This is a genomic window from Methylobacter sp. Wu8 (genome assembly GCF_036440755.1).
Classification (GTDB): domain Bacteria; phylum Pseudomonadota; class Gammaproteobacteria; order Methylococcales; family Methylomonadaceae; genus Methylobacter_A; species Methylobacter_A tundripaludum_A.
Genome location: NZ_JAZGVT010000054.1, coordinates 57,672 through 102,817, shown reverse-complemented (window position 1 = coordinate 102,817; position 45,146 = coordinate 57,672). Strand labels below are relative to the sequence as shown.

Below are 45,146 nucleotides of genomic sequence, written 5' to 3'. Positions count from 1 at the left end.
GGCCTGGAATTTCAGCCTCTGGATGAGGCTATTTTTTGCGCTGATTTTGATCGTTAAAACGATTAAACCATCCCTGTTTCGGCTGACAGGTACCCCAAAAACGCTATTCGTTGAAATGGTTTCCGCTTAACAACTTGTTACCGGCTGAGATCGGAGTCTCGGTATCTGTAGGCATGGTTCGGGGGCTTTTTTCAGGGCTGACTAATTAATGAAAAGTGGGATTCTTAATTTTCAATAGGTTACACAAATTATGCCCCCCAACAAACTGAGTCATCGATTTCGATGTGATTACTCCCGTGTTCAATGTTGCCTTTTGGTAATGTTGAACTGCCCCTATTGGCCCACAGCCGTCAATCAAGCTGTCACTGGTTCTAGTGAGTTGCCTTGACCAATATTTTGAGTTGGCTTGTTATCTCTTCCCTCATAAATTGGCTTAATTCTACAAAAGCATCCAATTTTTCAAGCTTTGCTTCGAGCTGCTTAATCTTATCGGAATTGATTTTCTTAATATCTTCGTCTTCTTGCCCCTCTGGCTTTTTTGAAACTAATTGGCAAATCACCTCTAACTCATCATCAGACATTAAACCGATTGACTTGTTGAGCCAAAGATTTGTTTTTCCATCCAAGGCTTTTTGAGCTGCCTGACTGATCGCAAATTTGATCCAAACCCGCGCAGCACCATCAATCCCCATAGCTATATCAATCCAATGTTTAACATCATCAGCCGGAAATTCTGAATCTTCTTTTTCTTCCTGTTGCCAGAAACGATAAAAAGGATACGGATTTTCTGGGTTGAGAGCTTCTAAGGCCTTAAATATCGGTTCGAAATTTTCAAAAGGACGATGACCATCTTGATATGAAGATCGATGCTGCCAAAGAGTTAAAATGGTCTCGAAACAATGCTGTTGTACTTGCGCTTTTTCATCACCCTCGGCGTTTTCTAATCTGGCTAAAAGCTCGGCAATATAGTGCGCCATCCACCGCGAAAGCGTGTCAACACCCGGTTCAATATCCAACTCTTCAACCAGTGCTTTGCCCAAATCGATAACACGTTTCTGTATCTCTGAGCGTTCCATCTGCTGAGAGGAGATAAATTTTGCAATAAGGGGGTGGGTATTTGATTTCATCATCAGGTTCTGATCGGTATGAATGATATTGATACTGCCGTTCTATTTGGACTTTAATAATTAGGTCTCGCCCTAATCTAGCACATAAGTTTTTTAAAAATGTAAGTGACCCGTTGATACGGCTACCGTACCTCACTGCTGTGTCCCTGCCTTCAGGTTGTTTATCTCCCCAGAGCTCAGTGGCTAATACAGCTTTGTCTGCGACAGGCAAACACCAACACCTCTGTTCAACATCTGCCACTAAACCGAATTGTTCGATGAAGGATTCTCCTGGGCAGTATGGGGGATAAGCAATATCACCGGCAAAAGGATCATATTCATCCAGATATTTGCTTTGTTCTTTCTTATAAATCCAGCCTTCCAGCAAAAAGAGTGGCTTTTTAAACTCCATGTCTTGCTCTTGATAATAAGGAAGTTTGTAATCACGCGAATTGGAACAAGTTGTCAACGCTTTCAACAACGACAACGAAACTTTCGGGTTCACCAATGCGCTGGCAACAGTAAAGCTTTCCTTACGGCTATCATCGTTATCGCTCCAATGCCCATCAACATTGAGCCATAGCTCACCACCACGCTCAAGCAATAAACCGTCCAGAAAGTCATCAGGCATGATCTCCCAACGCCAATTATCGCTCTTTGGTTCTTTCAGCCAAGCTCGCCTTTGTAAGGGTGGAGGATCGCGTCGATCTGCCAACCAACGATTATCCGGGCGAGATAGAGAATGACGCTGCAACCACTCAAGCCATTCGTTTTCATACCAATCATCCCGATGCACTATGGGCATCGCCTGTAATAATTTGACTGCAACAGCAAGCATAGAGTGATAGGAAAGATAAAAACTGTAGTCATCAGTTTTAGGGTAACTACCATGGTCATGCCAAGTTTCGCGATTGCGATCCGACCGCCATAAGTTTTTGCGTGGATCAGGAATATATTCATCATTCAATTGGATACCCCAATCCTTAAGAACAATTTCTCTTGCCAGTTCTTCAACCTGTTTTGATGAAATACCAAACACACGGCCTAATGGCTCAAACCAGTAACTGTCAAAATCATAGCCAAAGTGTAGTTGTAGACTTTTATCAACTTCACCTCGTTCGTGCCAAGGCGATTGGAAATGTTTCCCATAATCTTCAACTTTTTGGATGGGAAATCGGCTTACCCATACTCGGCTAAGTTGAACCATTACTTCTGAGCTATATGTGCCCGGAAAAGCCGATTCAATCAAAAGGGCAATGTCAGCGGCAAACTTTTGAATGAGTGCATGGGGGATGCTAGTCAGTGCATGATGCACAAAAACAGTATGATGTTTTTTAAATACACTTGGCGAATCGATAGCCGCACGGGCAATAGCAATTAACAGATATTGGCGAGCATGGAGATTGTAAAAGGGATATTTCGCACCACCAAATGAGCCAACATAATCTCTATCCATCCAATTTATCAGAGCGTCAATTTCACTTTCACATCCTGTTTCTGCAAGTCGGCGCACACAATGAGCAGCACACCAACGGATAGCTGAGCGAGGCGAACCTAATGCTGACCAAATAAAACCAGAAAATGCTTCAGTAATTGACTCCGGTGGTATGAGCCATTCCGCCCAAGGGCCGTCAGCATAATAGTTGTCGATGTGCATCTCAAAGCGAGTTAACCCAAAATCTAATACCTCAGCCGCTTGTTCCGGCGAAATATTGGCTGAAACAATACTGCCAAATCCGAACAATGTGGCGGCATCGACCAAATTGCACGAACCCGCCAAGCCTTCCAATACACCTTGGTTGAGCCATTCAATTTCACTACCTGCGGCATTAATGCGTTCAAGAAAATAGTCAACTGTGTAAGGATTTGAATATCGACTGGCAAAGCGCTGACCTATGGCCTGAAAAATTTTAGGCCAAGCCTTTTGCACACTGATTTTTTCATGCCAAGCTTTTGGGAATTGAGATAAGGCTATTTCGACATCATAAGCATCGGCGCTTTCAACATGCACAATAATCTCTAAAAACTGGCTGGCTTTAGTTTCTGGGATTAGTTTAAACATTTCTTGCCAGAACATTTCAAAGCTACGAGGCCCTGTTATGGCATCAAAGCGATCAATGGCAACGCTTAAACCATTAGCGCTCAATAGCTCAAGGTCAGCAAACAGTAATTCCCAATCAGTGGACGGAGCTTCCTCTTGGGCTTGATTTCGGATTAATGGCAAATCATCGTGAACATCGATAACGAAGGCAGGCTTCTCAGAATAAAAAGCTAGCACCTGTTGCAGCTCTGGGTTTTTAAGTGAAAACCGATCCGCCAAGATGGCGAGTTTCTGCCAATTAGTTTCGGAAGAATTGCTCAGCCTTAGGTCTTTTACCGTCCTATCAAGAATATATTGGCGGCGCAAACTATCCGTTTCCAACTCGATGCAAAGCGCCGCAAAGCCTTCAAAGTCATAATCCCATACGAATGCTGACAAAGACCAACCTACTGATGCAGGAATCTGTTTTGATTGAACGGCTTCACGCGCTAAAGCAGAGACTTGACGCTGAAACCAACCCACATCACGGTCACGCCAACGGCTAAGAGCAGCAAAAGCGGAAGTTGGATGCAATTTAAAACAAGTTTCTATTGCCCCATCTCTGTCCCAATATTTTTCCCTAGCCACATTTTCACCAACCAATTCAGCGCATCGGATAAATCGGTAGGCTGTTTCAGGTGAAGCCAGGCAGCCATCAGCAGTACGATTGGCCATAGCGGCAATCGCATTCCAACGTTCGACCAATTCATCGCCAAATTTTGATACTGCTTCAATAGCTTCATCAAAATAGGCTTTTGCATCTTCCGGACTTTCTGATAAAACAGCTCTGGCAAGCCTGATATACCAGTCCGCTAGCGTTTCGGGGCCTTCATCTTTGCTGGTTGTAATCATGTCACGGCATGACCGCTCAAGTGAACTTTTTATACTAAATAAGTGCGGCAAATGAAAAGCTGAGCGGACGGCGTTCAAGCGATCACCAGCAGCGAATCGCAGGTCTTGACCGGATAGCTCAGCCACAAAATCGCATAAAGCGGAGTTACTCACTTCCGGGTTAAAAGCCAGCAATTCAAAACGTACCCGCGTAAGCTCAAACGGCAAACGGTCATGATTTTGGTATCTTTGCGAAATAGCTCTCTTAGATTGCTGATTGGCATTTTGGATTAAGGTATCTACATCTTCTTGAGCGCCGACAAACAATTGAGCACGGACGATATACCAAGGCAACAGCCCCCCGACCACTTGCTCGAAACGCTTGATTTCTTGTTCTGTATCATAGTCTTTTTTCTTTTCCAGCCATTTTTCCGGCATCAGCGTATCCAGTTTTACCTCCAGATTTCCTGAAAGCACTGTTTTAAGCGCAACAGTACGAACGAATGCTATGCGCTCATGAGAATCCGCGTGATCGCTATGCACTGAATATATTGCCCTAGTTGGAAAATAATGCCTGAGAATCCGCTGAATTTTTGTTTGGCAAAGCTTTGCAACTGCACAAGCTTCAACAAATGAGATAATCGCAAACTGTAGGCTATCGCTACGCCAACTGTGTTCAGGTTTTTTAATACGTGTCCGGGGATGGCTTAGTAGGACTAAACCTTGGTCCAGCGCTGATGATGCTGGAAACCTGCCGACCATTATTAGCTCATCGGCAATAGCGAGCATAACGTATAAATTGCGGCAACCCAGTTGGGCAAGTTCATCAATCGTTGCAAACTTACCCGCATCAATCAGGCGGCTTACTAATAACTTTGTGATACGGAATGCTAATTCAGGCGGTCGCCAACTGTTAATAAATTTAACCAACGCTTTTGTGCCAAAGAGATTTAAGTTAGTAAATGCCATTTCGGCAATGTCTTCATCTTTCAAGCGTTCGTTATGATGATTGTCCTGTCTTTTTTCCCGCTCCTCAAAATAGGCGTTTAGCCAATTGTTTGCCGACCTTAAATAACCGCGTGCTTCACCTTTGAAATCATCAACAGTCGACAATAGAGCAGCTGAATAAACATTCTCCGAACCTTCCCATGCCCCGCCAAGCAATCGCCGGAAGGCCAATTCTTGGACTCGTTGCGGCGATTGCAAGGGCGCAATCAAATCGGTGTTTTTACTGAGCAACTCAAGTTGGCGTTTGTCCCCCGCCATTTCTTCGCCCGCCCGCAACGCCAGTTTGGCTGCATCGGCATATTTTTTTTGTTTTAACGCGGCCTTGAATGCAAATTGCAAACGGTAGACGCGGACATTTCGTTTATCGATTGGGCTATCCGGCAATAAATCATCAGAGAGAGCCAACTGAATCAAGTCGTCATATTGTTCCGCCCGTAATAACAAGGTAGGTAAAACTTCGGCAACATAATTGAATGTTGCTGCCAAAGGTTTCAGGCGGTTAATGTAAGCAGCGATTTGTTCAGGTGACGCCGAAAACCGTTCTCTGAACCACGTTTCTGTCGGCTCATCTCGAAACTGGACTGAGTTTTCAGAAACCCAAAGTGGTCGGCCTAAATCCGCCACAAAGCTTTTGATTGCTGCTTCATCCACTTCTGATGCAGCAGCAAGGACTTGAATCGGAATAAATGGATGTAGGTTTGCAAGGCCTAAACAGATCGCGTCAATATGTTGTTGAAAAACTTTGGTTTGAAGTTCTTTAAGCTGAGCAATAGCCGTATCAAGCTGCTGAGCGATTTGGTCATCGACTGTTTTACCAAGGCCTAGACTGGACAACACTGCTGCTATCGATTCGTTATTGAAGCTGAATGCATTGGCCTGAACACGAGGATTGCCGCCGGTCAGTCTATGAAGCTCCAGTGCATCGTATTCGCTGGCTTTAGGAAAATAGGTGCGTAGATGGCTTAGCGTTTCGGTTTCGCTAAATGGCAATAATGGAACCTTTTGAACCGTATGCTTTGAGTCAAGCAAATGAATACGTTCAGGTCGGCATGAAGCGATTATTCGACAGTTCTCTGGCAATTTTTCGCGCAACAGATGTTTAACAAAACACAAATCGTTAAATTCTTCCGCTGCCATTTCGGCATTGTCTGCCGCATCAATAAAAACAGCTATAAACGAGGTACTACTGATTTGTTGTAATGCTTTTCCGGCAGCACTTAATCTCGACAAAAATGAACGCAGAAGAGCATCTTCCAAATCTCCCGATCTGGGTATTAGCGTTTCGCATAGTCCTAATACTGCAATTTCATTAATGATTTGTACTAAAGCATCTCGATAGCGATGACGCGGCTGACTTTTGTTGCGGTATTTACCTGCGCCAAAGCAGTCGTAAACAATACCGACTGAACCATTTGGCAAAGTACTAGCCAATTGACGACATACTACTGACTTACCAACTCCGCCGCCTGCATGGATAATAATTGCTTCAGAAGCATTGACAATGTGTGTCAATAACTCAGCATGTTGCTCTCTTTGAATGGGTTTATTGAGCGTTTCAAATTCAGTTGGCGCAGGAAACAAATTGTCTCGTGAGCTCACACCAAAGCGTTTTAGGATGTCTTCAGGAGTAATTTTGCCAGAAGCATTAGGTAAGACTTGCTCTTGAACCAGCGCGATAACGTTGTTGATTTCTATACTTTCAACAGTCCCAGCAAAAAAAGCTGCCATTTCAAAATGGAGTTCATCTTTTTGATCGGCATAATTGCTTTCGTTATCAACTAGTTCAAATGATAAGCAAAATCTCTGTAGGGCTTCACCAGTAAGTTGAGTATATTTTTTTAAAATATTTAATTGTCTTTTTCCAGGACTATTGCCTTGAGCAATAGCCTGGATACAGTCTTTAAATCCTTTAGCAATCAGTCGATTGGTGATAACTGAAAATGCAATTTGCCCAAGACGATCTGGTTTATGATTTTCGTATTCACGAAATCGATTGGCAAACCCTTCGATTGTGTTTTTTAGTTCACTTAATTGAAAAGGTTGATTAACTCTTTTAGTGGAATGTTTTAACTGAAAATAAGCAATGTCTTCCTTATTGCCTTCCGCAGATTCAGAATATTCAGTTACATCCATGACATATTCACCGGCTAGCGACGGCTCACTGGAACCTTCTATCACGACGTACTTCACTTTTGATTTGGGGTTGATCATTCTCAGGCAACGCCTTGTCGCCCAACGATAATGGAAAACATCCCCAGCTCTTGAGTCCCTTACCGAATCAACTTGCATCAAATAATTTCCACTTATCGTCCACTTCTTTAGTGAATTAGAACAAGATACCCATGCTTTCGCGAACGTTCTGGGGAATAGTGACTTGGCCTTTGCTTGGTTACGCGCATGGTAATTTCTGATTGATTGGTAATACTTTCAGATCAAGTATTGATTTAGGCCGAATGCCGATTGATTTTGTCTAGGCTGACTTATGGCGAAGGATTTATCCAATTTTCGGTAACCACACCAGGATACTTGGCAAAGTCCTTCACGTTGTTCGTCACGATGGGTATATTGAGTGACGCTGCATGAGCCGCAATCAACTTGTCGAGGTGGTCTTTTTTGCTTTCGCGAGTTGCCATCCTAATTGGGCCGTAGGCAACACTTGCCGCAGCATCAAATGGCACAACCTGAATATCTTCCACAAGGCTCGCGAGATTGATGCGTTCCCGCTCAGGATTTGCCGACATGGCAACGCCGTATTCCAATTCAGCGAAGGTGATCGCAGACATCACCACATCACCGACATAACACTGCGCAAAACGTCGAGCAACCTCCTCCGGTTGATTCTTCATCAGGTAAATGCACATGTTGGTATCGAGCATGTAGCGTGGCATTACAAGGCATCCCTTTCGGATTGCTCCTGCTCACCCCGGCCTTCAGCCATAAAGTCGGAAGGAAACCTGGCGAACTTGGCAAGTACGCCAGCTAGGGATTGGCGAGCGGGGCGAATCCTGATTTCATCTCCTTCTCGCTCAATCTCCAGGTCAATATCCATGCGGTCATAAGCTAGATCTGCCGGTATACGAACTGCTTGTGAATTACCGTTTTTGAAAATTTTAGTGGTATGCATTGGAAACCTCGTTAACGAATGTACTATATATCTACGTTAGTCGAATCCAGCTAAACTGTAAACACTTGGATGTACATTTTGTTGTATATATTTCGAAGCTGTCGTCTTTACTGTGAAAAATAAATAAACAGATTACACGTCCAGATTGGTAACATCCAACGCATTCTTAACGATGAAATCCCGCCGCGGCTCGACCACATCGCCCATCAGTGTGGTAAAAATCTCATCGGCCGCAATCACGTCTTCGATCCTGACTTGCAGCAAGCGTCGATTATTTGAATCCAGCGTGGTTTCCCAGAGCTGTTCCGGGTTCATTTCGCCCAGACCTTTGTAACGCTGGATATGCTGGCCTTTTTTGATTTCCTTCATCATCCATTCAAAAGCCTGTTTAAAGTTGCTGACCGGCTGCTGTCTTTCGCCCATTTGCATGAATGAGCCTTCGTTAAACATGCCCGCTGTGTCTGCCGCATATTGCGCGATTTTTTGATAATCCTTGCCGTTGAAAAATGTCGAAGGCAATACGAAGGTTTTGGTTATTGCGTGCAAGCGCTTGTTAACCACGACGGAAAAATCAGTGCTTGATTTGTAATCCAGCTCAACGGTGTATATCGCCTTGCTGTCGCAATCGGTCAGTTTTTGCTCCATGTTGGCAAACCAAGCCGCAAGCTTTTGCTGATCCTGTTTGAGTTCGTCGCTGATCACATCCATATAGGCAAACTGCTCCAGGAAAACTTCATCGTAACGTCTGGACAAGCGATTATTGATACCGTCTACTTCGGTGAACAATTTAGCCAGTTTTTCCAGGCCCTGGCCTTGAATCGGCGGAGCGGATGCATCGGTGAAAAGCTGGGCTTTATCCAAGGCCAGTTGAATCAGGTATTCATTCAATTGGGCGTCGTCTTTAACGTAATGCTCTTGTTTGCCTTTCTTAACTTTATACAAAGGCGGCTGGGCGATGTAGATGTAGCCTTTTTCGACGATCTCGGGCAATTGACGGTAAAAGAACGTCAGCAACAAGGTTCTGATATGCGAGCCGTCGACGTCCGCATCGGTCATAATGATAATACGGTGGTAACGCAGCTTGTCCAGGTTGTATTCGTCCTTGCCTATGCCGCAGCCCAACGCGGTAATCAAGGTTCCGACTTCTTCCGATGAAATCATTTTATCGAAGCGGGCTTTCTCTACGTTTAGGATTTTCCCCTTTAGCGGCAGGATAGCTTGGGTGCGACGGTCCCTGCCCTGTTTGGCCGATCCGCCCGCAGAATCCCCTTCCACCAGGAACAGTTCGGATAACGCCGGATCTTTTTCCTGACAATCCGCCAGTTTGCCCGGCAATCCGGCAATATCCAGCGTGGTTTTGCGACGGGTCATTTCACGCGCTTTACGCGCCGCTTCCCTGGCACGGGCCGCATCGACAATCTTGCCGACGATGGCTTTGGCTATTTGCGGTTTTTCCAGAAGAAACTCCTGTAGCTTCTCGTTCATCGTCGATTCGACCAGCGGCTTTACTTCCGATGAAACCAACTTATCCTTGGTTTGCGAGGAAAACTTAGGGTCAGGCACTTTAACCGACAGCACGGCGGTCAAACCTTCCCTTGCATCATCGCCGGTGGTTTGTACCTTTTCTTTTTTGGCTAAGCCGCTGGATTCAATGTATTGATTGATGGTCCGGGTCAGCGCGCTCCTGAAACCGGCCAAGTGGCTACCGCCGTCGCGTTGCGGAATATTGTTGGTGTAGCAAAACACATTCTCCTGATAAGAATCATTCCACTGCATGGCTATTTCAACCGTGACGCCTTCTTTTTCCGCTATGAAATGAAATACCTCAGGAAACAGCGGCGTTTTGTTTTTATTAAGATGAACCACAAAAGCGCCTATGCCGCCTTCGAATTCGAATACATCCTGTCTGTCTGAGCGCTCGTCTTCAAGGCTGATGCGCACGCCGGAGTTCAGGAAGGATAATTCTCTGAGCCTTTTTGCCAGGATGTCGTAATGGAACTCGACATCGGTAAACGTCTCGGCGCTGGGTTTAAAATTAATCTTAGTGCCTGAGCCTTCGGCAGGCCCTACTGCGGCCAGCGGGGCGACCGGCTCCCCCATACGGTACTGCTGCTTGTAAAGCTGGCCGTTCTTGCGCACTTCGAGATTCAACTCTTCGGACAAGGCATTAACCACTGATACGCCCACGCCGTGCAGGCCGCCGGAAACTTTATAAGCATTATCGTCAAACTTACCGCCGGCATGCAGCACCGTCATAATGACTTCCGCCGCCGACCGTCCTTCTTCCTTGTGAATATCGACAGGAATGCCGCGGCCATCGTCAGAAACGGACACCGAACCATTACTGTGAATAACGACTCTGACCTCTTTGCAGTAACCCGCCAAAGCCTCATCAATCGAATTATCGACGACTTCAAAAACCATGTGATGCAAGCCGGAACCGTCATCCGTGTCTCCGATATACATGCCCGGTCGCTTTCTTACCGCATCCAGACCTTTTAACACTTGGATATTGGTGCTGTCGTATTCAGGCTTAGCCGTTTCGACAACTTGATCACTGGGGTTACTCATGATTATTTCTTTCCTGTTGGTTGCGAATGTTCCACGTGGAACATTACACGGGTTTTATGGAGCCTTGTTCCACGTGGAACATTTTGTAATTCTCTATCTGGCTTAAATCGCCAAAATCTTGTGCTTCCGTAGCCGTTATAAATACCTGACATGCCATTTCCGACAAATAACGCAGTAATTTAGCGCGGTTAATAACATCAAGTTCGGCTGCAAAATCGTCAATCAATATGCAGCCTGTCTGACTTTGCTCGTTGGCAAGCAACTGAACCTGGGCCAGTTTCAAGCTCATGACCAATAATTTCAATTGGCCCCGCGAAACAAAATCCTTTGCTAACCGGTTATTGACTAATAATTGAAAATCCCCGCGATGCGGTCCGCTATGGGTAAATCCGTAGCGCAAGTCTTTATCCAGGTCTTCAATCAGAACGCGGCTAAATTCCTTAGCCGTATCCCAACCTGATACGAGCTTCAGGTCGATTCCATCAAGAGCGAGGAATCTGCCGATAATCTCGATAAAAACAGGCTGGAATTTTTCTAAATATTGCTGACGGTAGCTGTCGACTATTGTACCGTAATAAACGAGTTCTTTATCCCAAACATTGATTTGTTCAAGCCGCCTTGTTTTTAACAGTGCGTTGCGCTGGGACAAGGCTTTTTTAAATCTACGCCATGCAGGCAAGAAGTTTTGATCATTATTGAAAACGCCCCAGTCTAAGAACTCTCTTCTGATTTGCGAACCGGCATCGAGTAATTCGTAGCTTTTTGGATGAATAAGCTGTAACGGCAAGGCATAGGCTAAATCCGAACGTTTTTGCTTCGCTTGCTGGTTTATATGGGTTTCAATATTTTTACCATCCAGTTGTATGCCCAACTGAACATGGTTGCCGTTTGTCTGCAAAGTTTGCGCAGAAACAACCAGCTGGTTTTTGGCGAAATTGATGACGGACTTGATAGCGGAACAACGAAAAGATTTGGCTCGCCCCAAGATAAAAATAGCTTCAAGCAGTGCGCTTTTGCCGCTGGCATTTTCCCCGACAATAAAATTAATTGCCGGAGAAGGATTAATCGATTCTTTTTGGATATTCCTAACTGCGTAAATATCCAGTTTCAACAAACTCATTACTGCGCTATTACAGTCTCATGGGCATAACGATAAATTTATACCCGGAATCGCCAGGTTCATCTATAAAACAACTGCTGGCGTTGTTGGCAATCGTCAGAACCGCAAGCTCGGAATCCAGGTTTGAAACCGCATCCAATAAATACTGCGCATTAAAAGCAATCGTTAAAGGTTCGCCCGTGTATTCAATAACCAATTCTTCCTCAGCTTCGTCATGCTCAGGATTATGCGTACTCATTTTCAGACTGCCGGGGCTGATGTCAAAAGTCACACCTTTGAATTTTTCATTCGCCAAGATAGCGACGCGCGTCAGCGCCTCTTTTAAAAACTGTTTTTGAATATGAATCTGGTTAAAAAATTCCTGCTGGAAAACTTTGCCGAAATCAGGATATTTTGAATCGACCAGTTTTGCCGAGAAAATCAGGTTCTTGATAAAAATTCTAATGTTGTTGCTGGAAAACTCCACCTTCAATTCGGCTTCGGGATCGTCAAGCAACCGGCTCAATTCCAATACGCCTTTTCTGGGCAGAATAATTCTGGATTCAAAACCGGTCGGCTGGTCCAGATTGTCCTCATAAATGGACAAACGGTGTCCGTCGGACGCAACCAGCTTCAACTTGCTGTTGGATACATTAAGCAGCAAGCCGTTCAAGTAGTAACGAACATCCTGATTAGCCATGCAGAATACGGTCTTATCCAGTGCTTTTTTAAATTTACCGGCATTGATAAATAAATGGTTCTCTAATTCGGACTCCGCAAATTCAGGATAATTATCCGCGGGTAAACAACTCAAAGAAAAACGGCTGCGACTGGAAGCAATTTTTACTTTATCGTCCTGCAACTCGAATTTAATTTCAGCTCCGTTAGGTAACAATCTGCAAATATCCAGAAATTTTCTGGCCGGTACGGTGATCGAACCCGGATCGGCTGTTGCGATATTAATTTTGGCGATGATCTGAATTTCAAGATCGGTACCCGTCAAGGTCAGTTGGTCGCCTTCGATAACCATCAAGACATTGGAAAGAATAGGCATGGTTTGCCTTTTTTCGATCACGCTGACTATTTGCTGCAAAGGAAGCAGGATTTCTTCTCTATTAATAATAAATTTCATAAAAGAATATTTTTATATTATTACTACTAGCTTAAAAGGAAACTGTTGAAAACAGGTTTTTATCCTTAATAATCAATTAGCTGGGTTGTTATAAACAATGTGGTTAAAGGTGCATTTTAAAGTGTATCGCTTGTTGCTAAATAAGGGCCGTCAGAAAAAATACATTTTATCCACAGGTTGCTCCCTGTTAATGCGACAGGGTTCTCAACAGGTTGGAATAATCTTCGGCAATCTTGTTATCGGCTTCTTTTAATTCGGTAATCCGTTTGCAGGCATTCATTACCGTGGTGTGATCGCGGCCACCGAATGCGTCGCCAATTTCAGGAAAACTGTGTGATGTCAGTTCTCTAGCCAGCGACATAGCCATTTGCCTTGGCCTGGTAATGGATTGCTTTCTGTTTTTAGAAGATAAATCGGCAACACGAATTTTAAAATATTCGGCAACCGTTTTCTGGATATTGTCGATATTAACCAATTTATCCTGCAAAGAAATCAGATCATGCAGCGCTTCCTTGGTAAATTCGATGGTAATTTCACGGCCGGTAAACTGGGCGTTGGCAATGACCCGCCGTAAAGCGCCTTCCAGGTCCCGGACATTGGAAGGAATCCGTTTAGCGATAAAGAAGGCCACATCTTGAGCCAGTTCAATATTAACCAAAGCGGCTTTCTTCATTAAAATAGCGGCCCTGGTTTCCATGTCGGGCGGTTCGATCAAAACAGGAAGACCCCAGCCGAACCGGGACTTCAACCGGTCTTCAAGGCCTATGATTTCCTTAGGGTATTTATCGCAGGTTAAAATTACCTGATGCTTCTTCTCCAATAGCGTGTTGAAGGTGTGGAAAAATTCTTCCTGAGAGCGTTCTTTGCCGGCAAAAAACTGAATATCGTCGATTAACAGCACATCAACGCCGCGATAGAATTCCTTAAAGGCATTGATCGCATTTTGCTGCAATGCTTTAACCATATCTTGGACGAACTTTTCGGAGTGAAGATAGACGACATTCGCGGAAGGATTTTTCTTTAAAACGGCGTTGCCTATCGCGTGCATCATATGGGTTTTGCCCAAACCCGAACTGCCGTAAATAAGTAATGGGTTATAAGCCTTGCCGATGTTCTCGGAAACCTGCATTGACGCAGCCCTTGCCAACTGATTGGATTTACCCTCAACAAAGTTATCGAACGTAAACGCCTTATTGAGATAGTTTGGGCTGGCTTTTTGAGTTCCGGCAGGTTTCGCTATTTTTGTTGCGGCGGCAACGGACGATGTTTTGGAGCCGATTTCCAGGCTCAAATTTAATGTACCGTTGGAAAATTCGTGAATGGTTTCTTCAATTTTTGCAAAATGATGCTCTTTAACCCAGTCCAACACAAACCGGTTCGGAGCTAATAATTTTATTTGTCCATCGGTTTCAACCGCCTGAAGGGGCCGTATCCATGTACTGAAGTCAGAACCTGAAATTTCGTTTTCAAGTTTAGAAAGACAGCTATTCCAAATTGAGCTCATTATTAAATAGTAAAAAGTTGATTAATGTAATAAAGTTTGCTGCTTTGTTATCACTATACAGCAATAAAACATTGCGCTACAGAATTGACAGGCCTAATGGTTTATTTTATCATCCGCTGTCTTTTTTATCTGTTTTTGTTAACACTCATCCGATCAGGCCTTAAGTAAAATGAAAAGAACATACCAACCAAGTAAAATCAAACGCGTAAGAACCCACGGTTTTCGTGCAAGAATGGCGACAGTAGGCGGCCGTAAAGTTCTCAATGCTCGCAGAGCGAAAGGTCGCGCCCAGTTAACCGTTTAGTTGACGGTTGGTGGCTGAAGAAGTTTTTAGTTTCCCCCCGCAGTTACGGTTAAAGAAACCGGCTGAATATAAAAAAGTTTTTGCTAAGCCTGTAAAATCAAGCGACCAATATTTTACCCTGTTAGCCATAAAGAATGATTTCGGTCATCCGAGGCTGGGCTTGGCAATTGCTAAAAAAAATATAAGAAAGGCAGTGCAAAGGAATGTGATTAAACGAACTGTCCGGGAAAACTTTAGAATAAAACAACATGATTTGGGGAATATTGATATTGTTGTTTTGGCTCGTAGAGAAGCCGTAGATGCTCCACCGGATTTGTTAAGAAAATCATTGGAAAGGCATTGGCTTAAGTTGGTATCCCGATGCGATTCATACTCATAGCAATTATAAAGTTTTATAAATACTTTATTAGTCCTCTGCTAGGCGATAGATGTCGTTTCTATCCAAGTTGTTCAAGTTATTCTCTGGAAGCGCTTCAGCTCCACGGGGCCATTATCGGCTCTTATCTCTCCCTCAAAAGATTATTAAAATGCCACCCGTTCCATGAAGGTGGCATTGATCCCGTTCCAGAAAAATTTGGTAATAAGAATGGATAACATAAGATTTGTACTGATCGTTACTTTTGCAATGCTTGTTTTTATGCTGCAACAAGCCTGGCAACTGGATTATGGCCCTAAACCCGAAGTTGCCGCTATTGCCGATACCGTAGCAGCCAATGCCAAAGAAGACTTACCTTCCGCCGCCGGCGTATCGGCCGAAGCAGAACCTACAGAGCAAAGTACCGCAGCCGTACCATTGGCGACAGTCTCATCCGCTAACGTCATTACCGTTAAAACCGACGTACTTGCACTTCAAATCGACCTGAAAGGAGGCACAATCCAAAATCTGGATTTGCTGACTTATCCGGTAGAAAAATCCAATACCGTTGTAGATAAATTAAGGACTTTAGTCGGTTTATCCGTTGCCGAAAAAGATACCTCTCCGGTACGCTTATTTGACAGCAGCCAGGAAAAATTATTTGTCGCACAAAGCGGTTTGATTGCCGACAGCGGTTTTTCGGCTGCGCCGAGCCATCACACCGTATTTAAAAACGAACAGACTAATTACGATCTGCAACCGGGACAAGACAGTTTAACCGTACCCTTAACCTGGACGGATAATAACGGCCTGACCATTACCAAATCATTTACCTTCAAACGCGGAAGCTACGAGATAACGCTGGAACAAAAAGTCAAAAACGATTCAGGCAAGTCTTGGTCCGGCAGACAATACAGTCAATTGCTTAGAGCGCCGGATACGACTAGCAATTCTGGCGGGATGCTGACTGGCGGTATGAGAGCTTATGCCGGCGGCGTTATTTATACCGAAAAAGAAAAATATCAAAAAATCAGTTATGACGACATGACGGATGAGAATCTTGACGTAGCCACCAAAGGCGGCTGGACGGCGATGATTCAGCATTATTTTGCTTCTGCGTGGATTCCACCTGCCGATCAGGAGAATCACTTTTATACCAAAGCGCTGAATGACGGCCATTACGTCATTGGAACCTATTCTGCACCGGTTACCGTTAATGCAAATTCCGATGCGCAGTTTGTCGCCAAATTATTCGCCGGTCCAAAAATCCAGCCGATGATGGAAAAGACAGCGCCGGGACTTGAGCTTACCGTCGATTACAGTTTTTTAACCTTTATCGGCAAACCCATTTATTGGTTGTTGAACCAGATCCACGATGCGGTTGGTAACTGGGGCGTAGCCATTATCGGCGTAACGCTGTGTATCAAATTGCTGTTCTTCCCATTGTCGCAATCCAGCTACAAATCAATGGCCAAGATGCGCAAGATCCAGCCGCGCCTTAAAGAGCTGCAAGAGCGTTTTGCCGATGACAGACCGCGTTTCAATACCGAAATGATGGCGCTGTATAAAAAAGAAAAGGTCAATCCATTGGGCGGCTGCTTGCCGATCTTGGTGCAGATCCCGGTATTCATGTGTTTGTACTGGGTATTGAGCGAAACCGTCGAGTTCCGTCAAGCGCCTTTCATGTTATGGATACAGGACTTGTCGATCCAAGACCCGTTTTATGTCTTGCCGGTTATCATGGGCATCACCATGAAAATTCAGCAAGGCTTAAACCCTGCGCCAATCGATCCGATTCAGGCTAAAGTCATGAAGATGTTTCCGATCGTCTTTACCATCTTCTTCCTGTTTTTCCCTGCCGGTCTGGTTTTATACTGGGTAGTCAACAACACCCTGTCTATCATTCAACAGTCGGTCATTACCAAGCAGATAGCCAAAACCGCATAATTTAGGCTCAAGTGGACATTGCTTACCTAGATACCATTGCAGCCATTGCGACACCGTCAGGGAACGGCGGTGTCGGTATCATCCGTATTTCGGGGGCGTTGGTTCCCGAAATCGCCAAACAACTAATTCGCCGCGCCTGTTCCCAACAGGCCAGCGACATACACTCCATCCCTGGAGATAATAACCCCTTAACTCCCCGACTGGCCCAGTATTCATCTTTTACCGATGACGACGGCTCGGTCATCGATTCCGGCATCAGCCTCTATTTCCCCGCCCCCGCCTCGTACACCGGCGAAGACATCCTCGAACTTCAGGGCCACGGCGGCTCGGTCGTATTGGACATGCTGTTGCGGCGGGTATTATCGCTGGGCGCACGCCTGGCCAATCCAGGCGAATTTACCGAACGTGCATTCCTTAACAACAAACTCGACTTGGCCCAGGCCGAAGCCGTCGCCGACCTGATTGAAAGCAGCACCGAACAATCGGTACGCTCTGCGCAAAAATCGATGCAGGGCGTTTTCTCAATACAAGTCAACGAACTGGTCGAAGAACTGACGGAACTCAGGACTTACGTCGAAGCGGCTATCGATTTTGTCGATGAAGAAATCGATTTCCTGACCGACGGCGTAGTCGAAAACCGGATAGTCAACATACTGCATCGCATCGGACAAATCCAACAAACGGCGCAACAAGGCCGCCTGCTGCGCGACGGCATGACTGTCGTATTGGCCGGCAAACCCAACGCCGGAAAATCAAGCCTCTTAAATGCGCTGGCCGGACACGAAGCCGCGATAGTCACCGACATAGCCGGAACCACGCGCGACGTGTTAAAAGAGCGCATCCAGCTGGACGGCATGCCCTTGCATATCATCGACACCGCGGGCCTGCGCGAAAGCGATAATGCGATAGAACAGGAAGGCATCCGCAGGGCGCACCAGGAAATCAAAAACGCCGATAAAATCTTGTTGCTGATTGATGCACGGGAACCGGAAGTAGACTCGCTGTTAAAAACCCTGCCGCCCGGCGGCAACATTACCCGAATCTACAATAAAATAGATTTGCTGGGACTGGAGCCGGAAATCAAACAAACCGAACTCGGCGCCGAAATCTATTTGTCGATTAAAACCGGCGACGGCATGGAACTGTTAAAACAGCACCTCAAACAGAGCGTCGGTTTTAACGAGGCTACCGACAACGTGTTCATTGCCCGAAGACGGCACATCGAAGCCTTAAACAAAGGCCACGAGTTTGTTGACAGCGCCTTAAACCAGTTAAGAGGCAGCCAGGCCGGAGAGCTGGTCGCCGAAGATTTAAGACAGGCGCAAATGAGTCTTGCGGAAATTACCGGAAAATTCACCTCGGACGATTTGCTGGGGAAAATATTTTCCAGTTTTTGCATTGGCAAGTGATAGTTTGGCTTGAACTCTAAAGCCTGACGACAGCACACACATAAAGACATCGCTATTACGCTACGAATACGCCTTGCTGCGTTTTGTCGCATAACATACGCATATTCTAACTACCCTGCTATTGCCACAGGACAAATAATGACCATCACCCTTGCCGAACTACTCAGAGATTCAGCATACAATTAATTTTGCACAAATCCAAGCTCTGGAAACCAGTATAGTCGTTAAAAAACGCGAGGTAAAACCATGCCTTACGTTACTTGCTGAGTGCGCAATAAAGAAATCAAACTCACGCCAGAAGAAGCCGTGCGTCAGCTGTATTTAATGGTTCTAATTCAAAACCTTAATAACGGGTGGATCAATTCCACCCTTTTAAAACAGGCAAGCATAAACGCCGTTAGACAAATTGTATTGTTATGTTATGCTGACGCAGTATCAGTAAATGATTACAAGTTGTTAGCTGCCTGAAGGATGTAATGAGCCGGTTTCCACTCCAAAAAATAAATTTACTTTTGATGGGTAAGAATTGACGTGATATCCATTAAAAACCCACAGTCCGTCAGGCATCTGATCTTGGCGTTAATCAGCTCTATTTTTGTCGGCGAAACACTGGTCATGTTGTTTATTGAACTGTTGCCGCCTCTTTCGCAAAGGCACGAAGTGCTGCTCGATGCGGCGCTGCTTTCGGTTTTGACCTTTCCCGCCGTCTATTTTCTGGCGTTTCGTCCACTTAAAATTCAATTAATCAAACAGGAACAAGCGGAAACAGCTCAGCAGGAAATACTGGATCGGCTCCGGAAAATCGCTGCTCAGGTACCCGGCATTGTTTACCAGTTTCAATTGCGCCCGGACGGCAGTTGTGGCATGCCGTATGCCAATGAAAGTCTGCTGAAGATTTACCGGGTCAAGCCGGAGGATGTTCGTGAAGACGCATCCTATATATTTACTGTTGTACATCCTGACGATTCAGAGAATCATCTGGCCTCTATGAAAGCCTCTGCAGAAAACTTAACACCTTGGGTTCAGGAGTACCGGTTGAAATTCGGCGATGAGCCGGACTGTTGGCTGCTCGGGAATGCGCTACCGCAAAGGCTTGCCGACGGCTCGACGCTCTGGCATGGTTTTATTACCGATATTACCGAGCGGAAACAGGCAGAAAATGCACTCCAAATCGCCGCTATCGCCTTCGAGTCCCAGGAAGGCATGGTCATCACCGACATCGACAATGTCATTATCAAAGTCAATCAGGCTTTTGTCAGGCTCACCGGTTATTCAAGCGAGGAATTGATTAATCGTAAGATGAATATTTTAAAATCCGGTCGCCATGATGCGAAATTTTACGCCGACATGTGGGACAGCATTAGGCGTACCGGTACATGGCAGGGCGAAATCTGGAACCGGTTTAAAAATGGGGAGCTGCATCCTGAATTCGTCACTATTACTGCGGTGAAAAACAATAACGGCGAGGTTATTAATTACGTTGCGACCTATACCGATATTACCGAGCGCAAGGTTATAGAGGAGAAACTCAATAATCTCGCTTTCTACGACCCGCTTACTCATTTACCTAACCGGGTTTTATTGGCTGATAGGATGAATCAGACTTTAGCTCGCCGTCATCGGGAAATTGTCGCCGTCTGTATGCTTGATCTGGATGGTTTCAAACAAGTCAACGATACGCTCGGCCATGCATCGGGCGACCAGCTGTTATGCGACGTGGCCCAGCGTTTACAAGAGTGCATACGGCGCGAAGACACCGCCGCCCGCTTCGGCGGCGATGAGTTTGCTCTGCTGTTGGGCGGCTTTACAGCAGTCGGGGAATGCGAACAGACGCTGGAGCGAATCATCGCTTCCATAGCGGCTCCGTACCGGATATTCGGGCAGACGGCGCATGTTTCGGCCAGTATCGGCGTCACCCTGTTCCCGGAAGACAGCGGCGACCCGGATTTATTGCTGCGCCATGCGGATCAAGCCATGTACGAGGTCAAGCAATCGAATAAAAACGGCTATAAGTTGTTTAACTCGGTATACGCAAAGCGTATGCAAACGACTCAGGCGTTTTTCAAGAAAATCGGCGAAGCATTGGATAAAGGGCAGTTTGAACTGTATTATCAACCCAAGGTTGATTGCCGCCAAGGCAAGGTGGTCGGAGCCGAGGCGATGGTGCGCTGGAATCACCCGATTCTCGGTATATTGTCGCCGTCCGAATTTATCCCCGTGATCGAAAACAGCGGACTGATTATCGCCTTGGGCGAATGGACCATACAGGAAGCCTTGCGGCAACTGAATGAATGGGCCGGGGCAGGGTTTAATATTCATATCAGCGTCAATATCTCTTCCCGCCAACTGCACAACCAGGAATTCTTGCAGCGTTTGCAAGAATTGTTTGCCCGATATGATGTTGAAATTATCCGGCGCCTGGAAATAGAAATTGTCGAAACGGCGGCATTGGAAGATATGCGTGTCAGCAGCGAAGCTATCCGAAAATGCCGCGATATGGGAGTGAGCGTTACGCTGGACGATTTCGGCACCGGGTTTTCATCGTTGACGCACTTGAAGCATCTTGCCGCCGATGCGTTGAAAATCGACATGAGCTTTGTTTCCGGCATGCTTATAAATCCGGGAGACAGGGCGATTGTAGAAGGTGTCATCGGTTTGGCTGCTTCCTTCCGGCTGCAAGTCATTGCCCAGGGCGTTGAGTTCATCGATCAGATATTGATGTTAATGGCGCTGGGATGCGACGTTATGCAAGGCTACGGAATCGCCCGGCCGATGCCCGGAAAAAAAATGGCGATATGGCTGGAGAAATTTAAGCCGGATCCGCTATGGAGTTTATCCTCCACCCATTTAACTTCGCGGGGTTATTTCGAGTTGTTGAAGGCGGAAGCCAATCACCGCTACTGGATTGACCGGATTATCGCCAATCTTGACGAACCGAATGACCAGACTACGCCGGAATCCCTGCTCGATCACCGGCAATGCCGTTTTGGCCAATGGTATTACGACGAAGGCCGGCGCCGTTTTTGTAATATAAGCGAGTTTGATACGCTCGACGAAATACATCAAAGCATCCACCAAGCCGCCGCTCGCCTGTACGAACATCACAAGGCCGGTATGACGGTTAAAGCAGACGCCGATAAGGCCCAATTGCTGGCGCTACAGCAGAATATGAACAGTCTCCTGCACCGCTTGCGGGTTATACTCGCCGACCGATTACTCACATAGCAATACTCATAGAGAACACATATGGCCGATTATGATCTTATCGTATGGAACGACGGGCTTGTCACCGGAATTGATAAAATTGACGAGCAACATCAAATCCTTATTAATCTTTTTAATGAGGCCAATACCAAGCTGACTGCAAATAATAATGCCGATTTTTTGGAGCAAATCACTCGTGATTTGCTCAGCTACGCCCTGTATCATTTTGAAACCGAAGAGGAATTAATGCAGAAATACGGCTACAGCGAGGAAAAAACCGGGGATATTGAGAGGCACATCCTGCAGCACCGCAGTTTTTCGGCTAAGGTGGTCGCCGTACATAATGATATTAAAGCCGGGATTCTGATTTCGCGCGAAGATTTACTTGCTTTCCTCAACAGCTGGTTAATCAATCATATCCTGAACACCGACAAGCAGCTGGCTGCGTTTTTGTTGGCATCGGAAAAATATCGTTCTGAAAACCCAACCTAATAACCGGATCGACGTGGGATTTTAAAATAGCTTTTTGAATTCCGGCATAGCCATACAATTGGGCTATCCGGGGGGGGTTACAGGGAAAGCGGAAAGGGTCTTAACACCATATCAGGAAACCGGATGGCATCCTGATATGGCCAGGTGAAGATTAGATTAAGCTTTTCAAAGCTTCAAACTTTTTGGCTGCATCTTTTAATGCTTCTTCGGCTTCTTTTACCTTGGCTTCTTGAGCAAGTTTTCTGGCTGATTTCAGAACGTTATTGGCTTTTGAACGAGCTATATCAACTTTATCGTTAGCATTGATTTCTTTACTTGCATCAGATGCTTCTTTGATCAGATCGGCCAGTGCATCGCCTTCTGTGCCGTTAGCTATAGCGTCAAGGGCTACCTTAATTTTTCCGGTTACCAAATCAATTGCATCAGCAGGAGCATATGTGATTCTGCCTTTATCTGTTTCAGCCAATACTGAAGTTGAAACAGCGCCCATAGAAGCTGCAATTAATAAAGACAGTAAGATTTTTTTTAAAATTTTCATATTGCACTCGACCTCAAGTCATTGTTATTTTTTGATTAAATTGGCTGTGTAACTATTAATGACAATAGCCCTACACCGGGAAAGATTTTAACACAGTTCGAAACTTCTCAACCAGCTGTGGAGTGGTGAAAAGAGTGATTTTTAGCGAGTTTTATTTTGGAATTTAAAAAATCAGATTCAATCGCGGCGCTAAAATGATTGAATCTGACTTAACGGCAGTTTGTTACTTATGTCCTGCGTCGTAAGTTACTTTCATTTCTTTGAATTGAGCTAAAGAAGCTTTTAATGTTTCTTCCGCTTCTTTGGTATTGCCCGCTTCAAAAGCTTCACGAGCCACTCTCAATTTATCGTTAGCTCTTTGACGAAGACGTTCGGTCAGTTCATAACGGAATTCTTTTTGCAGCTGGCGAGCTTCGGCAATGGCGGTCAGAGTGTCTTCTTTGCTGCCGTTTTTTTCGATTAAGCTGATTGCTTCTTCGATTTTAGCGATCGTACCTTCAGCCGCTTCTCTAACTACCGCATTCGGATCTTTCTTTTCAGCAGCAAAAGCAGTCGATGAAATTGCAGCCACAGACATCGCCATAGCAAGAGAAATTACGATTTTTTTAAATATTTTCATTGATTATATAACCTGAATATTGTTGATATTTTGTGTCAGCATAACGATTAAAATGAGAGTTTATGCAAGAAAGCAAGAATTCAACATAATGAAAGGCTAATGCCGCAAGGCATTCTAGCATAGAAAAATTAATTGTTCCTTTTTAAAAGCAATAAAAACCCTTTTTAAATAAAGGGTTATCAAGGCTTACAAAAGCATCTGTTCTGCCATTCAGGTGAAAATAGGCGGAATTATTCATCATCCCTTTTGATCTCTATCAACATTTCTCCCGCCTGATCTTCAGATACGATAAATAAAATCGGCGCGCAGCAAACCGAACAGTCCTCGTAATATTGCTGCGGCCCGGAACTCGTATCTACCAACACATCTACGGATTCGCCGCAATAAGGGCAGGAGATCGTAATTTCATCAAGATCGTGCATTGTTAAACCCTTCTCACTAAGGCGTCCAACCAGGACATCGGCAGAATGCGTTTAAGAAAAGCAAACAAATAGGTCGGAAAAGTGACGTAATAACGCATCTTCGGCCGTTTGGCTTCCAGCGCATGGATAACTTTTTCGGTCACGGCGGAAGCCGGTAAGGTAAAAGGAGCTGCCGGGCCTTCCTTTTGCAAACGCGCTTCCATCGCTTTATAGGTTTCTTTATGGTAGCTGTGCGCCGGGTTTATATTTTTCTTGTACAGGGCAAAAGCGTTTTTCCTGAAGTCGCTCATAATCGGCCCCGGTTCAATCAGCGAAATATGGATGCCGGCGCCGTAAAGCTCCAGGCGCAAGGTATCGGCCAAGCCTTCCAGCGCAAACTTGCTGGCGTTATAAGCGCCCCGGTAAGTCATCGCGACCAGTCCCAATACCGAACTGTTGTAGATAATCCGGCCATACCCCTGTTCGCGCATCAACGGTATCACCAGGTTGGTCAGTTCATGAGTGCCGAACAGATTGGTTTCGAATTGAAACCTGAGCACATCGCGGCTTAAGTCTTCAACGGCCCCCGGTTGGCCGAAAGCGCCGTTGTTAAACAGGGCATCGATTTTTCCGCCGCTTAGTTCAATTGCCAAGCCGACCGCATGTTGAATGCTGTTGCTGTCGGCCAAGTCCAGCTGTATTGCGGTAAAACCTTCCTGTTGCAGCCGGGCCACATCTTCCGGTTTTCTGGCCGTAGCAATAACCTTATGTCCGCGTTTTTTTAATTCAACCGCAGTGGTGTGGCCGATGCCGGTAGAGCAGCCGGTGATTAATATTGTTTTCGATGAGTTCATTTAGGCGCTTACTGGGTTAATTCCTGCTCGGTAAAATGAAAGTTTTTTCCGCTGCTGCAATCGACTGAAAAAACCAATGCTTTTTTGCTGCTTGTTCCATGCAATTCGGATCCTTCAACACGATTGCACAGCCCTGAAGCCAACGCTTTTTCCGCCGCTTGTCTTCTTAAGCGTTCAATATCGGGAAGCCTGGCCTGGTAATTTTTGACCGGCTCGGGTAATTCGTCGAAATCATAAGGCGGAATAGAGAAAGCCGAAAATTTCTCGGGATTATTTTTAATGAGAAAGCGGTTTTTTGCGCTTTCGCTCATCGCATCCTGTTTAAGCTGGTTCTGTTTTTTCAGCAATTGTTCTTGCTCCAGTTTTTCATCCTGCTGCTTTTGTTCTAAAACCTGTTTTTCCTGATCCGGCTCGTCGAGAGAATTAGCACTGCCTGTTTTGACATTAATTTCTACAGTCTTATGTTGCTGATCGCAGGATTTTGCTTGGTAATTTGTCTTGCCGGCAGCATCCGTGCATTTGTAAATCCCTGCAAAAGCACAGACGGAAAACAGGCTTCCTAAAATAAACAATGTAAATCGCATGTTTTTCCTCGGTTGTTCTATCGATCGAAAGAGTATAAAAGATAAAGGCTATCGGGTAGATTTTTTGTGCAAGGTAATAACAATAAATTAAAAAATTTAACATCAACTACTATTATTAGCTAAGTGAAATCTTGTTGATAAGTCTTTTTCTACATTTAAAATCAACATGTTATTAATGACGGTAAAATGCTGTTAAGGTTATCTGCATCCTGTGTGCAGATTGTGGATAACTACGCCGTTAATGTTATTCACAGGTTCATCCACAACTTATTAAGAATTTCTTAACAGAGTTGCTCTATGTTGCCCCAAGCCGGAACTGTATAAAATAAGCGCTTTTTCATTGAAAAATGATATTCAGGCAATATATCAAACCCGCTTGGTCCTTAATGTGTAAGGCTTTCGTACCGTGGATTTAAAAATAAACAACATCATGTCAGAACAACTATGTTAGAAAACAACGGCAATACAAACACCGTCCAACCGGCATTGATACGGTTGAAAAACTATATTAACCAGGAGATCATCGGCCAGGATGTGCTGGTTGAACGGATGCTGATCGGATTGTTGGCTGACGGCCATATCCTGGTTGAAGGCGCTCCGGGACTTGCGAAGACCAGGGCCATCAACGTGTTAAGCAAAGGTATACAAGGCGATTTTCACCGGGTGCAGTTCACCCCCGATTTATTGCCGGCCGATTTAACCGGCACTGAAATTTACCGCCCGCAGCAAGGCACTTTTGAATTCCAGAAAGGGCCTTTGTTTCATAACCTGATCCTGGCCGATGAAATCAACCGGTCGCCGGCTAAAGTGCAGGCGGCGTTATTGGAAGCCATGGCCGAGCGCCAAATAACCGTAGGCCAGGCGACTTATCCCCTGCCGAAATTGTTTATGGTGATGGCGACGCAAAATCCTATCGAGCAGGAAGGCACTTATCCCCTGCCGGAAGCGCAGCTGGATCGTTTTTTGCTGCATATAAAAATCGATTATCCGAAAGCGGAACACGAAAAAAATATTTTGCATTTGGCCAGAACGGAAGCGCGTTCGGGTTCGGTAAAAAACAGCGACCAGTTCGAGCCGATCGGGCAACAGACCTTGTTTGACGCACGCAATGAAGTGCTGGACCTGCATATGGCGGAAAGCCTTGAAAGCTATTTGCTGCAAATTATTCTGGCGACCCGCAATCCCGAAGCTTACGGGCAGGATTTGGCAATGTGGCTGCAATATGGCGCAAGCCCAAGAGCCAGCATCGCGCTGGATCGCTGTTCCAGGGCCAAAGCCTGGCTGGCGCAACGCGACTTCGTGACCCCGGAAGATATTCAGGACATGGCCTTTGACGTGTTGAGGCATCGCTTGATCCTGTCTTACGAAGCCGAGGCGGAGGGTGTCACTACCGATCATTTCATTAAAGAACTGATTTCCAGAGTCGCCGTACCTTGATGATTTTTGCTAAACAAGCTGACCCGGCCAACGAATTGATTTCAGTGTCGTTAAAAACACTGGTCGATTTGGCGAGACCTGCGGCAGGCATAAAACTGAAACATTCGGCCATACGTTCCGGGCAAAGCGGCGGTTACGTGTCCCGGTTCAAGGGTCGCGGTATGGAGTTTGAAGAGGCCCGGGTTTATCAGCCCGGCGACGACATACGCAGCATTGATTGGCGGGTTACCGCGCGTACCGGCGAACCCCATACCAAAATGTTTCGCGAAGAACGGGAAAGGCCGGTGTTTATTTCCGTCGATGACCGCCCGGCGATGCACTTTGCCACGCGCGGCGTGTTTAAATCGGTGCTGGCCGCCAAACTTGCCGGTTTGCTGGCCTGGGCCGCCCAGCATCACGGCGACAGAATTGGCGGACAAATATTTACCGGCAATGTATGCCGTGAATTAAAGCCGCAAAACGGCAAACATGCGGTATTGCGGTTTTTAAATGCAATCAGTAGCGGAGCGGGCTTTAATCGCCCGGACCAGGCGCAAGCGGAGATTGCCGCTTCCGCCATTACCTTGGAACAGGTGCTGGCAAGGCTTATCCAGCATGCGCGTCCCGGCAGTCTGGTTTATATCATCAGCGATTTTCGCGGCATCAACGATCAGGCCGAAACCCATCTGGCAAAGCTGTCGCGGCATTGCGAGGTGGTGTTGATTTTTGTGTACGATCCGCTGGAGAGCCATTTGCCGGAAAAAGGCCGTTATCGTTTTATCGCCATGGATGGCGTGTATGCCGCAAGCCTGCCAGGAACAGGCGCGGCGACCGGCGACGAGCGGGATGTGGTTGTCGATACCGGCGATAGGCAGCGGTTATTGAACTATCAGCAACATTTTACCCGGCGGTTGCATCAGCTGGAGCAGACAGCAAAAAAATTGGGCCTGGCGTTTATTCAATGCAGCACCACAGACGATCCGATACAACGTTTAAGATAAATGAACCCAACTCTCCTTGATTTGAAAGACATCCACGAACCCGAAGCCATAGGCTGGTGGCCTCCTGCTATCGGCTGGTGGATTTTGGCGGTGTCGATTCCGTTGCTGGTTATTTGCCTGATCTGGCTTTATAAAAGATTTACCCGCAAAACCGCGCTTAAAACCGCCGGCAAAATATTGTTGGAGATCAAACAGGATTCAGCCCGTGATAACTTGCAGAAATTATGCGACCTTTCCGTGCTGGTCAGGCGGGTAGCGATCAGCATGTCGCCACGGGCAAAGGCCGCCGGATTAACCGGGCGGCAATGGCTGGCGTTTCTCGACAGTTCGGTCAAAAGCACGCCGTTCAGCGAAGGCATCGGCCAATTGCTGGCCGATGCGCCCTATCGAAAAACGCCGCCCACGGAACTGGAAATTTCCCAATTAACCGACTTATGCGAAAGCTGGCTTAAATCCCAGGCTAAATTAAAATCATGATTCACTTTGAATGGCCCTGGCTGTTGGCCGCTTTACCTTTGCCTTTGCTGATCCGCTGGCTGGTTTCAGCCGATATGCCTGCGGAACAGGCGGCGTTGAAAGTCCCGTTTTTGGATGATTTTTCCGATGTCGAAACCATGGCGGTTTCCCAAACCCGGCGCTGGCCGTTATGGCTGGCGGCTGTTGCCTGGTTGCTGTTGGTTGTCGCCTGCGCCAGGCCGCAATGGCTGGGCGAGCCGATTGAGCAGGCGGTCAGCGGCCGGGATTTAATGCTGGCGGTGGATTTGTCCGGCAGCATGGAAGAACAGGATTTTGTTATCAACAAACGGTCTGTAGACCGGCTGGCGGCGGCTAAAATGGTTGCCGGCGATTTTATCAACCGGCGCGTCGGAGACAGGGTGGGTTTGATCCTGTTCGGCACCCAGGCCTATTTGCAAACCCCGTTAACCTTCGACCGGAAAACGGTGATGACCTTATTGAATGAGGCGGTTCTCGGCCTTGCCGGTGAAAATACCGCGATAGGCGACGCCATCGGCCTGGCGGTCAAGCGGCTTAAAAATGAGCAAGCCAACAGCCGGGTGTTGGTGTTGATGACCGACGGCGCCAATACCGCCGGTGAAGTTTCGCCGTTAAAGGCCGCGGAATTGGCTGCTGCCGGCCATTTAAAAATTTACACGATCGGCATCGGCGCGGATGAAATGATCGTGCGCAGTTTTTTCGGCAGCCGCAAAATAAACCCGTCCGTCGATTTGGATGAAAAAACCCTGATCAAAATCGCCGAGAGCACCGGCGGTCAATATTACCGGGCCAGAAATACCGATGAGTTGAATAATATCTACATGCGGCTGGACGAACTGGAACCGGTTGAAAAAGACAAACAATATTTCAGGCCGCGCAGCGAACTGTATTACTGGCCGTTGTCGCTGGCATTGGCTCTGGCCGCAGTTATCGCTTTGTCCAAGGTGCGCTTGTCATGAACATAGCCGACTTTCATTTTATCAGGCCGTACTGGTTGCTGGCGTTGATACCGCAGCTTCTGATACTGGCTTTAATGCTCAGGAACAAGCTGAGTCAAGGCAACTGGTCGACGGTATGCGATGAAGCGCTGTTGCCGTACCTGTTGCAGGAAAAAGCGGTCAACCGAAGCCGCTGGCCGCTAACGGCCGGAGCCGTCGCCGCCCTGCTGACGATTATTGCGCTGGCCGGGCCAAGCTGGGAACGGCTGCCTTCGCCGGTGTTCAGGAACGATTCGGCCCTGGTGATTGCGCTGGATTTGTCCCGGTCGATGGACGCCGGCGATATTAAGCCCAGCCGCTTGGTTATGGCCCGCTACAAAATCGCCGATATTCTAAAGCAGCGCAAAGACGGCCAGACCGCATTGCTGGTTTATGCCGGCGACGCGTTCACCGTAACGCCGCTGACCGACGACAACGAGACCATAGACAGCCAGCTGTCGGCATTAAACACCGATATTATGCCCAGCCAGGGCAGCAATACAGTCTTGGCGCTGGAAAAAGCCGTCGAACTGTTCAGTCAGGCAGGCCTGCAAAAAGGCCAAATCCTGTTGGTCACCGACGGCGTCGAGGCCGACAAAACCTTGACCACAGTAAAATCACTGGACAAGTATTCGCTGTCGATACTGGGCGTAGGAACGGATGACGGCGCACCGATAGCGCTGCCGGAGGGCGGGTTTCTGAAAGACGGGCGGGGCGATATTGTGGTGCCCAAATTAAACTCCGGCGAGCTTAAAAAAATGGCGCAGGCGGGCAATGGCGTTTATCAAACCATAACGGCAAATGACGCGGATATTAAAACCCTGTTGGCAACCCTGGATAAACCGGTAAAGCAGCAGGACAAGGCAAACGAAAACTTGTTATTGGATCAATGGGCGGACAAAGGTCCTTGGCTGTTATTGCCGGTTTTACCTTTGGCTGCGCTGACGTTCAGGAAGGGATTGCTGTGTTTCGCTTTATTGCTGATCCTGCCGCTGCCTAAAAACAGTTACGCCGTTGACTGGAAGGATTTATGGCGGACCAAGGACCAACAGGCGCAACAGGCTTATCATGAAAAAGATTATGCCAAGGCGGCGGAACAGTTTGAAAACCCGGATTGGAAAGCGGCGGCGCATTACAAGGCGGGTCAGTATGACAAGGCGTTGGAGAACCTGAAAAGCAGCAAGTCCGAAAGCAGCGCCTATAACCAGGGCAATGCGCTGGCGAAAGCCGGTCAGTTGGAACAGGCGATAAAAGCCTACGACAAAGCCTTGGCTGTCAATCCTGACGACGCCGATGCCAAACACAACAAAGAGGTTGTAGAAAAGGAGCTGGAAAAACAAAAGCAGGAGCAAAAACAGCAGAATCGGCAAAAAGACGACAAGCAACAGTCCAAAGGCGATTCCGAGCAAAACAAGGATGGCGAACAATTGGAAAAATCCGATGATCAGAAGCCCGAGCAAAAACCGGAACAGAAGCAATCGGACAAGCAACAATCGGAAGAAAATCAGCAGCAAGATAAAGCCGAGCAGAAAAAACCGGAAGACGAAAAACCCCAGCAAGCCGAGCAGCGCAAAGACGAAGCCGAGGAGCAGGCCGAACAGCAAGAGCGTGTCGAGGCCCAGTCCTCGAAAGAACAACAGCAAGCTAATGAGCAATGGCTGAAAAGAATCCCCGACGATCCGGCCGGTTTGTTAAAACGTAAATTCAAATATCAATACGGACAGCGCGGCCGCCAATCAAGCGGCGATGCGGGCGGCTGGTAGGCCCGGTTTTTACTGATTTTTTAAAACGCTTAATTTCAGACCGCTTCGTATTTTATGAGATTCGCGTAATACCCGTTGATTAATCCAAATGACGAACATGAACGCTATAAAAAAATTATTCCTTCTTTTGTTACTGCTGAATTTTGTGCCTGACGTTATTGCCGCGCAAATTGATGTGTCGTTTGACCGCAATCCGGTTAGCCTGAATGAAGCTTTCCAGATCATTTTTACCGCCGATGACACGCCGGATAACGACCCGGATTTTGGTCCGCTGGAACAGGATTTCGAGATACTCGGACAAAGCCAGAGCAGCAATTCGTCCTGGATTAACGGACAGTCCAGCAAGACCATACAGTGGACGCTTAACGTGATGGCCAAACATCCCGGCAGCCTGATTGTTCCGCCGGTGAAGTTTGGCGATGACGTCAGCAGGTCGGCGAATATCCTGGTTACTCAGGCGACGGCCAATAAAGCCGTCGATACCAACGATGATTTGTTTCTGGAGGTTGAGGCAAGTCCCCAAAGCCCTTATGTGCAATCTCAAGTTCTGTACACTGCACGGTTGTACAGAAGGGTCGAAATCGCCCAAGCCGGCCTGAATGAACCGGAATTGGGCGATGCGGTGATTGAAAAACTCGGCGATGACACTAATTACAATACCCAGATCGATGGGGTGAACTATCTGGTTACCGAGCGGAAATATGCGATTTTCCCGCAAAAAAGCGGTTCTGTGACGATCAAGCCTCTGGTATTGACCGCGGAGGTCGTGGCGAATAGCCGACCGAATTTTAACGGTTTTTTTAATTCCCAAACGACCAGGACCAAAAAGATATTATCCAGAGCGGTTACGCTGGACGTGAAGCCCGCTCCTGCTGCATTTACCGGGCGGCATTGGCTTTCAGCGGAACAACTGGTTTTAAAGGAGGAGTGGTCAGGCGACAACCAGCAAATGAGAGTCGGCGAACCGTTGACCAGAACCCTGACACTGCTGGCAAAAGGTGCAACGGTTGGTCAGCTGCCGGAGATAAATGCCGGCAAAATTGATGACCGGCTGAAAACCTATCCTGATCAGCCGGTATTGCAGGAACAGAAAAAACCGGAAGGCCTGATCGCGTTCAGGGAAGAAAAAATAGCCATCATCCCGTCAAAAGCGGGTTATTACAAATTGCCAGCGATAGAAATCCCCTGGTTTAACAGCCAAAGCCAAAAGATGGAAGTCGCCAAAATTCCTGAAGCCACCATCACGGTGATGGAAGCGGCAGGAACCCAGCCGACTCCGGTTGTGCCGGCGGCTCCGGCGGTGCAACAACCGCAACAAGCCGAGGAGGCCGCGCCGGTTACGAACCCGCCGCAACAGCAAAATGTCTGGTTATGGGTTTCGGTGTTCCTGGCGGCAGGCTGGTTGGCGACATTGGTTTATTTTTTGGCTAAGCGCCCTGCTAAAAAGCCGGTTGTGGAAAAAAACGAGCCGGAAATACGTTTGGCCGATAGCGTAAAAAAATTGAAAAAAGCCTGCATGGATAATAATGCCGCAGCCGCCAAGGACGCTTTGCTGGCATGGGGACGGCAAAAGTCGGGCGCCGCAAGCCTGGGCGCTATCGCCGAGTTGAGCGACGCAAGGTTAAGGGATGAAATCCTGCATTTGAATCAGGCGTTGTATGGCAAGGCTACGGAGCAGTGGCAAGGCAAAAAGCTGTTTCAGGCGTTTGTTGAAAATAAAGCCAGGGAAAAAATAGCGGCTACGAAAGATGACAAACTGGAGCCGCTTTATCGGTTGTGATTGGTGTAACTCTGAACTTTCGCTGGTTCCCAAGCTCCAGCTTGGGAACCCAGTTCTGGAAGCTCTAGCTTCCCGGCTACTCTCACCACACAGGAGCGCAATCATGCCCAGAAGCCGTTACCGCGTCCAATCCGACCCATGTCCACACTTCCTGACCGCAACAGTAAACTACTGGCTACCGTTGTTTACCCGCCCGGAAACAGTGGACATTATTCTGGATTCTTAGCGTTTTTTACAGCGCGATACAAATTTTCAAATCTACGGTTATGTCATTCTTGAAAACCATCTGCATCTTATTGCCGCTTCGGATAATTTGAGCCATGACATGCAGCGCTTTAAATCTTACACCGCGAAGCAAATAATCGCGCATCTGGAACAATGTCGCTCGACTAAGCTGTTGGAGCTGTTGGCGTTTTTTAAACGCGCCCATAAGCAGGAAACCACTTATCAGGTTTGGGAGGAAGGCAATCATCCGCAAATTATCGAATCCGAGGCGGTTATGCGGCAGAAGCTGGATTACATTCATTATAATCCGGTCAAGCGCGGCTATGTGGATCAGCCGGAGCATTGGCGCTATTCCAGTGCGCGTAATTATGCCGGTCAGGAGGGGTTGATTGAGGTGATTCGGGCGTGGTGAGTTGCTCGGGAAGCTGGAGCTTCCGACACTGAGTTCCCAAGCTGGAGCTTGGGAACCAGCGCAAAAATAAACAATATGAAAAATTACTATCTATGGTACAAAAGGACAGTACCACTTACTCCTGTCCTTTCGATTGTTGCGAATCGTTTTTGGCAACAGCAAAGCAGAAGCGGGTTTTCACGCGCAAATTGCATGTTATGCAGATAATCACCAATTAGAGGTTCTTACTTATGCAATGCCGACTTTGCCTGAAGGATCGTAAGTTGAGCGATTCACACATAATCCCAGAGTTCTTATATAAAGACCTCTACAACAAAAATCACAGAATGATGGAGATTAATGGACTCAAAAAGAAGGGATGGAAACCCCTTCAAAAAGGAGTTCGTGATAAATTGCTGTGCGCAGATTGCGAGAGTCTACTAAACCAAGAATACGAGATACCATTTCAAAAGCAGTGGCTCATGCCAGAAAGCATTGCACAAAACACCACACATACAGCCGTCTACGACTACCCAACATTCAAGCTTTTTCATTTGAGCATTCTTTTCCGTGCTTCTGTAAGCTCTCTTCCTGCCTTTCAAGAAGTAAATCTTGGAATGGTACATGAAGAGCGCATTCGCAAGATGATCCTTTCCAAAGATCCTGGCCTGAATTGGGAATACCCAATTCAGGCCCTTGCAGTGATAAATGGATATGGCAAAGTGGAAAAACGCGTAATTACATCCCCTATTTCTCGCCGGTTCCAGAATCATATTGCCTATGGGCAAATATACGGCGGGGCAATGTGGTGGATTATGGTCTCTTCCCATCGCAATGATCGATTTTGTAAAGAAGGTCTACAACTGTCAGGACAAATAACGATGCCGGCAATACCATGGAATGAAATTGGGGTGATACAAGATGCAAGCAAAATGGTCAAACGTGCACCGCTAAAATAACGCGGTGAGGCGCAATCTGTAGGGCGTCAATAGCGTAGCGTATTGCGCCGCATGGCAAGATTATTATTCGACGCAAGGGCAACCACAAGGGATTGCCTCTACAGCGCTTTAAAATATTCCAAAGCCATAAATAGCGCGGCAATCGAACGGGCTTCGGTGCATTCGCCGGTAGCTAACAATGCATTGATATTGCGTAATTTCCACGGAACAACTTCCAATTCTTCCGGTTCGTCGCCGTCCAGTTTTTCGGCATATAAATCCTGGGCGAGGACAATTTCGGTCATGTGTTCCAGATAGGACGGCGCGATTGAGAAAGAGCTTAAGTGATGCAGGCTTCTGGCGCCAAAGCCGACTTCTTCTTTAAGTTCGCGGTTTGCGGCATCCATAAAGGATTCCCCGGCATCGGTCTTGCCTTTGGGCAGGCCCAGCTCATAGCGATGCACACCGGCGGAATATTCCCTGATCAACAACACCGTCTCGGCGTCCAGCATCGGCACAATCAGTACGGCGCTGCCGGGATTGCCGCGGGCCAGCCGTTCGTAGTTGCGCAGTTCGCCATTGGTAAATTCAATATCCAGCGACTCGATACGGAATAACCGGCTGGTGGCGATGGTGGTTTTGTTAAGGATGGTCGGTTTTTCAGCCATTGTGTTATTTTATTAAGTATTTTTTTGCAAATATAACGCACTATGATGATTGATTGGAAGAAAGTTGACACTGTTTTGCTGGATATGGATGGCACGCTGCTGGATTTGAATTTCGATAACCATTTCTGGAAGGAGTTTGTGCCGCTTAAATTTGCCGAAAAACAGGGCTTGTCGATAGAAGCCGCAAAGCAGCAGTTGCAGCCGCGCTTTAAAAGCATGGAGGGCAAATTGGAATGGTATTGTCTGGATTACTGGAGCGATGTTCTAGAGCTGGACATTGCCGGACTGAAAGCGGAAATTTCCGGGTTGATTGCGGTATTGCCGCATGTCACGGAGTTTTTAGAAAAAGCCCATCAGTCGCCCAAAAAAGTGTATTTGGTGACCAATGCGCATCGCGGCAGCTTGGGCCTTAAGATGGAAAAAACCTGTTTGCAGGCATTTTTCGACGGCATCATCAGTTCCCATGATTTGGGCTATCCGAAGGAACAAGCCGAGTTTTGGCGCTTGCTGCAACAGCGGGTACCGTTTGAAAAACAAAGCGCATTGCTGATCGATGACAGCCTGGCGGTGCTCAATTCCGCCAGGCAGTTCGGTATCGCCCATTTAATTTCGGTGAGCAGGCCCGATACCAAACAGCCTAAAAAAGAAATAACCGATTATCCTGCTATTGAGGACTTTCGGGAATTGATGGCCGGGCTGTAGGGTTATACTAACCCGGCCTGCGCGCTTGATTTGGACGTTTTCCCTGATACTCGCTTCTGGGTCTGTCGGGCCTTTTTTCAGGGATTACAATGTCGGCCAGAAGATCTGCGGTAATGGGCAGAACCGGAATTTTCTGTTCAATGTATTCTTCGATATCCGGCATTGAATAGGCGTATTGCTCGCAGATAAAACTGATCGCGACACCGCTGGCGCCAAAGCGCGCAGTACGGCCTATCCTGTGCACATAATCTTCGACGTCCTGCGGCAGGTCGTAATTAAACACATGGGACACGTCGGCAATATGCAGGCCGCGGGCCGCAACATCGGTTGCAATCAGCAAGGCGATTTTGTTTTCCTGAAAATCGGCAAGCAGGCGCTGGCGTTTGTCCTGCGGCACATCGCCGCTGAGCGCGGCGGTCTTGTAACCGTTAGCGTTCAGGACGTCATCGAGCCGTTCGGCGCAGCGCTTGGTGTTGACAAATATAATGCTGCGTTGGGGCTGATGCTGATTCAATATGCCGACCAGCAAAGGGATTTTTTGTTCATTCGACGGACAAAATGCGCTTTGCTGGATCGCTTTAGAGGTGACTTCTTCGGTTTCGACGCGAATCAAAACCGGATTGTTCATGTGTTCGTAAGCCAGCTCGGTGACTTTGTAGGATAACGTCGCCGAGAACAGCATGTTCAAACGCTGGTCCGGCGGCGGCATGCGCCGCAATAAATAGCGGATGTCCTTGATAAAGCCCAAATCGAACATCCGGTCGGCTTCATCCATCACCGTGACTTTGACGTTATCCAGCGTGAACGCGTTTTGCCGGTAAAAGTCGATGATACGCCCCGGCGTACCGATGATGATATCGACATTGGCTTTCAGGCTGTCTAGTTGTTTTTGATAGTCGGTGCCGCCGTATATCAGGGCAAATTTAAGCGTGAGATGCTTGCCCAGTTGCAATGCATCCTTGTGGATCTGAATGGCTAACTCGCGGGTTGGCGCGAGAATAATCGCTCTGGGATATTTGATTTGTTTGCTTTTGGCGGCGACTTTTGGCGTCGGTTTTTCCGCATCGATGTCATCGTCGGCTTCTATTTCTGCATCGTCCTCGGCATCATTGATTAAATACTGAAAAGTGGACAGCAAAAAAGCGGCGGTCTTGCCGGTTCCGGTTTGGGCTTGCCCCGCAACATCCATGCCTCGCAACGACAAAGGTAAAGCTCTTTTTTGGATCGGGGTGCAGTGATCAAAGCCGGCGTCTTTTAAGCTGCGTAAGATAGAATCAGACAATTCGAGATTGCTGAAGCGGGTTTGAGTTAAATGTGTATTGTTCATAGGCTATAGGATAACGTAAAAATCAAATCAGCTGAAATTGATTGACTACTCTCTTCATCCCTCCTATAGTTTTGCTTTTGATAATTGGAGAAATAAAGTGAGCGATTCAGTCCTTCATGTAAGCGATAGTGAGTTTAACGAAACTGTTCTTAAAGCTGCTGGTCCAGTGCTGGTTGACTATTGGGCTGAATGGTGCGGACCTTGCAAAATGATTGCGCCGGTCCTGGATGAAATTGCCAAAGAATATGCAGGCAAACTGACCGTTGTAAAATTAAACATAGACGAAAATCAGGACACTCCGCAACGTTACGGTGTACGCGGCATTCCAACATTGATGCTGTTTAAGGACGGCGAAGTGGAAGCAACCAAAGTAGGCGCATTGTCAAAATCGCAACTTGCCGCCTTTCTTGATAGCAATATTTAATATATGACCTCCATGGAAGGAGCGAATGATGCAGATGATTGCCCCGAGCAATCGCTGCTCCCCTACTCAGGCCTGTCATAAAAGGTTGGACGGGGCTGAGTACTTGGGTTACACTTATGCGGTGCGAAATCTAAGCGCACCCCAGCATACCGTCCGATAAACCACATCCCTGAATTATAATCCTGTCCTCGTAGTTGCGGTTTAACACCGTTTGTACTTTTTCTTGAGTCGTCCTTTTATGAATCTAACTGAGTTAAAACTAAAACAAATAAGTGAAGTTATTGAAATCGCCGAGTCCCTCGGACTTGAAAATGTCGCCAGATCCCGCAAGCAGGATTTGATTTTTGCCATCCTGAAAAAACAGGCAAAAGCCGGCGACGATATATCAGGCGACGGCGTTTTGGAAATTTTACAGGATGGATTTGGTTTTTTACGGACGCCGGGTTGCTCCTATTTAGCAGGTCCTGACGATATTTATGTTTCACCCAGTCAGATCAGACGATTTTCTTTAAAGACCGGCGATACGATTAGCGGAAAAATCAGGCCGCCGAAAGACAACGAACGTTATTTCGCGATGCTCAAGGTTGACCAGATCAATTTTGAACCACCGGAAAACACCAAAAACAAAATCACCTTCTCAAACCTGACCCCCCTATTTGCCAAACAAAGATTTGTTCTTGAACAGGGCAACGGCACCAGCGAAGACTTAACCGGACGCATCATAGATTTAATCGCCCCGATCGGAAAAGGCCAACGCGGCTTGATCGTGTCGCCGCCTAAAGCCGGTAAAACGATGATTCTGCAAAGTCTGGCTCAAGCGATAGCGGAACAAAATCCCGAGTGTTATCTGATTGTATTGCTGATCGATGAACGTCCCGAGGAAGTCACGGAAATGGAGCGTTGCGTGCGCGGCGAAGTTATTTCCAGTACCTTTGACGAACCGGCAACCCGTCACGTACAAGTTGCGGAAATGGTTATCGAAAAAGCCCGTCGATTGGTCGAGCATAAACACGATGTGGTCATCTTGTTAGACTCGATTACCCGTCTGGCCAGAGCTTATAACACCGTCGTTCCTTCTTCAGGCAAGATATTAACCGGTGGTGTCGATGCCAATGCATTGGAAAAACCCAAACGTTTCTTTGGTGCGGCGCGGAACATAGAAGAAGGCGGCAGCTTGACCATTATCGCCACAGCTCTGGTTGATACCGGTTCAAGAATGGACGAGGTTATCTACGAGGAATTCAAAGGTACCGGCAACATGGAGCTGCACCTGGATCGCAAAATTGCCGAGAAAAGAATTTACCCGGCGATCAACATCAACCGTTCCGGCACCCGCCGGGAAGAATATCTGGTTGATCCCGATACCCTGCAAAAAACCTGGATCTTGCGCAAGATCCTTCAGCCGATGGATGAAACCGCGGCGTCAGAATTCCTGATCGGTAAGCTTAAAGACTTTAAAACGAATGCGGAATTTTTTGATTCGATGAAGCGGTAGCGCGACAACAAAGCCAAACTAGACAAACACCGCATGATGGGCTTGAAAATTTCAAAATAGTCCACATATAGTGTTTTGGGTAACTTTGCCCTTAAATAGGAGTTTAGTATGGCACATCAGCATGTTGTACAAAGAGACGATGGAACGTGGGCTGTTAGAGGTGAGGGTAATGAGCGCGATACTTCGCGTCATGACACTCAACAGCAAGCTCAGCAGCGCGCTAAGGAAATTGCGACAAATCAAGGTGGCGATGTTATTACACATGGTCGTGACGGAAAAATTCGAGCACGAGACAGCTATGGTAATGACCCTTTTCCACCGCCGGGATAAAAGCTAAAGTAATCTTCAAAAAAACCGCTCATGTATTGAGCGGTTTTTAGCCCTTTGGCGGCACATAGCCTTCCGGCATGTCGTTGTTGCCTTCAAACAGAAACTTGGTTCTTTCTTCGGCTAAAAATGTCCTGGTCTTAGGGTCGAAGCTGGCTAATCTTCCTTCGTTAATCAGCATGGTTTGCTTGGCTAACCATTCCTTCCAGGCTTGCTTGGATACTTTCTCAAATATTTCCTGACCCTTGGGGCCTGGAAACGGCGGCGCATCCAGGCCTTCGGCTTCTATTCCCAATTTTACGCATTTAACCAGTCTAGTCATTTTATTCTCGTTTGTGATTGTTGGAGCAACAGCTTAATCGGCGCGGCTAAGCCAAGCTTATTAATGTGTTCAGCTTTATACCAGACAGTTTGGCCGGCTTCCATCACAAAATTTATAAGGTTATCGGATTGAACCAGCAGCGGCGTGTAGTCTAAATGGTAGTGGGAAAAGGTATGGCGCCGGGTTGCCAGCGCCTGCTGGTCGGCAATATGGATGTTCCGGCTTAAGCACCAATCATGCGCCGCTTCAATACTGTCAAATTCCGGCAGACTCCATAAGCCGCCCCAGATACCGATTGGCGGTCTTTTTTCCAGCAATATCCGGTTGTCGGCATTGCTCAGCAATAACAGGGTCAATTGTTTGACCGGCAAGGTCTTGGCAGGTTTCGGGGTTGGGTACGCCGATACATTATCTGCGCGTCTGGCCAAACAACCGGCATTAAGCGGGCAGGCCTCGCAAGCGGGCTTACTGCGGGTACAGACGGTTGCGCCCAAGTCCATCATGGCCTGGGTGTAATCCGCAACACGCGCGACCGGGGTCAGCTCAGCGCTGATTGACCACAGTTCTTTGTTAACCGCGCTGTTGCCCGGCCAGCCGGAAACGGCTTTAAAACGGGTCAGCACTCGTTTCACATTGCCGTCGAGAATCGGATGACTTTTATCAAAGGCGATGCTCAATATGGCTCCCGCCGTTGACAGGCCTATGCCGGGTAGATCGATCAGATCATCTAATGTATCAGGGAAGTTGCCACGTTCGTCAACGAGCTGCGCCGTTTTGTGCAGGTTGCGGGCGCGGGCGTAATAGCCCAAGCCCGACCAAAGATGCAGCACCTCATCTATAGGTGCATTCGCCAAACTCGCCACATCGGGGAATTTTTCTATAAAAACATTGAAGTAAGGGATAACGGTAGCGACCTGGGTTTGTTGCAACATGGTCTCGGAGAGCCATACGCGGTAAGGTGTAAGGTCTTTTTGCCAAGGCAGGTCTTTACGCCCGTATTGATCGAACCAGGCGAGGATGTTTTGTTGAAAAGCTGATGGGGTCATAGCAAGCGGCCTACTTTAGGAAGTTCTTTAACAGGTCGCCGACACCAGGACCTAATTTTTTGTCGATTTTATTGATCAGTTTTTCAATCTTGGCTTTGTTTTGATCGGTTAATAGTGAGGCTATATCAATTGTATAAGACGGCTTGTCCAGCGTTCCTGCAATATCAATGGCTATGGCGGCTTTAACCTGTTCAGGTTCAGTGGCGGCTATCTCGTCATTAAGCAGCTTGGCGTCGATTTTATAGTCCACGGCTTCAGAGTTCAGGTTTATGTTGCCCTTGCCATCGACACGGAGTTTGGAGGATTTGGCAACAAGGTCGTTGTTTTGAATGACGCCGTTGTTGATCGTCGCCGTACCGCTCATTTCTGTAAACAGCGTCTGGTCGGTTTTAGCATCCGCAGGCAAAGCGGAACCCTTAATCAGCGCTTTGCCGCTATCGATTATTTTTTGCAGGTTAAAACCCTTAATAACCGAATCTTTAACCAGGAAACTGAACTGGCCATTAAGCGATGATTTTAGTTCACTGGTTTTATTGCCCTGCCCTTGCAGCTGAGTTGTCGCATCGACGATGCCGCTGATTCGGGCCTCACCGCGGTAATCTTTCAGTAACGGTTCAATTTGCACATGGTCTATTTTTTCGTTTACAGCCAGTGTCGGTTTGTCGCCATGCGCATCCACGCTGAGATTGCCGGAATAAGCGCCCTGATAAAACTGCTTGATCGATTGTTGCGTGGTAACAGCGCCGTTTTTAGCGTTCAGGTTTATCTGGATGTCCTGCATCGCCAAACCGTTGACCTTAAGCCTGCCCAGCGCCACAGAGCCTTCGGCATTGAGATTTCTCAAGGTCTCAACGGGTAAAGCGGAAGCGCCGACAGCCAGTAAAACGGCAGGGGTGGCTATCGGCTTGGATGATTTATCGGCAGGCGGTAGATAACGATCGACATCAATCGTATCAATGTCCAGCAAAAAGCCGATAGCAGGTTGGGCAAAGTTTTTTATGCCGACAGAGCCTTTGATTTGGCTATCGTCCAGCGTCATTACCAGGTTTTTAAAGTCAGCCGAATCGGACGTGGCTGCGAGGTCAAAATTAACGGCCAACTTGCCCAGCGCGTTGGCATCCTGCATGACCGGCAAGACGATGCCCAGTTGCTGCATAAACTTGGCGGGACTGAATGGTGCGATGGTAACCGGTCCCTGAAAAGACGGCATGTCTTTGATACTGGCTCCGGTCAATTCGGCAGAGAGTGCCGCATCGCCGGATTTGAGCTGCAATCCTGAAATCTTGGCTGTTTGTCGGCTCATATTCAGCGCTGTATCGGCGACGGCCAGTGCCGTCGTTAACGATTTGCCGGGAACAGTTTCGCCGGATGTCGTTACCTGCAAATCGCTATGGACTAGCGCAATACTATCGAGTTGCTCATTAACGCTTAATTCGGTACTTAGTTTGATAGTGTGAGCTGTTTTGGATTCGGTATCCGTAGCGGTCAGGGTAGCGGCAATGCCAATCGGTTCATCAAAGGCGAATTCATCGGTATTCAGGTTAAAGTCTTTTATTTCGATGTGCTTTTCGGCTTGCAGGTCGTCCCAGTTAATCCGGGCATTTTCAATAGCAATGCCCCCGATCTCAAAATCCGCCGGTGCAGCGGTGGCTATGGGCTGTTCTTCCTGTTTGCCGGCGGCGGCAGCCGGCGCTACGGTTTTGGTGTCGCCAGAAGCGGTTAGATCGCTCCAGTTGGCGATACCCTGTTTGTTTCTGGCAAGGTTTAAAACCAGGCCTTTTAAGGCGATGCGGCTGACTTCTATTTTTTTCGACAACAGCGGCAGTAGCCGCACTTTTACACTGCCCTCTTCAATTGTTGCAAAGGGGCGATCTTGAAACCCGGGCGCGTTACTGAGTTCAATTTTCCCTGTTGAAATGCTGGCCCAGGGAAATAGCGAGAGTTTTAATTCGCCGTCCAGCACCAGTTCCCGGCCGGTCTTGTCCTTAACGGCGGCGACAATTTCAGGCTTGAAGTCATTGGGATCGAAAACGAATGGCAGGATGCAGACAGCGGCAATCAACAGCAAAGCCATTGCAGCAACAGTTGACAAAATGATTTTAAGCGGTTTTCCCACACTACTCTCCTTGCGTAAAAAAATGTAATGACAATCAATTATGGAATATGATTATCTACTTATAACAGCTGTTGCCGGTTAAGCGCCAGTTGGGTAGAGTGTAAACACTGTATATTTATTATAATTAAAAAAATGAGGTGTAAAAATGTTGCATTTGGCTAGATTTGCCGGAATTGCGGTTCTGGTATGGTTTTATTTGAGCGCAAAGGAAAAGGGTGAGTCGCCTCTTAATTGGGCTATCATTGGATTAATCGGCTATTGGATTACTTGGTGGGTGATCAAGCTGACGGTGGTTTCCGCTTTGTCCGGTATGGTTGCTAAAAATCCTATGGGAACTTTTTTGCTGTATCAGATACCCGCTTTATGTGCAATCGGCGCGGCTTTTTTAATCAGAAAAAAACTGTTGGCGGATGCCGCTGAAAAAGATTAGGTTGGATGTACAGTTTCGGGCGAAACGGTGCGGCGTTGCCTTTTTTAGCGCCACCTGTCTTGGCCGGATCGATTGATAAGGGGGTTAGCTCCCATAACTGATTTTTTTATCAATGAGCCGAAAAACTGTTTTCCCCCGTTCCTCTTTGGCTTTCCATATCTGATCGCCAATCCTGACTTCGACACCGGTACAGAGGGTATGATCCACAACAACTTTGGCGTACTCGGCAAACGATATTTCGGCGAGCAAGCTTTCTCGGATAGCTTGATGCTGGGCGATTTCAGTCGTCAGTTTATCCAGGGTGCGGCGCGCTTTGTTTAGGAGGCCGTTTTTGTCTTTTTCAGGGTTGTTTTCAATGAAGGTGATAATCTTTTTTATATCGTCCTGATTTTTTCCATTGGTTTCGATCTCACGGTCAATAGCATTCAGCTGCTCTTGGGTATGCGGATTTAAGCCGGCTTGAATGTAAGTTTTAATGCCGACATCAGAGCCGACTGAGGCGGCTTGTACCAGCATCATGGCGCGGGCAGTACCGCCTATGATCAGTCCTTTTTTGCCGCCGGGTTTGCCAACCAGGATCTGATTCATCGCGGTCAATTGATTATTCATGGAATATTCTTCAATGACGATGTTGGTGCCGGCTACAATATTGAAATATTTGGCAAAACGCACGCTAACCGAACCTTTACAGGAAATTTTTCCTCCGAACGAAGCCGCCATGCTGCTGTTGGTATCACTGTTGCCGATCACGCCGCCTTTGATGCTGATATTTCCGCCTGCCTCAAGTTCTGCGGCTTCAACGGTTCCGCCTATGAAAATGTCATTTAATGCGTAAACCTTCATTCCTTCCATCACATCACCCAAGATATTAATCGTGCCGTCGAAACTTAGGTTGCCGGTCGAGATGTCCACTTTCGGTACGGTGATGGTGGGCGACACCATAACGCCATTGGGGATCAGCAGTGGTTGGCCGATGATTGATGATACCAGCAGATCGCAATCGTCCGGGTCGAACGTGGCGCCTTTTAAATCTGAGGCGAAAGGCGTGTTCTGGCTGGGCTTTGGCGTAAGTATCTGGCCCAGGATATTTTTCCCTTTTTTTCCTTCGGTGGGAAGGGTGCGGCGCATGAGTGGATCGCCTTGCTTCACCAGAATCAGATTGCCAAGATTACGATAATCAGCGATGCCGTGTTCATTTATCTGGGGACGGCGCTCTTGCATTTCCGGCACCAGGCTATGGAACTGCGCATCCAGGCCCGGCACGGGCGGCATGCCTTGAGCAATCAGATAATCCGTGGCATGACCTTCTTTCAGTACGGCTTCGATTTCAGCGGATGTGATGAGGCCGCTGACGATGCCTTTTTCTTTCAAGGATTGCCGGATTTGTTCAAAGGTGACAGGGGCGCCTCCGTATGCGGGAGTCAGAGTTAGCCAAGCGCTCATCTTGTCTTTGGCGACAGTGATGGTAAACTCCCCATCTCGCCGCTCACCAATTTCCAGCACAAAACCGGCATTGGTATTGTTGTACATCTGTACTAAGCGGGAGAGCGCTTTTTCATCAAGGAACAGGTCGGACAGGTTTTGCTGGACTAGCATTTCTTTGATTGCAGCTGCATCCAGCGCAACTTTATATACTTCCGGTTCGAATACAGCAAGTAATTTGTTGTTTTCGTTCAGTCTGAATGTCAGAGCATCTTTATGTGTCGTCTCATCCACTGTTCGCTCCTTAGGAAAAGCTTGTAACGCTACTAGATATGAAAAGAGTCTGCATTATTTAACTACAATTATGTGAAGTATATCGCGTTTTTAATGAAAGCAGGGTGTTAAGACGGCTTCAGTTAACTAAAGGTTGTTCTGACCATTTGTCCGGTTAATTCAATTGGTCACAAAAACTATTCGATAAAGGCTGCTGTTTCTCAATATTCTGGTTTCAGAAAAAACAAACAGTATATATCCCATGTTTAGTACACTAAAAGTAACAGGTATTAAATTCCGCAGTTGTAAGTCTTAACAATAAAAAAATTTGTTTCTTTTTCATTGTTGTAGGTTACAACGATTATTATACGATAAGGCGGCTGGACAACATTGATAGATAAAGATTTCCCGGATTTTTATAAAAAGCGCAAACAGGCATATTGAAT

General features: G+C 47.1%; 39 protein-coding genes and 1 pseudogene (1 of these 40 only partly in view). 21 read left to right on the top strand and 19 right to left on the bottom strand.

The features are described 5' to 3' along the window. Nucleotides 1-371: 371 nt before the first annotated feature. The 8 genes from V3O24_RS07340 to dnaA form a co-directional block, all read right to left on the bottom strand. Nucleotides 372-1,130: a hypothetical protein gene (locus tag V3O24_RS07340; protein WP_331306749.1), complete on the bottom strand. Its 759-nt coding sequence runs from the start codon at nt 1,128-1,130 to the stop codon at nt 372-374. Beyond that, nucleotides 1,021-7,236 carry a hypothetical protein gene (locus V3O24_RS07335; protein WP_331306748.1) on the bottom strand — a complete coding sequence of 2,072 codons (6,216 nt, stop codon included), beginning with the start codon at nt 7,234-7,236 and terminating at the stop codon, nt 1,021-1,023. Before V3O24_RS07335 ends, V3O24_RS07340 begins: the two co-directional genes overlap by 110 nt. 269 nt (nt 7,237-7,505) lie before the next feature. Then, on the bottom strand, nt 7,506-7,913 hold the full coding sequence (locus V3O24_RS07330) for a type II toxin-antitoxin system VapC family toxin (RefSeq protein ID WP_331306747.1): 408 nt from the start codon (nt 7,911-7,913) through the stop codon (nt 7,506-7,508). Further along, nucleotides 7,913-8,149, bottom strand: coding sequence for a type II toxin-antitoxin system VapB family antitoxin (gene vapB / locus V3O24_RS07325; RefSeq protein ID WP_331306746.1), 237 nt, complete (start codon nt 8,147-8,149; stop codon nt 7,913-7,915). The genes V3O24_RS07330 and vapB overlap by 1 nt, the downstream gene beginning before the upstream one ends. 132 nt (nt 8,150-8,281) lie before the next feature. Beyond that, entirely contained in the window at nt 8,282-10,720 is a 2,439-nt protein-coding gene (gene gyrB, locus V3O24_RS07320; protein ID WP_104423788.1) for a DNA topoisomerase (ATP-hydrolyzing) subunit B, read from the bottom strand. Between the two features lie 43 nt (nt 10,721-10,763). Continuing rightward, nucleotides 10,764-11,840 carry a DNA replication/repair protein RecF gene (gene recF, locus V3O24_RS07315; RefSeq protein WP_331306745.1) on the bottom strand — a complete coding sequence of 359 codons (1,077 nt, stop codon included), beginning with the start codon at nt 11,838-11,840 and terminating at the stop codon, nt 10,764-10,766. Nucleotides 11,841-11,850: 10 nt separating this feature from the next. Next, the gene (gene dnaN / locus V3O24_RS07310; protein WP_331306744.1) at nt 11,851-12,951 is read right to left on the bottom strand and encodes a DNA polymerase III subunit beta; all 1,101 of its coding nucleotides are present in this window, start codon (nt 12,949-12,951) and stop codon (nt 11,851-11,853) included. Between the two features lie 187 nt (nt 12,952-13,138). Beyond that, on the bottom strand, nt 13,139-14,455 hold the full coding sequence (dnaA, locus tag V3O24_RS07305) for a chromosomal replication initiator protein DnaA (protein ID WP_104423791.1): 1,317 nt from the start codon (nt 14,453-14,455) through the stop codon (nt 13,139-13,141). A gap of 169 nt (nt 14,456-14,624) precedes the next feature. Between dnaA and rpmH the strand changes: the two genes are divergently transcribed. The 7 genes from rpmH to V3O24_RS07270 all read left to right on the top strand — a co-directional run bounded on the left by rpmH (nt 14,625) and on the right by V3O24_RS07270 (nt 22,166). After that, nucleotides 14,625-14,759, top strand: a complete 135-nt coding sequence (gene rpmH / locus V3O24_RS07300) for a 50S ribosomal protein L34 (protein WP_081466895.1) — start codon at nt 14,625-14,627, stop codon at nt 14,757-14,759. Nucleotides 14,760-14,769: 10 nt separating this feature from the next. After that, nucleotides 14,770-15,138: a ribonuclease P protein component gene (gene rnpA, locus V3O24_RS07295; protein WP_104423917.1), complete on the top strand. Its 369-nt coding sequence runs from the start codon at nt 14,770-14,772 to the stop codon at nt 15,136-15,138. Beyond that, entirely contained in the window at nt 15,120-15,353 is a 234-nt protein-coding gene (gene yidD / locus V3O24_RS07290; RefSeq protein WP_081466894.1) for a membrane protein insertion efficiency factor YidD, read from the top strand. Before rnpA ends, yidD begins: the two co-directional genes overlap by 19 nt. After that, complete coding sequence (yidC, locus tag V3O24_RS07285) at nt 15,346-17,061, top strand: membrane protein insertase YidC (RefSeq protein WP_331306743.1); 1,716 nt, start codon at nt 15,346-15,348, stop codon at nt 17,059-17,061. The genes yidD and yidC overlap by 8 nt, the downstream gene beginning before the upstream one ends. 11 nt (nt 17,062-17,072) lie before the next feature. Then, the gene (gene mnmE / locus V3O24_RS07280) at nt 17,073-18,470 is read left to right on the top strand and encodes a tRNA uridine-5-carboxymethylaminomethyl(34) synthesis GTPase MnmE (protein ID WP_331306742.1); all 1,398 of its coding nucleotides are present in this window, start codon (nt 17,073-17,075) and stop codon (nt 18,468-18,470) included. A 531-nt stretch (nt 18,471-19,001) separates the two neighbouring features. Further along, nucleotides 19,002-21,695 (top strand): EAL domain-containing protein, encoded by a 2,694-nt coding sequence (locus tag V3O24_RS07275; RefSeq protein WP_331306741.1) that lies wholly within the window; start codon nt 19,002-19,004, stop codon nt 21,693-21,695. A 21-nt stretch (nt 21,696-21,716) separates the two neighbouring features. After that, the gene (locus tag V3O24_RS07270; protein ID WP_104423795.1) at nt 21,717-22,166 is read left to right on the top strand and encodes a bacteriohemerythrin; all 450 of its coding nucleotides are present in this window, start codon (nt 21,717-21,719) and stop codon (nt 22,164-22,166) included. A 151-nt stretch (nt 22,167-22,317) separates the two neighbouring features. Here V3O24_RS07270 and V3O24_RS07265 read toward each other — a convergent pair whose 3' ends face one another. From V3O24_RS07265 to V3O24_RS07245, 5 genes are all read right to left on the bottom strand, one after another. Beyond that, nucleotides 22,318-22,704, bottom strand: a complete 387-nt coding sequence (locus V3O24_RS07265) for a hypothetical protein (RefSeq protein WP_331306740.1) — start codon at nt 22,702-22,704, stop codon at nt 22,318-22,320. A 223-nt stretch (nt 22,705-22,927) separates the two neighbouring features. Then, nucleotides 22,928-23,323 carry a hypothetical protein gene (locus tag V3O24_RS07260; RefSeq protein ID WP_331306739.1) on the bottom strand — a complete coding sequence of 132 codons (396 nt, stop codon included), beginning with the start codon at nt 23,321-23,323 and terminating at the stop codon, nt 22,928-22,930. A 230-nt stretch (nt 23,324-23,553) separates the two neighbouring features. After that, on the bottom strand, nt 23,554-23,745 hold the full coding sequence (locus tag V3O24_RS07255) for a CPXCG motif-containing cysteine-rich protein (RefSeq protein WP_104423798.1): 192 nt from the start codon (nt 23,743-23,745) through the stop codon (nt 23,554-23,556). 2 nt (nt 23,746-23,747) lie between these two features. Then, complete coding sequence (locus V3O24_RS07250; RefSeq protein ID WP_331306738.1) at nt 23,748-24,578, bottom strand: SDR family oxidoreductase; 831 nt, start codon at nt 24,576-24,578, stop codon at nt 23,748-23,750. Between the two features lie 8 nt (nt 24,579-24,586). Next, nucleotides 24,587-25,162: a DUF4124 domain-containing protein gene (locus tag V3O24_RS07245; protein WP_331306737.1), complete on the bottom strand. Its 576-nt coding sequence runs from the start codon at nt 25,160-25,162 to the stop codon at nt 24,587-24,589. A 444-nt stretch (nt 25,163-25,606) separates the two neighbouring features. Here V3O24_RS07245 and V3O24_RS07240 point away from each other — a divergent pair, with 444 nt between their 5' ends. The 8 genes and pseudogenes from V3O24_RS07240 to V3O24_RS07205 all read left to right on the top strand — a co-directional run bounded on the left by V3O24_RS07240 (nt 25,607) and on the right by V3O24_RS07205 (nt 34,169). Continuing rightward, a complete protein-coding gene (locus V3O24_RS07240; RefSeq protein WP_331306736.1) occupies nt 25,607-26,599 on the top strand; it encodes a MoxR family ATPase in 993 nt (330 codons plus the stop codon). Next, the gene (locus tag V3O24_RS07235) at nt 26,599-27,579 is read left to right on the top strand and encodes a DUF58 domain-containing protein (RefSeq protein WP_331306735.1); all 981 of its coding nucleotides are present in this window, start codon (nt 26,599-26,601) and stop codon (nt 27,577-27,579) included. Before V3O24_RS07240 ends, V3O24_RS07235 begins: the two co-directional genes overlap by 1 nt. Beyond that, nucleotides 27,580-28,056 (top strand): DUF4381 domain-containing protein, encoded by a 477-nt coding sequence (locus V3O24_RS07230; protein ID WP_331306734.1) that lies wholly within the window; start codon nt 27,580-27,582, stop codon nt 28,054-28,056. It begins immediately after the preceding gene. Next, on the top strand, nt 28,053-29,033 hold the full coding sequence (locus V3O24_RS07225) for a VWA domain-containing protein (protein WP_104423804.1): 981 nt from the start codon (nt 28,053-28,055) through the stop codon (nt 29,031-29,033). The genes V3O24_RS07230 and V3O24_RS07225 overlap by 4 nt, the downstream gene beginning before the upstream one ends. Beyond that, nucleotides 29,030-30,814, top strand: a complete 1,785-nt coding sequence (locus V3O24_RS07220) for a VWA domain-containing protein (protein ID WP_331306733.1) — start codon at nt 29,030-29,032, stop codon at nt 30,812-30,814. Before V3O24_RS07225 ends, V3O24_RS07220 begins: the two co-directional genes overlap by 4 nt. 97 nt (nt 30,815-30,911) lie before the next feature. After that, nucleotides 30,912-32,594 (top strand): BatD family protein, encoded by a 1,683-nt coding sequence (locus V3O24_RS07215; RefSeq protein ID WP_331306732.1) that lies wholly within the window; start codon nt 30,912-30,914, stop codon nt 32,592-32,594. A gap of 103 nt (nt 32,595-32,697) precedes the next feature. Next, nucleotides 32,698-33,231, top strand: a pseudogene (locus V3O24_RS07210) (transposase). A gap of 263 nt (nt 33,232-33,494) precedes the next feature. Beyond that, entirely contained in the window at nt 33,495-34,169 is a 675-nt protein-coding gene (locus tag V3O24_RS07205; protein WP_331306731.1) for a hypothetical protein, read from the top strand. Between the two features lie 98 nt (nt 34,170-34,267). On the opposite strand, the gene nudE is transcribed toward V3O24_RS07205, so the two are convergent. Next, complete coding sequence (gene nudE, locus V3O24_RS07200; protein ID WP_331306730.1) at nt 34,268-34,816, bottom strand: ADP compounds hydrolase NudE; 549 nt, start codon at nt 34,814-34,816, stop codon at nt 34,268-34,270. Between the two features lie 45 nt (nt 34,817-34,861). Between nudE and yrfG the strand changes: the two genes are divergently transcribed. Beyond that, complete coding sequence (gene yrfG, locus V3O24_RS07195) at nt 34,862-35,518, top strand: GMP/IMP nucleotidase (protein ID WP_104423919.1); 657 nt, start codon at nt 34,862-34,864, stop codon at nt 35,516-35,518. 7 nt (nt 35,519-35,525) lie between these two features. Here the strand turns inward: yrfG and V3O24_RS07190 are convergent, their stop codons facing one another. Next, nucleotides 35,526-36,845 carry a DEAD/DEAH box helicase gene (locus V3O24_RS07190; protein WP_331306729.1) on the bottom strand — a complete coding sequence of 440 codons (1,320 nt, stop codon included), beginning with the start codon at nt 36,843-36,845 and terminating at the stop codon, nt 35,526-35,528. 97 nt (nt 36,846-36,942) lie between these two features. Between V3O24_RS07190 and trxA the strand changes: the two genes are divergently transcribed. From trxA to V3O24_RS07175, 3 genes are all read left to right on the top strand, one after another. After that, nucleotides 36,943-37,269 carry a thioredoxin TrxA gene (gene trxA / locus V3O24_RS07185; RefSeq protein ID WP_104423810.1) on the top strand — a complete coding sequence of 109 codons (327 nt, stop codon included), beginning with the start codon at nt 36,943-36,945 and terminating at the stop codon, nt 37,267-37,269. A 238-nt stretch (nt 37,270-37,507) separates the two neighbouring features. Then, a complete protein-coding gene (gene rho, locus V3O24_RS07180) occupies nt 37,508-38,764 on the top strand; it encodes a transcription termination factor Rho (protein ID WP_104423811.1) in 1,257 nt (418 codons plus the stop codon). 108 nt (nt 38,765-38,872) lie between these two features. Further along, the gene (locus V3O24_RS07175; protein WP_331306728.1) at nt 38,873-39,094 is read left to right on the top strand and encodes a DUF2188 domain-containing protein; all 222 of its coding nucleotides are present in this window, start codon (nt 38,873-38,875) and stop codon (nt 39,092-39,094) included. Between the two features lie 46 nt (nt 39,095-39,140). Here the strand turns inward: V3O24_RS07175 and V3O24_RS07170 are convergent, their stop codons facing one another. The 3 genes from V3O24_RS07170 to V3O24_RS07160 are packed head-to-tail and all read right to left on the bottom strand — an operon-like array spanning nt 39,141 to nt 42,575. Beyond that, complete coding sequence (locus V3O24_RS07170) at nt 39,141-39,413, bottom strand: oxidative damage protection protein (RefSeq protein WP_104423812.1); 273 nt, start codon at nt 39,411-39,413, stop codon at nt 39,141-39,143. Further along, nucleotides 39,410-40,459, bottom strand: coding sequence for an A/G-specific adenine glycosylase (gene mutY / locus V3O24_RS07165; protein ID WP_331306727.1), 1,050 nt, complete (start codon nt 40,457-40,459; stop codon nt 39,410-39,412). The genes V3O24_RS07170 and mutY overlap by 4 nt, the downstream gene beginning before the upstream one ends. Nucleotides 40,460-40,469: 10 nt before the next feature. Then, nucleotides 40,470-42,575 (bottom strand): AsmA family protein, encoded by a 2,106-nt coding sequence (locus V3O24_RS07160; RefSeq protein ID WP_331306726.1) that lies wholly within the window; start codon nt 42,573-42,575, stop codon nt 40,470-40,472. Nucleotides 42,576-42,720: 145 nt separating this feature from the next. On the opposite strand from V3O24_RS07160, the gene V3O24_RS07155 reads away from it, so the two are divergent. Beyond that, entirely contained in the window at nt 42,721-43,005 is a 285-nt protein-coding gene (locus V3O24_RS07155) for a hypothetical protein (RefSeq protein ID WP_104423815.1), read from the top strand. 84 nt (nt 43,006-43,089) lie between these two features. Here V3O24_RS07155 and V3O24_RS07150 read toward each other — a convergent pair whose 3' ends face one another. After that, a complete protein-coding gene (locus tag V3O24_RS07150) occupies nt 43,090-44,721 on the bottom strand; it encodes a FapA family protein (protein ID WP_331306725.1) in 1,632 nt (543 codons plus the stop codon). Between the two features lie 423 nt (nt 44,722-45,144). On the opposite strand from V3O24_RS07150, the gene rfbB reads away from it, so the two are divergent. After that, a protein-coding gene (gene rfbB, locus V3O24_RS07145) for a dTDP-glucose 4,6-dehydratase (protein WP_331306724.1) crosses the window boundary here: on the top strand, nt 45,145-45,146 show a 2-nt sliver of it. 1,066 nt of this gene lie beyond the right edge of the window; a 2-nt sliver of its 1,068-nt coding sequence is all that appears in the window; the start codon is cut by the window's right edge — 2 of its three bases fall inside, at nt 45,145-45,146; the stop codon falls past the right edge of the window.

Coding starts and splice junctions, on each gene's coding strand:
- V3O24_RS07175 (WP_331306728.1), top strand. CDS start 38,873: ATGGCACATCAGCATGTTGTACAAAGAGACGATGGAACGTGGGCTGTT.
- V3O24_RS07235 (WP_331306735.1), top strand. CDS start 26,599: ATGATTTTTGCTAAACAAGCTGACCCGGCCAACGAATTGATTTCAGTG.
- yrfG (WP_104423919.1), top strand. CDS start 34,862: ATGATTGATTGGAAGAAAGTTGACACTGTTTTGCTGGATATGGATGGC.
- V3O24_RS07230 (WP_331306734.1), top strand. CDS start 27,580: ATGAACCCAACTCTCCTTGATTTGAAAGACATCCACGAACCCGAAGCC.
- yidC (WP_331306743.1), top strand. CDS start 15,346: ATGGATAACATAAGATTTGTACTGATCGTTACTTTTGCAATGCTTGTT.
- V3O24_RS07265 (WP_331306740.1), bottom strand. CDS start 22,704: ATGAAAATTTTAAAAAAAATCTTACTGTCTTTATTAATTGCAGCTTCT.
- V3O24_RS07155 (WP_104423815.1), top strand. CDS start 42,721: ATGTTGCATTTGGCTAGATTTGCCGGAATTGCGGTTCTGGTATGGTTT.
- yidD (WP_081466894.1), top strand. CDS start 15,120: ATGCGATTCATACTCATAGCAATTATAAAGTTTTATAAATACTTTATT.
- V3O24_RS07335 (WP_331306748.1), bottom strand. CDS start 7,236: ATGATCAACCCCAAATCAAAAGTGAAGTACGTCGTGATAGAAGGTTCC.
- V3O24_RS07260 (WP_331306739.1), bottom strand. CDS start 23,323: ATGAAAATATTTAAAAAAATCGTAATTTCTCTTGCTATGGCGATGTCT.
- V3O24_RS07215 (WP_331306732.1), top strand. CDS start 30,912: ATGAACGCTATAAAAAAATTATTCCTTCTTTTGTTACTGCTGAATTTT.
- mutY (WP_331306727.1), bottom strand. CDS start 40,459: ATGACCCCATCAGCTTTTCAACAAAACATCCTCGCCTGGTTCGATCAA.
- V3O24_RS07240 (WP_331306736.1), top strand. CDS start 25,607: ATGTTAGAAAACAACGGCAATACAAACACCGTCCAACCGGCATTGATA.
- V3O24_RS07245 (WP_331306737.1), bottom strand. CDS start 25,162: ATGCGATTTACATTGTTTATTTTAGGAAGCCTGTTTTCCGTCTGTGCT.
- V3O24_RS07340 (WP_331306749.1), bottom strand. CDS start 1,130: ATGATGAAATCAAATACCCACCCCCTTATTGCAAAATTTATCTCCTCT.
- rho (WP_104423811.1), top strand. CDS start 37,508: ATGAATCTAACTGAGTTAAAACTAAAACAAATAAGTGAAGTTATTGAA.
- vapB (WP_331306746.1), bottom strand. CDS start 8,149: ATGCATACCACTAAAATTTTCAAAAACGGTAATTCACAAGCAGTTCGT.
- gyrB (WP_104423788.1), bottom strand. CDS start 10,720: ATGAGTAACCCCAGTGATCAAGTTGTCGAAACGGCTAAGCCTGAATAC.
- V3O24_RS07330 (WP_331306747.1), bottom strand. CDS start 7,913: ATGCCACGCTACATGCTCGATACCAACATGTGCATTTACCTGATGAAG.
- V3O24_RS07255 (WP_104423798.1), bottom strand. CDS start 23,745: ATGCACGATCTTGATGAAATTACGATCTCCTGCCCTTATTGCGGCGAA.
- V3O24_RS07270 (WP_104423795.1), top strand. CDS start 21,717: ATGGCCGATTATGATCTTATCGTATGGAACGACGGGCTTGTCACCGGA.
- V3O24_RS07170 (WP_104423812.1), bottom strand. CDS start 39,413: ATGACTAGACTGGTTAAATGCGTAAAATTGGGAATAGAAGCCGAAGGC.
- recF (WP_331306745.1), bottom strand. CDS start 11,840: ATGAGTTTGTTGAAACTGGATATTTACGCAGTTAGGAATATCCAAAAA.
- dnaN (WP_331306744.1), bottom strand. CDS start 12,951: ATGAAATTTATTATTAATAGAGAAGAAATCCTGCTTCCTTTGCAGCAA.
- dnaA (WP_104423791.1), bottom strand. CDS start 14,455: ATGAGCTCAATTTGGAATAGCTGTCTTTCTAAACTTGAAAACGAAATT.
- V3O24_RS07250 (WP_331306738.1), bottom strand. CDS start 24,578: ATGAACTCATCGAAAACAATATTAATCACCGGCTGCTCTACCGGCATC.
- nudE (WP_331306730.1), bottom strand. CDS start 34,816: ATGGCTGAAAAACCGACCATCCTTAACAAAACCACCATCGCCACCAGC.
- rpmH (WP_081466895.1), top strand. CDS start 14,625: ATGAAAAGAACATACCAACCAAGTAAAATCAAACGCGTAAGAACCCAC.
- V3O24_RS07190 (WP_331306729.1), bottom strand. CDS start 36,845: ATGAACAATACACATTTAACTCAAACCCGCTTCAGCAATCTCGAATTG.
- V3O24_RS07225 (WP_104423804.1), top strand. CDS start 28,053: ATGATTCACTTTGAATGGCCCTGGCTGTTGGCCGCTTTACCTTTGCCT.
- V3O24_RS07220 (WP_331306733.1), top strand. CDS start 29,030: ATGAACATAGCCGACTTTCATTTTATCAGGCCGTACTGGTTGCTGGCG.